At 60.4% G+C, this 48,521-nt stretch carries 46 protein-coding genes and 1 pseudogene; 16 read left to right on the top strand and 31 right to left on the bottom strand.

Annotated elements, in window-relative coordinates; genetic code table 11:
* Positions 1-832 precede the first annotated feature (832 nt).
* On the top strand, positions 833-1,213 hold the full coding sequence (locus tag HNR03_RS31500; protein ID WP_259158345.1) for a DUF6124 family protein: 381 nt from the start codon (positions 833-835) through the stop codon (positions 1,211-1,213).
* A gap of 102 nt (positions 1,214-1,315) precedes the next feature.
* On the opposite strand, the gene HNR03_RS31495 is transcribed toward HNR03_RS31500, so the two are convergent.
* Genes HNR03_RS31495 through cpaB form a run of 8 tightly spaced genes read right to left on the bottom strand, consistent with a single transcriptional unit; the run spans position 1,316 to position 8,806 of the window.
* Positions 1,316-1,585, bottom strand: coding sequence for a DUF3613 domain-containing protein (locus tag HNR03_RS31495; protein WP_222589620.1), 270 nt, complete (start codon positions 1,583-1,585; stop codon positions 1,316-1,318).
* Between the two features lie 13 nt (positions 1,586-1,598).
* On the bottom strand, positions 1,599-2,312 hold the full coding sequence (locus HNR03_RS31490; protein WP_259158343.1) for a tetratricopeptide repeat protein: 714 nt from the start codon (positions 2,310-2,312) through the stop codon (positions 1,599-1,601).
* 10 nt (positions 2,313-2,322) lie between these two features.
* Positions 2,323-3,213: a type II secretion system F family protein gene (locus HNR03_RS31485; RefSeq protein ID WP_259158340.1), complete on the bottom strand. Its 891-nt coding sequence runs from the start codon at positions 3,211-3,213 to the stop codon at positions 2,323-2,325.
* Positions 3,210-4,094: a type II secretion system F family protein gene (locus HNR03_RS31480; protein ID WP_259158338.1), complete on the bottom strand. Its 885-nt coding sequence runs from the start codon at positions 4,092-4,094 to the stop codon at positions 3,210-3,212. Before HNR03_RS31480 ends, HNR03_RS31485 begins: the two co-directional genes overlap by 4 nt.
* A 10-nt stretch (positions 4,095-4,104) precedes the next feature.
* Positions 4,105-5,385 carry a CpaF family protein gene (locus tag HNR03_RS31475; RefSeq protein ID WP_259158336.1) on the bottom strand — a complete coding sequence of 427 codons (1,281 nt, stop codon included), beginning with the start codon at positions 5,383-5,385 and terminating at the stop codon, positions 4,105-4,107.
* The gene (locus HNR03_RS31470) at positions 5,382-6,572 is read right to left on the bottom strand and encodes a pilus assembly protein (RefSeq protein ID WP_259158334.1); all 1,191 of its coding nucleotides are present in this window, start codon (positions 6,570-6,572) and stop codon (positions 5,382-5,384) included. The genes HNR03_RS31475 and HNR03_RS31470 overlap by 4 nt, the downstream gene beginning before the upstream one ends.
* On the bottom strand, positions 6,569-7,837 hold the full coding sequence (locus HNR03_RS31465; protein ID WP_259158333.1) for a type II and III secretion system protein family protein: 1,269 nt from the start codon (positions 7,835-7,837) through the stop codon (positions 6,569-6,571). Before HNR03_RS31465 ends, HNR03_RS31470 begins: the two co-directional genes overlap by 4 nt.
* 21 nt (positions 7,838-7,858) lie before the next feature.
* On the bottom strand, positions 7,859-8,806 hold the full coding sequence (gene cpaB, locus HNR03_RS31460; RefSeq protein ID WP_259158330.1) for a Flp pilus assembly protein CpaB: 948 nt from the start codon (positions 8,804-8,806) through the stop codon (positions 7,859-7,861).
* Between the two features lie 326 nt (positions 8,807-9,132).
* Between cpaB and HNR03_RS31455 the strand changes: the two genes are divergently transcribed.
* Entirely contained in the window at positions 9,133-9,345 is a 213-nt protein-coding gene (locus tag HNR03_RS31455) for a Flp family type IVb pilin (protein ID WP_090175965.1), read from the top strand.
* A gap of 68 nt (positions 9,346-9,413) precedes the next feature.
* Positions 9,414-9,827, top strand: a complete 414-nt coding sequence (locus HNR03_RS31450) for a response regulator (protein WP_222589627.1) — start codon at positions 9,414-9,416, stop codon at positions 9,825-9,827.
* Positions 9,828-9,919: 92 nt separating this feature from the next.
* Here HNR03_RS31450 and HNR03_RS31445 read toward each other — a convergent pair whose 3' ends face one another.
* Positions 9,920-10,774 carry a MaoC family dehydratase gene (locus HNR03_RS31445; RefSeq protein ID WP_222589628.1) on the bottom strand — a complete coding sequence of 285 codons (855 nt, stop codon included), beginning with the start codon at positions 10,772-10,774 and terminating at the stop codon, positions 9,920-9,922.
* A 2-nt stretch (positions 10,775-10,776) separates the two neighbouring features.
* Positions 10,777-12,129, bottom strand: a complete 1,353-nt coding sequence (locus tag HNR03_RS31440) for a 3-oxoacyl-ACP reductase (RefSeq protein WP_259158326.1) — start codon at positions 12,127-12,129, stop codon at positions 10,777-10,779.
* Positions 12,130-12,347: 218 nt separating this feature from the next.
* On the opposite strand from HNR03_RS31440, the gene HNR03_RS31435 reads away from it, so the two are divergent.
* Positions 12,348-13,625 (top strand): acetyl-CoA C-acetyltransferase, encoded by a 1,278-nt coding sequence (locus HNR03_RS31435; protein WP_259158322.1) that lies wholly within the window; start codon positions 12,348-12,350, stop codon positions 13,623-13,625.
* Here HNR03_RS31435 and HNR03_RS31430 read toward each other — a convergent pair.
* Entirely contained in the window at positions 13,612-14,640 is a 1,029-nt protein-coding gene (locus HNR03_RS31430) for a bile acid:sodium symporter family protein (protein ID WP_259158320.1), read from the bottom strand. The genes HNR03_RS31435 and HNR03_RS31430 overlap by 14 nt on opposite strands.
* Before the next feature lie 83 nt (positions 14,641-14,723).
* Between HNR03_RS31430 and HNR03_RS31425 the strand changes: the two genes are divergently transcribed.
* Positions 14,724-15,515, top strand: a complete 792-nt coding sequence (locus tag HNR03_RS31425; RefSeq protein WP_259158317.1) for a helix-turn-helix transcriptional regulator — start codon at positions 14,724-14,726, stop codon at positions 15,513-15,515.
* Between the two features lie 140 nt (positions 15,516-15,655).
* On the opposite strand, the gene HNR03_RS32085 is transcribed toward HNR03_RS31425, so the two are convergent.
* Both HNR03_RS32085 and HNR03_RS32080 read right to left on the bottom strand, forming a co-directional pair.
* Entirely contained in the window at positions 15,656-16,384 is a 729-nt protein-coding gene (locus HNR03_RS32085; protein WP_405046104.1) for a methyl-accepting chemotaxis protein, read from the bottom strand.
* Positions 16,385-16,513: 129 nt separating this feature from the next.
* Positions 16,514-17,602: pseudogene (locus HNR03_RS32080) on the bottom strand (cache domain-containing protein); the annotation flags it as partial.
* Between the two features lie 446 nt (positions 17,603-18,048).
* Between HNR03_RS32080 and HNR03_RS31415 the strand changes: the two are divergent.
* Both HNR03_RS31415 and HNR03_RS31410 read left to right on the top strand, forming a co-directional pair.
* Positions 18,049-18,942: a PA4780 family RIO1-like protein kinase gene (locus tag HNR03_RS31415; protein ID WP_123369234.1), complete on the top strand. Its 894-nt coding sequence runs from the start codon at positions 18,049-18,051 to the stop codon at positions 18,940-18,942.
* A 228-nt stretch (positions 18,943-19,170) separates the two neighbouring features.
* Entirely contained in the window at positions 19,171-20,382 is a 1,212-nt protein-coding gene (locus HNR03_RS31410; RefSeq protein ID WP_259158308.1) for an MFS transporter, read from the top strand.
* Here the strand turns inward: HNR03_RS31410 and cueR are convergent.
* From cueR to HNR03_RS31395, 3 genes are all read right to left on the bottom strand, one after another.
* A complete protein-coding gene (gene cueR / locus HNR03_RS31405) occupies positions 20,336-20,749 on the bottom strand; it encodes a Cu(I)-responsive transcriptional regulator (protein ID WP_090175934.1) in 414 nt (137 codons plus the stop codon). The genes HNR03_RS31410 and cueR overlap by 47 nt on opposite strands.
* Positions 20,746-23,139: a heavy metal translocating P-type ATPase gene (locus tag HNR03_RS31400; protein WP_259158305.1), complete on the bottom strand. Its 2,394-nt coding sequence runs from the start codon at positions 23,137-23,139 to the stop codon at positions 20,746-20,748. The genes cueR and HNR03_RS31400 overlap by 4 nt, the downstream gene beginning before the upstream one ends.
* Positions 23,140-23,367: 228 nt before the next feature.
* Entirely contained in the window at positions 23,368-23,751 is a 384-nt protein-coding gene (locus tag HNR03_RS31395; RefSeq protein WP_222589636.1) for a hypothetical protein, read from the bottom strand.
* Positions 23,752-23,898: 147 nt separating this feature from the next.
* On the opposite strand from HNR03_RS31395, the gene HNR03_RS31390 reads away from it, so the two are divergent.
* Both HNR03_RS31390 and HNR03_RS31385 read left to right on the top strand, forming a co-directional pair.
* Positions 23,899-24,096 carry a heavy-metal-associated domain-containing protein gene (locus HNR03_RS31390; RefSeq protein WP_222589637.1) on the top strand — a complete coding sequence of 66 codons (198 nt, stop codon included), beginning with the start codon at positions 23,899-23,901 and terminating at the stop codon, positions 24,094-24,096.
* 215 nt (positions 24,097-24,311) lie between these two features.
* Entirely contained in the window at positions 24,312-25,508 is a 1,197-nt protein-coding gene (locus tag HNR03_RS31385; protein ID WP_259158302.1) for a multidrug effflux MFS transporter, read from the top strand.
* Between the two features lie 8 nt (positions 25,509-25,516).
* On the opposite strand, the gene HNR03_RS31380 is transcribed toward HNR03_RS31385, so the two are convergent.
* From HNR03_RS31380 to HNR03_RS31370, 3 genes are all read right to left on the bottom strand, one after another.
* Positions 25,517-25,687 carry a hypothetical protein gene (locus HNR03_RS31380; protein WP_167360467.1) on the bottom strand — a complete coding sequence of 57 codons (171 nt, stop codon included), beginning with the start codon at positions 25,685-25,687 and terminating at the stop codon, positions 25,517-25,519.
* Between the two features lie 151 nt (positions 25,688-25,838).
* Complete coding sequence (locus tag HNR03_RS31375; protein ID WP_222589639.1) at positions 25,839-26,852, bottom strand: zinc-binding alcohol dehydrogenase family protein; 1,014 nt, start codon at positions 26,850-26,852, stop codon at positions 25,839-25,841.
* 31 nt (positions 26,853-26,883) lie between these two features.
* The gene (locus tag HNR03_RS31370) at positions 26,884-27,177 is read right to left on the bottom strand and encodes a putative quinol monooxygenase (RefSeq protein WP_259158295.1); all 294 of its coding nucleotides are present in this window, start codon (positions 27,175-27,177) and stop codon (positions 26,884-26,886) included.
* Between the two features lie 119 nt (positions 27,178-27,296).
* On the opposite strand from HNR03_RS31370, the gene HNR03_RS31365 reads away from it, so the two are divergent.
* The 3 genes from HNR03_RS31365 (at position 27,297) to HNR03_RS31355 (ending at position 30,771) form a co-directional block, all read left to right on the top strand.
* The gene (locus HNR03_RS31365; RefSeq protein ID WP_222589641.1) at positions 27,297-28,226 is read left to right on the top strand and encodes a LysR family transcriptional regulator; all 930 of its coding nucleotides are present in this window, start codon (positions 27,297-27,299) and stop codon (positions 28,224-28,226) included.
* 296 nt (positions 28,227-28,522) lie between these two features.
* Complete coding sequence (locus tag HNR03_RS31360) at positions 28,523-29,257, top strand: helix-turn-helix transcriptional regulator (protein ID WP_259158293.1); 735 nt, start codon at positions 28,523-28,525, stop codon at positions 29,255-29,257.
* A 137-nt stretch (positions 29,258-29,394) separates the two neighbouring features.
* Positions 29,395-30,771: an MFS transporter gene (locus tag HNR03_RS31355; RefSeq protein WP_259158292.1), complete on the top strand. Its 1,377-nt coding sequence runs from the start codon at positions 29,395-29,397 to the stop codon at positions 30,769-30,771.
* Positions 30,772-30,898: 127 nt separating this feature from the next.
* Here HNR03_RS31355 and HNR03_RS31350 read toward each other — a convergent pair whose 3' ends face one another.
* From HNR03_RS31350 to HNR03_RS31340, 3 genes are all read right to left on the bottom strand, one after another.
* Positions 30,899-31,852, bottom strand: a complete 954-nt coding sequence (locus HNR03_RS31350) for an adenosine deaminase (protein WP_259158289.1) — start codon at positions 31,850-31,852, stop codon at positions 30,899-30,901.
* Positions 31,853-31,931: 79 nt separating this feature from the next.
* Positions 31,932-32,897: a 2-oxoglutarate and iron-dependent oxygenase domain-containing protein gene (locus tag HNR03_RS31345; protein ID WP_259158287.1), complete on the bottom strand. Its 966-nt coding sequence runs from the start codon at positions 32,895-32,897 to the stop codon at positions 31,932-31,934.
* 162 nt (positions 32,898-33,059) lie between these two features.
* Positions 33,060-34,142 carry a BMP family ABC transporter substrate-binding protein gene (locus HNR03_RS31340; RefSeq protein ID WP_259158285.1) on the bottom strand — a complete coding sequence of 361 codons (1,083 nt, stop codon included), beginning with the start codon at positions 34,140-34,142 and terminating at the stop codon, positions 33,060-33,062.
* 299 nt (positions 34,143-34,441) lie between these two features.
* Here HNR03_RS31340 and HNR03_RS31335 point away from each other — a divergent pair, with 299 nt between their 5' ends.
* On the top strand, positions 34,442-35,530 hold the full coding sequence (locus HNR03_RS31335; protein WP_222589647.1) for a calcium:proton antiporter: 1,089 nt from the start codon (positions 34,442-34,444) through the stop codon (positions 35,528-35,530).
* Positions 35,531-35,660: 130 nt separating this feature from the next.
* Here HNR03_RS31335 and HNR03_RS31330 read toward each other — a convergent pair whose 3' ends face one another.
* From HNR03_RS31330 to HNR03_RS31320, 3 genes are all read right to left on the bottom strand, one after another.
* Positions 35,661-37,019: an 8-oxoguanine deaminase gene (locus HNR03_RS31330; protein ID WP_140683265.1), complete on the bottom strand. Its 1,359-nt coding sequence runs from the start codon at positions 37,017-37,019 to the stop codon at positions 35,661-35,663.
* Positions 37,020-37,272: 253 nt separating this feature from the next.
* Complete coding sequence (locus HNR03_RS31325; protein ID WP_259158280.1) at positions 37,273-37,959, bottom strand: SDR family oxidoreductase; 687 nt, start codon at positions 37,957-37,959, stop codon at positions 37,273-37,275.
* 25 nt (positions 37,960-37,984) lie between these two features.
* Entirely contained in the window at positions 37,985-38,335 is a 351-nt protein-coding gene (locus HNR03_RS31320; protein WP_259158348.1) for a MerR family transcriptional regulator, read from the bottom strand.
* A gap of 84 nt (positions 38,336-38,419) precedes the next feature.
* Between HNR03_RS31320 and HNR03_RS31315 the strand changes: the two genes are divergently transcribed.
* Entirely contained in the window at positions 38,420-38,854 is a 435-nt protein-coding gene (locus HNR03_RS31315; RefSeq protein WP_259158278.1) for a hypothetical protein, read from the top strand.
* Between the two features lie 45 nt (positions 38,855-38,899).
* Here HNR03_RS31315 and HNR03_RS31310 read toward each other — a convergent pair whose 3' ends face one another.
* From HNR03_RS31310 to HNR03_RS31285, 6 genes are all read right to left on the bottom strand, one after another.
* A complete protein-coding gene (locus HNR03_RS31310) occupies positions 38,900-39,826 on the bottom strand; it encodes an ABC transporter permease (RefSeq protein WP_259158276.1) in 927 nt (308 codons plus the stop codon).
* On the bottom strand, positions 39,826-40,932 hold the full coding sequence (locus tag HNR03_RS31305) for an ABC transporter permease (RefSeq protein WP_259158273.1): 1,107 nt from the start codon (positions 40,930-40,932) through the stop codon (positions 39,826-39,828). The genes HNR03_RS31310 and HNR03_RS31305 overlap by 1 nt, the downstream gene beginning before the upstream one ends.
* An 11-nt stretch (positions 40,933-40,943) precedes the next feature.
* Positions 40,944-42,509 (bottom strand): ABC transporter ATP-binding protein, encoded by a 1,566-nt coding sequence (locus HNR03_RS31300; protein WP_259158268.1) that lies wholly within the window; start codon positions 42,507-42,509, stop codon positions 40,944-40,946.
* A 530-nt stretch (positions 42,510-43,039) separates the two neighbouring features.
* Positions 43,040-43,621: a YigZ family protein gene (locus HNR03_RS31295; RefSeq protein WP_259158266.1), complete on the bottom strand. Its 582-nt coding sequence runs from the start codon at positions 43,619-43,621 to the stop codon at positions 43,040-43,042.
* A 7-nt stretch (positions 43,622-43,628) separates the two neighbouring features.
* Positions 43,629-44,279: a TetR/AcrR family transcriptional regulator gene (locus tag HNR03_RS31290; protein WP_090175856.1), complete on the bottom strand. Its 651-nt coding sequence runs from the start codon at positions 44,277-44,279 to the stop codon at positions 43,629-43,631.
* An 87-nt stretch (positions 44,280-44,366) separates the two neighbouring features.
* Positions 44,367-45,287, bottom strand: a complete 921-nt coding sequence (locus tag HNR03_RS31285) for a LysR family transcriptional regulator (RefSeq protein WP_259158263.1) — start codon at positions 45,285-45,287, stop codon at positions 44,367-44,369.
* 139 nt (positions 45,288-45,426) lie between these two features.
* Here HNR03_RS31285 and HNR03_RS31280 point away from each other — a divergent pair, with 139 nt between their 5' ends.
* Complete coding sequence (locus HNR03_RS31280; RefSeq protein WP_222589654.1) at positions 45,427-46,776, top strand: aspartate aminotransferase family protein; 1,350 nt, start codon at positions 45,427-45,429, stop codon at positions 46,774-46,776.
* A gap of 75 nt (positions 46,777-46,851) precedes the next feature.
* Positions 46,852-48,345: a CoA-acylating methylmalonate-semialdehyde dehydrogenase gene (locus tag HNR03_RS31275; RefSeq protein ID WP_222589655.1), complete on the top strand. Its 1,494-nt coding sequence runs from the start codon at positions 46,852-46,854 to the stop codon at positions 48,343-48,345.
* The last annotated feature ends 176 nt before the right edge of the window (positions 48,346-48,521 follow it).

The following is a 48,521-nucleotide window of genomic DNA, read 5'->3' as shown; positions in this document are numbered from 1 at the left end:
TCGTTCCGGCATTCATCTGGGGGCATCGCCTCCGGTCTGCTTCGCGACGACCTCCTCTCGATGTGTTCGACTTCGTCGAACGGCGCTACGCGCCTACCCCCCAGATGAACGCCTCCACTCAGCCTTCCGAAGGGGCAGGTGGATCAAAAACCAGATCAAGAGCTGCAGGCGAGCTAACGCTCGGCCTGTTGAGTGGTGAGGAGCGGGCGGTATGCCCCCGATTTTCTGTGGGAGCTGGCTTGTCGGGTCGCCGCATCGCAGCGATGGCGGCCTGATAGCCGACCAGTCTCTCCCAGATAAACCCCATTCCCCTGTGGGAGCTGGCCTGCCAGCGATGGCGCCCGGCCAACCGCCCAATCTCCTGCAGATGTACACCGAACCCTGTGGGAGCTGGCCTGCCAGCGATGACGGCCCGCCAACCGACCAATCTCCTCCTGCTGCCCACTGATCGTTCCCTACGCTCCGCGTGGGAATGCAGCCAGGGACGCTCCGCGTTCCATTTTTGTGTTTAACGATGTGTAAGAAACGCAGTACTTTCCCACGCATTTTTCAGGTTGCCGGGTAGGAAGCCGTGTCTCTAACCTCTGGCTGTCGCTGAAACCTCAGCGACCGGGTGTGAGAACCCGGAACAGATATGTTGAATCTAGCGCCAGCATCACCATAATTGCCGCCAGCTATTTGCTGCCTGCAATGCTCTATGGCGGCTGTGTGCGGGCGGATTTCGGTCCGGCCGGTTCTCTGTTCCCGGTTTTCTCACCCTGCACATAGCTGCCACCACTTTCCGTGTGAGAAACGAAAAGTGATGGCTCCAAAAAATGAACAGGGAAATCAAATGAGCAAAATTGTCCCAGATCCACCCGTTAACACCGCTACCCCCAACGCCGAAGCCACCGAAGCCGAAGCGCTCATCAAAGACCGCGAAGCCATAAACCGCGCCCTCGATTACTACCTCGATCCCCCCGAACCCTACAGCGTCAAAACTCGACGTCCGAGCACGATGTTTATGGTCGTCCCTGACGTTGATTCGGAAAGTCTGTTGGCTCATGCCTGTGAGTCCCTGGCGTCGGCAAGTGTAATGGCAGGTGATTTTGCCGGGTATCTGGAGGGGCCGCAGCGGCATACGGCGCTGGCGATCCAGCAGATCATCATGCTGGCCGAGTTGGCGGTGAATCGCGCGCTGGATAATGTGGATGTCCCGCTAGCCACGGTGTAACTGTCACGCGACGTTTTCGTTCTTCGCGAGCAGGGCCCCGCAATACCTGTGGGAGCGGCCTTGCCCGCGAAGGCGATGGATCAGGCGAATCACCTCCGAAGCTTATCCCCCAGACCCGCTGGACACTGTCCCTCCTTCATTCTGGTCAAAAAATTTCGGGATCTCATGCTCATAGCTTTTTAGCCACCGCTGCATGCTCAGTTCGCGCTCGGTCGCGGTTGAGGTTTGTGGTTTTTGCGAGGCGGCCTTGTTGCTGCTTTGCAGTTGCAGCCAGCCTTCGGTTTCCTGTTGTTGCGCCGAGGAGGGGCCTTCGAGGGCGTGGGTGGTGAGGGGCAAGGCCAACAGGGCGAGGTAAACGAAGGTGGGTTTCATCGCGATGTTCTCTCTATTGAAGGGGCGCAACCGTCACGGCGGCGACTTGGTTCGTGGCGATCGGGCCTGTCTTGTCCGGGGCCTTGAGTTTTTGCGCGCGCTCTTGGGCTTCGGTGACTTGGGCGGGGCTCAGGCCGAGGCGACTGACCAGCTCAGCGGCGCGGCTCCAGTCGTCCTGATAGATCAACAGCGTCACCAGATTCAACGCCGCCAGTTGATCGCTCTGTTTGAGTTCCATGGCGGTCAGGAACTCGAAGCGTGCATCCTCGATGCGCCGTTGATTGAGGTAGACCACGCCGAGGTCGTTGCGGATTTTTTCATCGGTGGGCGCCAACTGGGCGGCGCGTTGCAAGTGGGTTTGGGCCTGACCGTTATCGCCCCTGGCAGCGGCGAGTTGGCCCAGGCCCTGTTCGGCTTCGGCGGCCAGGCAGGTGCCGACCAGGCTGCGGTACAACGGCTCGGCTTCACTGCGGCCCAGCAGGCGGTAAACCTTGGCTTTGCGCAGGCGTACGTCGGCCAGGTTGTCGGGCAGACGTTGCAAGTTGGCAAGGCTGGCGTGCAGTTTTCCGTCCTTGGCCATGTCGTCGGCGAGGTTCATCGACAGTTGTTCATCAGCGCCCAATTTTCCGCAACTGGCGGTGTTGGTCAGTGCGCTCCAGGGCGCCTGACTGTTCGTTGCGCAGCCGCCCAGTAGCAGCAGACTCAAACCGGCAATCATTGCTTTCATCATCATCCCTCTATGAACCAATGGCCCGCGCCAGGGCGGTGAACCCGGGGCCGGCCAGCACGATCAACAACGCCGGGAAGAGAAACAGCATCATCACGACGGACATTTTGGCGGACATCTTGGAGATGTATTCCTGCAAGCGGGTCAGGCGCCGGTCATCGAACAATTGCTTGAGCGCCAGCAGCGATTTCATCGCCCCAACGCCCTGATGAAGCAACTGCTGCAGGATCACGCAGGTGTCGGTGAATTCATCGACCGCCAGCAGGTGGCTGGCCCTGTTCAGCGCTTCGCCCAGTTCCAGGCCGGAGTCGACACGGGCCAGCACCAGGCGCAGTTCCTGAGTCAGTGTGGGCAGAAGGTATTTTCCTTCATGGCTCATGACGCGCAGCGACTGTTCCACCGCCATGCCCGACTCGAACAGGATGCGCAGCAGTGGAATGAAGGTGGAGATCTCGGTGGCCAGTTGTCTTTGTCGACGTTGTGCCGCTGCGGCGAGCAAGCGTTTGGGCAGTAAGTAGCCGATGGCGGTGGCAAACAGCGGGGCGATCCAGTGGTTCTCAACGTTGAGGTAGAAAACGCTCTGGATCAGCAAGCTGACGGACAGCGCCAGCACCGGGACGCCGACCTGGCACGCGGCAAACAGCGAGCGCCGTCGGGCGCTGCGCCAGCCCAGACGGTTGAGCAAGGTCTGGGTCTCGTTGTCCAGATTGACCACACGCTGACCGAGAGAGCTGTTGCCAAGCGCCTGCAACCAGAGGCCCACGCGGTTTTTTTCGGCTCGTTTGCCGTCCAGTCGCTGGGCGACTTGGCGCGTGCGCCGGCGTTGATCCAGCAGGGCGCTGAGGAGCAAAAGAGTTGCCCCCAGAAACAGCAGCGCACTGATCAGCAGGGCGATTTTCATACGCTACGCAACATGCGCCAGAGCAGCAGGCTGCCTACCGCCTGCAAACCGAACGCGGTGGCGAGCATGATTTGCCCCGAGCTGTCGTGCCACATGGCGAGCAAGTAGGTGGGGTTGGCAGCCAGAAAATAGCCGGCCAGGCCCACTGGCAAGCAGCCCAACACCCAGGCGGTCACCCGGGTTTCGCCGGTCATGGCGCTCAGTTGTCGCGCAATCTGCTCACGCTCGCGGATCATTTTGATCAGGTTCTCCAGCAGTTCGCTGGCGCTGCCGCCATAGCGGTGATTGACCTTCAGCCCCAAGGCAAACAGGCGCAGTTCGTCTTTCTCATACAGTTCGGCAAAGTCGGTGGCCGCATCCGGCAGGCTGACGCCCAACTGCACGTTGCGCTGCACGCGGCCCATGGCATTTTTCAAAGGGTCCTGGGCGGCATCGATGGCGCCCAGCACGGCATCGGCGAGGGTGCGTCCGGACTTCAGGCTGCGCACGGTGTGATCGAGCATTGGTGGCAGTTGCTCGATCATGCGTTTGAGGCGACGTTGATAGCGCCAGCTGATGTACAGCCGCAGAACCAGAGGCGGCACCAGCAGTGACACCCCGGCACCGATCCAGCCGGCGCTGGCGAAACCAATCAGGATGACCAAGGCCCACAGCAGCATCCACACGCCAAGGCGTTCGGTGGGGCGTCCGAGACCGGCGCGCAGAAAGGCCCTTTCCAGGCCTGCCCAAGAGGACTTTTCGACAGTCAGTTCCGGCTGCCCCTGAGTCAGGCGTTGCAGAACGCGTTCAGTCCCGGTCTGTCGCAGTCCACTGAGCAACAAACGGATCGACAGGCCAAACATCACCAGGCAAACGAGGATAAGCAGCACCGGTTTGAGCATGCCGTGGCCCTTAATAAGGTGAGAGGGGGAGTGCTGACTCGCGGCGCAATTTGTCGCCGGCGGGGTTGACTGCCTCACGCAGAAAACCGAAGCCGGTGCGCCGGTCCAGCCTGAACAGCGTGTTGGTCACGTAGACGTCATCGCGCACGCCAATCACTTCAACCACTTCGGCGACGCAACGCCGGCCATCAGGCATGCGCGTCAACTGGATCACCACGTCCAGCGCCGCGCAGATCATTTGCCGCAAGGTCTTTTCGGCAATTGTGCGACCGGTCAGGCCGACCAGGGTTTCCAGCCTCAACAGCGCATCCTGGGCATTGTTGGCGTGTACGGTGCTCATCGAACCGTCGTGACCGGTGTTCATCGCCGTGAGCACGTCGACCACTTCGACACCGCGGATTTCACCCAGGATGATTCTGTCCGGGCGCATCCGCAGGGCATTGCGGATCAAGTCGCTGGACTTCACTTCGCCGTGGCCTTCGGCATTCGGCGGGCGGGTTTCCAGGCGCACGACGTGCGGGTGGCCCAGTTGCAATTCGGCGACGTCCTCAATGGTCACCAGTCGTTCGTGCGGGTTGATCAACTGGCTGAGAATATTCAGCAACGTGGTTTTGCCGGTGCCGGTGCCGCCACTGATCAGAATGTTGCAGCGCTTGCCCACGGCTTCCTGGATGAAGTCGAAGATCGCCTGATCGATGGTTTGCATCGCCATCAGGTCGGTGCTTTTAAGCATGTCCTTGCGAAATTTTCGGATCGACAGACACGGGCCGTCGAGGGCGATGGGCGGAATGATCGCGTTAACCCGGCTGCCATCAGGTAGGCGTGCATCGACCATTGGCGACGACTCATCAAGCCGCCGGCCCAAAGGCGCGAGGATCCTTTGCATGACCCGTTCGACGTGGTGTGCGTCGATGAAACGCAAGTCGCTCTGATACAACACACCCTCGCGTTCGACGAACACCCGGTGCGGGCCGTTGACCAGAATCTCGGTCACTGCCGGGTCGCGCAGCAGCACTTCCAGCGGGCCGAAACCGGTGAGTTCATCGACCAGCTCTTCGGCCAGTCGCTCCATTTCATAGCGGGTAATCGCCAGGTGCAGGCGCGCAATGTACTCGGCCACTTTGTCGATGACGAACTGCGACAGCACCTGCCGTGAACCCTCCAGCAGGTTTTTTCCGGACTCTTCAATGGCGTCGATGATGTAGCGGTGCAGGACCTGTTTGAGGCCTTCGTGGTCGCTGTTACCGGTCGGCGTGCGTTGAGTGGCGCCGAACAATTGTTCACCGTTCATTGCGCGCCCCTAAGCCGGTTGAACCAGCCGGTCTTGGGTTTGGACAGGCTTTCGGAGCGTTTGGCCAAGCATTCGCCGAGGGTGCGCAAGCTTTGGGTCAGGCCTTCGCGCGGGGCCAGTTCGAACAGGCTCACGCCCTGGTTTTTTGCGTTGAGCCGCACTTCCGGGCTACAGGCGAGGATGGCGATAACTTCCATGCCAAAGCTTTTTCCGAGGGTGTCGGCGTCCGGTGCGACGTTGCGCAAGTAGCGGTCAATCAGCAGCCGGGCGTGGTCGAGCTTCATGCCCTTTTCGCGCCACAGGTTGAGCATCGCCAGGTTGCGGCGGCAGTCGAGCACGTTCTGATCGGTGTACCAGAGCAGCTTGTCGCAATGGCTGACAAAGGTGCGCAGCGCTTCGCAGTCGGGTTGCCCGGTGAGATTGACCACGATGTGCTGGAAGTGTTGGCGCAACGCGCTGAGTAGCATGTACAGCTCGGCGGCACTGGTGAGCTCCAGCGGTTCATCGTGACTGGCGTAGGCAAGGATGCGCAGCCCGTCTCCGTCGCTGGTGAAGGCGCTGTCGATCAGGGTCGAGTCCAGGCGTCGTACGTGCCGCAGCGCATCGCCGAAATGATACGAACTCTCCAGACCAAGCAGCGCCAGGCTGTCGCCACGGGGCAAGCCTAAATCCAGCAGCAAGGTTTGCTGGCCACTCTTTTGCACCACGTGCGCCATGTGGTTGGCGAGCAGCGCACCGTCGGCATTGCTTTGCACGCCATACAGCACGGTCAGGCCACCCAGATGATTATTCGGTGCTACCGGTGGCAGGCGTTTGCCAAGGCGCCGTACCAACCCGGCGACTTCACTGGAACGCGAGCCATAGGCAACGAAGTCCCGCGCCCCGGCGCGCATGGCGTTGAGCACGAGCTGGTTGTCCATGCCGTCGCCCAGCGCAACGATGGCCAGCATCGGCTTGGCTTCCAGCGCGCCTTCGATCAAGGTGCTCTGCGCCACCACGTGCTCGCGATCCAGGCCGACGAACACCAGGCTGGCGAACGTCACATCGACCAGCGCCAACAACTCGTCGAGGCTCCCACCGCCAGCGCTGACGACCTGACCCAAGGGCGCGAGGGCGCCTTGCAGCCATTCAAGGTCGGTGTTGTTCCGCGTGATCGCGAGGAAGGTTTGACTCAGGTTCTGGCTCATTGCGATAACCCGCTGCGTTTATCGAAGTTGCCGTTTTCCAGGAAGTACATGCGGTAAAACCCGGGGTCATAGTTGCGCAGTTGTTCACCGGGCAGCGACGGCAATTGCGCGTTGGCGGCCAACGGTTGAACCAGGTGCGGGGTGACGATCATCAGCAGCTCGCGCTCTTCACGCTTGATCGAGGAGCTGCGAAAAAATGCGCCAATCACCGGGATGTCGCCCAGCCCCGGGAACTTGTCGACCTGCGAGGCGTTTTGCGTACTGATCAGGCCGCTGATGACGAAGCTCTCGCCATCGGCCAGGGAGATGCTGGTGTCGGTGCGGCGAATGGTGAACGCGGGGACCGTGGTGCCACCGATCGTCACGCCGTTGTTGTAGTCGAGTTCGCTGACTTCCGGCGCCACTTTCAAGGCGATGCGATCGGTGCTGACAACGGTCGGAGTGAGTGTCAGCCGGATCCCGAATTCCTTGTACTCGATGGAGTAGCTGTTGCTGTTGGCGCTGGGGACCGGGATCGGAATTTCGCCACCGGCCAGGAAGCTCGCACTCTGCCCGCTGATCGCTACCAGGCTTGGCCGCGCCAGGGTGTAGGCGAAGCCGCTGCCTTCCATGGCGTTGATGATCGCGAGGAAATTGCCGCCCCCGGCGACGATGTTGAACATGTCATTTGCCAGCGGGATGCTGGGCACGGCGATGCGCGGATCGATGTTGCGCAATGGCAATACGCGCGGGGTCACGGCGGTGTTGGGCACGGTGCCGGGAGAGCCGAACAGGAAGTTCGAACTTTTCCCGAAGATCGACGTGCTGGCTTCTTTGAGTTTGGTCCGGCTGACCTCCACGAAACGGATGTCGGTCTGCACTTGCGAGGGCAGTAAGGGATCTTCGGAGGGCATGGACGACGTGCGGGTCAACGCCGCCGTCGCCCGTCCCTGGACAAACACCATGCTCTGGCGCGGAGCGCTGGCGCAGGCCGTCCAGACCATCAGGCTGGTGGCCCCGGGCGCCATGCCGGTGACCAGGAAGGCCTGGTTGCCGTTGACACGCACGTCGGCGATTTTCGGATCACCGACCGCCAGCCGTGTGATCGCTACCGGCGATTGCAGTTCTTGTTGCAGCCCTTCACCGACCTCCAGCACGGCCGGTAATGAACCCAGCGCGGCGCAATTGCCGGTGGCTGCGAAGGTCATGCTCAACGGCAGGCCGCTCATCAAGGAAACCCAAAGCAGGCCTTGGAAAACGGACATGGGCATGGAACGACTATGCATTGAGATGCATCCTTGCTCGACTCAGGGGGTTTGTTGGGTCACTTCATTACCGCGTATGACTTCCACCCGCGCTTGGCGTGGTGCAGCGCCGCCACCGAAGGTGAGTGGTTTGGGAGGGCTGACGAGGGCCAGCTGATTGAATTGCACGAGTTCGCGATTGGCATTGGTGAGGTTGGCCGGTGAACTGTTTGCACTCGCCCAATACTGCGCCAGGCGTTTTTCTTCGGCGCTGCGCACGGCGAGGCGCAACACACCGGCTTGGGCCGCAAGCATCAGGCGACTGAGCAACGGTTCGGGGACGGCGAGCAACACCGAGCGGGCACTGGCACGCAATTGGTCCTGCTTGATTTGTTCTTCGCTGCTGCGCGAGGGATTGGCGGGGCGACCATCATTGGTCAGCCCCAGTTGTTCACCGACACCGAGCACGCGCAAGGCCGGGACCACCACCTGAGCCGACTGCTGGGGGTTGTTGGCGTCTGCGCGCAAAAACAGCATCACGTCGACGTAGTCGCCCGGGCTTAGTTGGCCACCCGCATTGATCACCTCATCTACCGCGACGGCAAGCGCGCGTTCATCGGGGTGGATCATTCGCGCCAGCGCGCTGCCGGCTTCGAAGCTTTCAGCATTGAGCCAGGTGCCCGCCGCCAGTGCGCGCCATGGCGTGCGGCCAATCGCTTGATCCAGTCGGGTCAAACTGCCGACCGGGGCCGTGCGCAGTTTTTCCAGGGTCACATCGGCGGCAGTGATCTGAACGAAGGGCGCCACGTCGTGTAGCAGGACCACAACCGGTTGGCGGGTGTGATCGTCTGCGGGCTCCGGCGCGGGCGTGGTTGGCGCGGCCGTGACAACGACAGGTTGCACGATGGGTTCGGGAGAGGGTTGTCGGCTCAGTGTAAGTCCCCAGTAACCGGCGATCAGGGCACCGACCAAAAACAATCCGGCCAGGCCCATGGTGATTCGGCTGTTCATGACGGCTTCCCCTTCCCTGGTGCTTGATGACCCGTGCCGTGCGACGAGAAATTTTTTGCATTCAGGCAGTAAAAAAATTGAACTATTTCGCTATTGGACGGTAGCGCAGGTAGAGCAAAACGCCATTAGTGCCACCAAAAAAACGAACAAAAGGAAAGGGTTGACGCGCTCGGTGCGGTTTTCCGATGTCCACGGCCTGCGCTTAATACTTAAGTATTAATGCGTTCTTACAGTTGTAGGTCCGGAGAATGGCGACAATGCTGATGCTGGCACAGGGGAATCATGTTGCGACGGTGCAACACCCGCTGCTCTCAGGAGAAATCGTTATGTCCTTCACGAACATTGTTCAGAAGATCAAGTCCGAAGCTGCCTTCTACTTCAATCTGGCGAAAGACACCGAAGGGGCTTCGGGTATCGAATACGCCATTATCGCGGGCATGGCCGCCGTGGCACTGGCGGCTTTCATGACGCCGATTTCGGGTGCGATTACGCTGATTTTTACCGGGATCAAAAATGTGCTGGTGCCGGCGACACCATGAACGTTACAGCTTGCCAGCGTGCCTGAGTGGTACTGACGTCAGCGCTTGGTCCATTGCAGGAGTTACCCATGAACGCGCACGCGCTGCCACGTCAACAGCTGCTGCTGGTCGATGACGAAGAGGATGCATTGCTGGAATTGGCGGAATTACTGGAGGGGGAGGGCTTCAATTGTTTCACCGCAACGTCGGTCAAGTTCGCTCTGCAGCATCTGACCCGCCATCCTGATATCGCCTTGGTGATCACTGATCTGCGCATGCCGGAGGAAAGCGGCATGTCGCTGATCAGGCGCTTGCGCGAACACACTTCACGTCAACATTTGCCGGTGATCGTCACGTCCGGACATGCGGACATGGAGGATGTCAGCGACATGCTGCGCCTGCAGGTGCTTGACCTGTTTCGTAAGCCGATTTACCACGTGCGGTTGCTGGAAACGCTGAATAATTTGTTTCCGCAGCCGGAGATGCAACGCCTAGTCCCTTGAGAGGGCGCCGAAAAACCAAAGGTGTTTAGACACAATTGACCATGGCATGAGGGCTGAAAAACCGTTCCCACGCGAGCCTGGGAACGGCCGACTCAAGCGATGGGCCGCCAATGCCCCGTCATGTGTTCAAGATCCCCTGCACCCACCAGCTGAAAATCGCCACTGGAGCCTGCCGCGCTGGACAGCAATGTCACTTCGCTGGGCAGCCTTACCGGTTTCTTGAACTGAACCTCGATCTCGACATTGGCGGTGGGCAGATGCTCGCTCAACGCGGCCAATGTCCGTGCCTTGTTCCATAGCCCATGGGCGATGGCTGTGGGGAAGCCGAACAGTTTGGCGCTGGCGGCACTCAGGTGAATCGGGTTGTAGTCTCCGGACACCTTGGCGTACTGGCGACCGATATCCGCCGGCGCTTTCCAGCGCGTCACTTCCATCATGTCCAGTGTCGAGGCCAGGACCTCTTCGACGGGTTCGCCCTCAAGTTTGACGCCCCGGCACAACATTCGGCTTTCAGCCTCCCACAGCGTTCCCAGCTGATCGTCAAGTGAGGTCACCAGATCGAACGTGGCGCCCTTGGCGTGCGGTTGCAGGTTCTGCACCTGCACACTGGCCCGCACACGATGCACGCCGCCCATGGGCCGTAAAACCCGGATGCGATTGCTCAGGTGGATCAGCCCGAGCAACGGGAACGGAAACTCCTTGGCCGTGAGCAATTGCATCTGCAGCGCAAACGCCAGGATGTGCGGGTAGGTCGGCGGTAGCAAACCGTTGTCGGCAAACCCGCAGACCTTGCGATACGCCGCCAAACGGTTGGGATCGACCTCGACCCAGCAACGCAAACCGGAGTCGGGCAACGTGGTGCCGGTGATTTTTCGCCGCATCGCCGCCCGCACATACAGCGCAGGCAGGCTCGGTTCGCGATTGAGCGTGTGCCAGTCAATGATCATGTCTACGCCCCCAGAACACTTTGTCCGCAGACTCGCAACGCCTGCCCGGTGAACGCGCCGGTGCCAGGCTGCGCCAGCCAGGCCACCGCTTCGGCAACGTCCTGCGGCAGGCCGCCCTGGCCAAGCGAACTCATGCGTCGCCCGGCTTCGCGGATACCGAACGGCAGGTGTGCGGTCATTTGCGTTTCGATGAATCCGGGTGCCACGGCGTTGATGCTGATGCCGCGTTCACTCATCAGCGGTGCCCAGGCTTGAGCCAGACCGATAAGGCCAGCCTTGCTTGCCGCGTAATTGGTTTGCCCACGATTGCCGGCGATGCCGCTGATCGAGGCAAGCAAAATCACTCGACCGTTGTCATGCAAGGTGCCGCTGTCGAGCAACGCCTTGGTCAGCACTTGCGGTGCGTTGAGGTTGACCGCGAGCACCGCATCCCAGAATTCCGGGGTCATGTTGGCCAGGGTTTTATCGCGGGTGATGCCGGCGTTGTGGACCACCACGTCGATACCGTCAGGCAGCTGTTCGATTAATTGCGCAGCAGCGTCTTCGGCACAAATGTCCAGGGTGATGCTGCGCCCGCCAAGGCGTGCGGCGAGCGCGTCCAGGTCGGCCTTGGCCGGTGGCACGTCGAGCAGGATCACTTCGGCACCGTCTCGGGCCAGGGTCTCGGCGATGGAGGCACCAATGCCACGCGCGGCACCGGTGACTAGCGCCTTGCGCCCGGCCAGTGGACGAGTCCAGTCCGTCACCTGCGTATCGCAGGCTTTCAATCGGATGACCTGCCCGGAGACAAACGCGCTTTTGGGCGAGAGGAAAAACCGCAGCGGCCCTTCCAGTTGATCCTCGGCCCCTTCGCCGACATAGATCAGCTGCAAGGTGCCGCCACTGCGCAATTCCTTGGCCAGCGAACGGCTGAAACCTTCCAGGGCGCGCTGTGCACTGGCGGCGAACGGGTCGCTCAGCGTTTCTGGCGCGCGCCCCAGAATCACCAGGTGCGCACTGTTATCGAGGTTTTTCATTAGCGGTTGAAAGAATTCGCGCAGCCGTTTCAGCTGATCGGTGTGCAGCACATCACTGGCATCGAACACCACGGCCTTGATCTTCGGACCGTGGCCGGGAATCCACGCGGTGGCCAGGGAAGGCTCGGCACCGTAGGCATAGATCGCATCGGTCAGGCGATTGGCGAAGGCGCTGACGTTGTCCGCCAACGGGCCGCCGCCGATCAACAGCGCTCCTTCGACGGGCCGCAGCCGGCCTGCTTGCCAGCGTTCCAGGCGTACCGGAGACGGCAGTCCCAAGGCCCCGACCAGACGATGGCCGATGGACGAATTGGCGAAGTCGATATAACGGTCAGACATGGAACGCACTCCGGCAGCTGGGGTTCAAAGTGTGGACCACGAATGGCAATCAGTCGTTCGATCCACGAGATTAGGCCTACGCTTGAACTCAGCAGATTAGTTCGTCGCAGGACTTTCAGGCGACCGCAGACCTGAATTGGAATGCAATCCTGTGGGAGCGAGCAGGCTCACTCCCACAAGGGATCGGTTCCCAAATTGAATTTTTCAAGGAGCTTTTCATGACTCAGCTGCGCCGCGTCGCGATTATCGGTGGTAACCGTATCCCCTTCGCCCGTTCCAACGGGCCGTACGCCACCGCCAGCAATCAGGCGATGCTTACCGCCGCGCTCGAAGGCCTGATCGAGCGCTACAACCTGCATGGCCTGCGCATCGGCGAAGTGGTGGCGGGTGCGGTGCTCAAACTGTCGCGAGACATGAATCTGACCCGCGAGTGCGTGCTCGGCTCGCGGTTGTCCCCCAGCACGCCGGCCTATGACATCCAACAGGCTTGCGGCACGGGGCTTGAAGCGGCGTTGCTGGTGGCGAACAAGATCGCCCTGGGCCAGATCGATTGCGGGATTGCCGGTGGCGTCGACACCACGTCGGATGCACCGATCAGCGTCAGTGAAGGTTTGCGCCGGGTGTTGCTTGAAGCCAACCGGGCCAAGACCACGGGCGATAAACTGAAAACCTTTCTGCAATTGCGTCCCCGGGATTTGATTCCGGAATTCCCGCGCAACGGCGAACCGCGCACCGGTTTGTCCATGGGCCAGCACTGCGAATTGATGGCGCAGACCTGGAACATCCCCCGCGAAGAACAGGATCAACTGGCGCTGGAAAGCCATCGCAATCTGGCCGCGTCCTACACCGAAGGCTGGCACAACGATTTGATGACGCCGTTCCTCGGCCTGACCCGTGACAACAACCTGCGCCCGGACCTGACCCTTGAAAAACTCGCCGCGCTGAAACCGGCTTTCGAGAAAAGCGCCAAGGGCACGCTGACGGCGGGCAACTCCACGCCACTCACCGACGGTGCATCGCTGGTGCTGCTGGGCAGTGAGGAATGGGCAAAGGAGCGTGGATTGCCGATCCTCGCTTACCTGCGCGATGGCGAGGCCGCGGCGGTGGATTTCGTCAATGGCGCCGAAGGGCTGTTGATGGCGCCGGTTTACGCGGTGCCACGTTTACTGGCGCGCAACGGCCTGACCTTGCAGGACTTCGACTACTACGAAATCCACGAAGCCTTCGCCGCGCAGGTGCTCTGCACGTTGAAGGCCTGGGAAGATCCAGAGTTTTGCAAAACCCGCCTCGGCCTCGATGCGCCGTTGGGTTCCATTGACCGCAGCCGCCTCAACGTCAAAGGCAGTTCGCTGGCGGCGGGGCATCCGTTTGCCGCGACTGGCGGGCGCATTGTCGCCAACCTGGCGAAGTTGCTGGATGCGGCGGGCAAGGGTCGAGGCTTGATCTCGATCTGCGCCGCCGGTGGTCAGGGTGTGACGGCGATTATCGAGCGCTGACCAGTTGCGCGTTCTGCTGCGCGATGCGTTCACGGTTGAGGTTGGCGTAACGCTCGGCCATTACCGAGCAGACGATCAGCTGCAACGGGTGATAGATCATGATCGGCAGCAGAATCAAGCCAAGGCCCGGGTTGGCCCCGAAGATCAGCGCCGCCATCGGTGCACCGGCAGCCAGGGATTTCTTGCTGGCGCAAAACACCGCGGCGATCTCATCCGCCGGGCTGAATTTCAATGCGCGAGCGGTGCGGGTGGTCATCCACAGGATGATCGCCAGCAGGATCGCACTGCCGATCAGCGCGGTCAGAATTACTGTGTTGCCCTGGTTCTGCCACATCCCCGAAACCATCGAGTTGCAGAACGCCGCATACACCAGCAGCAGGATCACCAGTTTGTCGGCGACATTGGTGTAGCGCTTGTGTCGCGCGAAAAACTTGCCGAACAACGGCCGCACCAATTGGCCGAGTACCAGCGGCAACAGCAACATGGCGCAGAGGTCGAGCAGGGTCGAGCCCAGTTCAATGCCGCCGGCCCCGCTGCCGACCTCGAAGCTCACCAGCAACGGCGTCAGGAAAATCCCCAGCACACTGGACAGGCTCGCGTTGAGAATCGCCGCCGGCACGTTGCCGCCCGCGCTGCCGGTCAGGGCCACGGACGAGGAAATGGTCGAGGGCAGGGCGCAGAGGTAGAGGAAGCCCAGCATCAGCAGGGATGGAAGGTGCGAGCCCAGCAGTTTGTCGCTCAGCAGCCAGATCAGTGGAAACACCGCGAAGGTGAAGCACTGCACCATCACATGCAGCTTCCAATTCTTCAGGCCATGACGGATCTGCTCGCTGGACAGATTGACGCCGTGAAGGAAGAACACCAGGAACACACCGATGTTGATCACGTATTCGGCGTGCATGCCGCCGCCCGTGGCGCCAAAGGTCGGGAAGAAATATGCCAGCAGCGTGGCGATCAGCATGCCGCACAAGAACCAGTCGGTGACCACGCGTTTGAGGTGTTTGAAGGCATGCATAACGGCACCGAATACATTTGTAAGAAATGGTGACTTAGCCTAACGTTGGCCCTGACTGCCGTCTTGCGACATAAGGCCAATCAATGCCGACTAACGGACAACTTTCCCTCGTACGGACCATTCCGACGCTCACCGCGCTGCCGCGTCCGCTGTTCGCGCGGGCGGAAAGTTTGAATGCCGGTTCCTGGACGCCGCCTCATCGCCATGACTGGGTGCAGTTTTCCTACGCCATCAGTGGCGTTCTTGGCGTGCACACCGCTGAGGGCAGTTTCTTTGCGCCGCCGCAGTGGGGCATCTGGATTCCGGCGGACCTGGAACACCAGGTGGTGACCTCGATGCGTGCCGAGATGCGCAGCCTCTACGTGCGCCGCGAAGATTGTGAGTGGGCGGACGGGCGTTGCCGGGTGCTGGAAGTCACGCCGCTGGCGCGCGAGTTGATCAAGAGTTTTTGTGCGTTGCCGGTGGAATATCCCCAAGGCGATAGCCAGGAAGCACGGCTGGTGAATGTGCTGCTGGATCAGTTGGCAAGTTTGCCGGAAGTGGGTTTTTCTTTGCCGTTGCCTCGGCACCCGCGACTGCTGGGCTTGTGCAATGAACTGATCGAAAGCCCGGAGCGCAATGTGACGTTGCAGGAATGGGCGGAACGCCTCGGCACTTCGGAAAAGACGCTGATGCGCTTGTTCCAGCGCGAGACCGGGTTGAGTTTTCGCGGATGGCGTCAGCGGATGCGGCTGCTGTCGTCATTGAGTCTGCTGGAGGAGGGTGACAGCGTGACGAATGCCGCGCTGTCTTGCGGGTATGACTCGACGTCGGCGTTTATTGCGGCGTTCAAAAGCCTGTTCGGGTTTACCCCTGGCGAACTCTTCAAGCAGTAACACTGCAGATTGATCGTTCCCACGCTCTGCGTGGGAATGCCTCAACGGACGCTCCGCGTTCGGCTCTGAAAGGGACGCGGAGCGTCCCGAGCTGCATTCCCACGCGGAGCGTGGGAACGATCATTAAAAGCGGCCTCTGATCAAGTCCGGAAGCGGCGAACCAGGACGTCCAGTTCATTCGACAACCCGGCCAGGCTCTGGGAGTCCAGCCGCGCCGAGTTGGCCAGTTCCGCCACCAACTGCGCATCGCCATGAATCTGGCTGATGTGCCGGTTGATGTCTTCCGCCACTTGATGCTGTTCTTCCGCCGCCGTGGCGATCTGGGTGTTCATGTCGCGAATCACATCCACCGACTCACGAATCAACCCAAAGCTGCTACGGGCCTCGCCGATGCGGCTCACCGATTGCTGAGAGACCTCAAGGCTTGCATGCATCTGCTGAGTCACCTGGCTGGTGCGTTTGGCCAGGTTGCCCAGCAGCCCGTCGATTTCCGCCGTGGAATCGGCCGTGCGCTTGGCAAGGGCGCGAACTTCATCCGCCACCACCGCAAAACCGCGACCTTGTTCACCGGCCCGTGCCGCTTCGATGGCCGCGTTCAGGGCCAGCAGGTTGGTCTGTTCGGCAATCGAGCGAATGGTCCCCAGGATCGACTGAATGTCGTTGCTGTCGCGTTCCAGTTGCTGCATCGACTGCGCCGACTGTTCGATTTCCTGGCTCAGGCGATCAACGCTGGTTACGGCCGCGTCGATTTGCTGCTGACCTTCACGAGCCTGACGCTGACCGCTGTCTGCCGACTCGGCTGCCTGGCTGCAAGAACGCGCGACTTCGTTGGCCGTGGCGACCATTTCGTGGAACGCCGTGGACACCATGTCTACCGCTTCACGCTGGCGCCCAGCCGCTTCGGCCATGTCACTGGAGACCTGGGTCGAGCTTTTTGAGGTAGCAAGAATCTTGTTCGCTGCGCCACCGATGCTCTGGATCAGGTTACGAATCGCGGTCAGGAACTGGTTGAACCAGTTGGCCAGTTGCGCGGTTTCGTCGCTGCCACGGATTTCCAGGTTCTTGGTCAGGTCGCCTTCACCTTGGGCGATGCCCTCCAGGCCACTGGCCACGCTGCGGATCGGCCGCACGATGAGGCTGGCGAAACTGGCGCCGACGATGGCGAAGAACACCGCCAGCACGGCAGCAATGATTGCGATCAGCCAGGTCAGTTGCGTGGCCGAGCTCATCACGTCGTTCTGTTTGATCAGGCCGATAAAGGTCCAGCCCAGTTGCTCCGACGGCCAGACGTTGGCCATGTAGCGTTCGCCGTTCAGCTCGACTTCCACCAGGCCTTTACCGGCCTTGGCCAGTTGCGCATAGCCTTCGCCGAGGCTGCTGAGGGCTTTGAAGTTGTGTTCCGGCTGTTTTGGATCGACCAGTACGGTGCCGGTGTTTTCCAGCAGCATCAGATAGCCGGTTTCACCGAGTTTGATCTGTTTGACGATCTCGGTGAGCTGCTTGAGCGTCACGTCGATACTGACTACGCCGCCGTTGGTGCCCAATTTGTTGTCGATGGTGCGCACGGTGCTGACGTAGGTTGCGTCGTCCTGGGCCCAATAATAGGCCTCGGTGCGAAACGGTTTGCCCGGCTTGGCCTGGGCCGCCTTGTACCAGGGGCGTTGGCGCGGATCGTAATTGCTCAGCTTGGCATCGTCCGGCCAGGACACATAACCGCCGGCCGCCGTGCCGAGGATGGCGTAGGCATAGGATGGATGGCTGTTGCCCAGGTCCTGCAGGAGGCCGAAGACTTTTTTGTCCATCTCGCCCTGGGGAATGCTCTCGGCGTTGGCGCCCATGTAGGTCTTGAGGCTATCGTCGGAGTTCTTGATCAGAGGTTGCTTGGCCAGGTAGTCGACGTTCTGGCTGATGCCGTCGAAGAACAATTGCATGGCGTTGCTGACCTGACGAATTTCGCGACCGCTGCCGTCGACGAAATTCTCCTTGGCGTCACTGCGCAAGTTCAGCACGACGAGGGTGGCGACCAGCACCACCGGCAAGCAGGCGATGATTGCAAACGCCCAGGTCAACTTCTGTTTGATGTTCATCCGCGCTCCAGATTTTTCTTGTAGGCCCACGCAGTGCAGAAGACTCGCGGATTTTTGGCAGCCGTAAACGTTTTTGATCCCCCCGATCCTGGAGCGCGCCATCGTTTTTGTTGTCGGAACGATTGTCGGACAAATCACTTTGTCTCTGAGGACTTCGGCTGATTGCGGGGGAAATTGAGGCTTAAAAAGAAAAATCCTACGAAGGGTATGAATTAAGGTGTCAGCTTCTGTCGCAATTGCCCTCGCAAGCCTCTGCCAACAAGTGTTGTCGGCTCAGCTATGATCTTTTGCGGCCGATAATGACCGAAGGAGAGGGACCGATTAATCCGGCACATTGTGTGCATCACGACGTTCATAGGTCGGCAACCCCTCCCCCGAACGAGTGGATTGCCGTATAACGAATGACTTTCGCGTGTTTGGTAATAAAGGACCCACAATAAAAGCTGATGAAGACTCCAAAACGCATTGAACCCCTGATCGAGGACGGTCTGGTCGACGAGGTGCTGCGCCCACTCATGAGTGGTAAAGAAGCAGCTGTTTATGTGGTGCGCTGCGGTAACGAGCTACGTTGCGCGAAGGTCTACAAGGAGGCGAATAAACGCAGTTTCCGCCAGGCGGCCGAATATCAGGAAGGCCGCAAGGTACGCAACAGCCGGCAGGCTCGGGCGATGGCCAAGGGCTCCAAGTTCGGCAAGAAAGAAACCGAAGACGCCTGGCAGAACGCCGAAGTGGCGGCATTGTTCCGTCTGGCCGGCGCCGGAGTCCGGGTGCCTCAACCGTACGACTTCCTTGAAGGCGTGCTGCTGATGGAACTGGTGGCCGACGAGTACGGCGATGCGGCGCCGCGTCTGAACGACGTGGTGCTGGAGCCGGATCAGGCGCGCGAATATCACGCGTTCCTGATTTCGCAGATCGTGCTGATGCTGTGTACCGGTCTGGTGCACGGTGACCTGTCGGAGTTCAACGTGCTGTTGACCCCGACCGGCCCCGTGATCATCGACTTGCCGCAAGCGGTCGACGCGGCGGGCAATAACCACGCGTTCAGCATGCTGGAGCGGGACGTGGGCAACATGGCGTCCTACTTCGGCCGGTTTGCGCCGGAGTTGAAAAAGACCAAGTACGCCAAGGAAATGTGGGCGTTGTTCGAAGCCGGCACCTTGCACCCGGCCAGCGTATTGACCGGCGAGTTCGACGAGCCGGAAGAGCTGGCCGACGTGGGCGGGATCATGCGCGAGATCGAGGCGGCACGCCTGGATGAAGAGCGTAAACAAGCGGTGCGCGCGGCAGATGATGCGCCACCGGGCAAGACCGAAGAACCGCCTCCCCCATGGATGCAGTGATCGGTTAACGAAAAACCCGGCTTCGGCCGGGTTTTTTGTAGATGCCTGCCCCGAATCCTCCAAACACTGAAGATTAATGTGGGAGCGAGCCTGCTCGCGATAGCGGACAGTCCGGCGACAATGATGTTGAATATGACGGCCCCATCGCGAGCAGGCTCACTTCTACACTGAATTTGCGGTGTAGCTGTGTTTTGAGTTTTCCGGACTTCCCACACTCAAGGATTGAATGTGAACACCTCCACCCGCAACGCCCGACTGATCGTCAGCGCTCGTCTGGTCTCGGATTTCGGCGCCTTCCTCAACATGGTCGCCTTGGCCACTTACGTCTACCTGCTCAGCAACAGCGCCATGAGCGTGGGGATCTTTCTCGCCAGCCGCGTGGGCGGAGGGATTTTCGCCAGCCTCATCGGCACGACGTTCTATCGTCGTTGGGCAGGGAGATGGCCGCTGATCGCGTTCGACCTGCTGCGTGCTGCGCTTTTGGGGTTGCTGTTGGTGCTGCCCGTTACCCAACAGGCCTTGTTATTACCGTTTATCGCTTTTGGCCTGGGATTCGGCAATTCCATGTTTGCGATCGGCCTCAACAGCCAATTGCCACACTTGATCGAAGGCGAACACCTGCTCAAGACCAATGCCTGGATCACCTCGGCGTCGTCGGCAGCCATGGTCGGCGGAAGTCTGGTGGCGGGGTTGCTGGTGGCCGCGTTTGGCTTCGAAACAGTGTTTGCGTTGAACGTGGTCACTTATTTGCTGGCCGCGGTGTTCATCGTGCCGCTGCGCTTTTCCAGACCGGCTGTCGACCCCGTTCAGGAACACAATGAATGGTCGGCCCTGCGCCAGGGTTTGCGCAGCACACCCGTGGTAGCCGCGATGCTGGCCGTCACCATGGCCGACACCCTGGGCAGCGCTGCGCACAATGTCGGCTTTCCGATCATTTCAAAACTGCTCACCCCCGAATCCGCCAGTACCACCCTGGGTCTGATGCTGGCGGTCTGGGCCAGCGGCAAACTGATCGGCGCGCGAATCGCCAGTCATCTGCAAGGCTCGGACAACGCACATCTGGAGCGACGATTTTTCTTCGGCGTGTTGCTGATGTCCTGCGGTTTCATCCTGATGTTTCAGCAGCAGACGCTCTACGGTTTGCTGTTGTTCTCGTTGCCGGCGGGGTTGGGGGACGGGTTCTCGGAGGTTGGATTGATGTCGCGCCTGCAACGCGAGCCGGACAACCTGCGCCTGCCGATCTTCAGCGTGTTGACGCTGCTGCAAATGACCGGATTCGGCGTCGGCATGCTGATCGCCGCGCCGTTCTATGCGTGGTGGGCGCCGGGGGCCGTGGTGTTGCTGTTCCACGGTATTCCAATCACCACTGTGTTGGTGGTGAAGGGACTGACGCTCAGGCGCGGGCAGGTTCGGCGCAACAGCCCGACGCCAGCTCCTTGAGGATCGGGCAGTCAGGGCGATGGTCGCCCTGACAGTGCTCGACCAGGTCCTGCAAGGTGTCGCGCAACTGTCCGAGCTCGCGGATCTTCTGGTTCAGTTCGTCGATGTGCTGACGGGCCAGGGCTTTCACGTCGGCACTGGCGCGTTGGCGGTCCTGCCAGAGGGTCAGCAATTTGCCGACCTCCTCGAGTGAAAACCCCAGGTCCCGGGAGCGCTTGATGAACGCCAGCGTGTGCAGGTCGTCATCGCCGTAAACACGGTAGCCGCTGTCGGTGCGATGGGCGGCCTTGAGCAAGCCGATGGACTCGTAATAACGGATCATCTTTGCGCTCAGGCCACTGTGGCGGGCTGCTTGGCCGATGTTCATCGATTGTCCTCCAGGTCCTTGGGTTTCCAGGTTTTCAACAGTAACGCATTGCTCACCACGCTGACGCTCGACAACGCCATTGCTGCGCCGGCCAGTACCGGATTGAGGAAGCCGAACGCGGCCAACGGAATGCCGATCAGGTTATAGACAAAGGCCCAGAACAGATTCTGCCGAATCTTCGCGTAGGTCTTGCGGCTGATTTCCAGTGCCGCGGGCACCAGCCGTGGATCGCCGCGCATCAAGGTGATACCGGCCGCGTGCATGGCCACGTCGGTGCCACCGCCCATGGCGATGCCGATATCGGCCGCAGCCAGTGCCGGGGCGTCGTTGATGCCGTCACCGACCATCGCCACCACACCGGTTTTCTTCAGTGTGGCCACCGTGGCGGCTTTGTCTGCCGGCAGCACTTCGGCGTGCACATCGGTGATGCCCAAGGCTTGGGCAACCACTTTGGCGCTGCCGCGATTGTCGCCGGTCAGCAAGTGGCTGCTGATGTGGCGTGCGTTGAGTTGTTGCACCGCTTGCAGGGCGCCGGGCTTGAGGGTATCGCCGAACGCGAACAGGCCGAGCACTCGCGGTTTGGGACTTTGTTCGATCAGCCAGGACAGTGTCCGGCCTTCGGTTTCCCAGGCCGTTGCCGAGTCAGCCAACGGACCGGCATTCAAACCGCTTTCTTCCAGCATCCGGCGATTGCCCAGCGCCAGGCGACGACCGTCGAGCGTGCCGGCGATGCCGCGTCCGGTCAGCGATTGGCTGTCACTGACATCGGCCACGCTCAAGCCGCGTTCGGCGCAGGTGTCCAGAACCGCCTTCGCCAGTGGATGTTCACTGCCGCGTTGCAGGGCGCCGGCCATTTGCAGCAGGCCGGCTTCGTCACCTTCGATAGCGCTTAGATGAGCGATGCGTGGGGTGCCCGAGGTCAGCGTGCCGGTCTTGTCGAACACTACGGCGCTGACTTCATGGGCGCGTTCGAGGGCTTCAGCGTCCTTGATCAGAATGCCGTAGCGAGCCGCCACACCCGTACCGGCCATGATCGCGGTCGGCGTGGCCAGGCCCAATGCGCAGGGGCAAGCGATGACCAGCACGGCGACGGCGTTGATCAGCGCGGTTTCTATCGGCGCACCGTACAACCACCAACCGATCAGTGTCGCCAATGCGATCAGCAACACAGTCGGCACAAACACCTGGCTGACTTTATCCACCAGTTTCTGAATCGGCGCTTTGGCCGCCTGGGCGTCTTCGACCAGGCGGATGATCCGCGCCAGCACGGTTTCCGCGCCCAAGGCCTGGGTGCGCACCAACAACCGACCTTCACCATTGATCGCGCCCCCCGTGACCTTGTCGCCAGGTTGCTTGGGCACCGGCAGGCTTTCGCCGCTGATCAGCGCTTCGTCGGCGTGGCTCTGGCCTTCGACCACTTCTCCGTCCACCGGGAAGCGTTCGCCGGGTTTGACCAGCACCAGGTCATTGAGGCGCAAAGCACTGATGGCGACATCCTGCTCGCGGCCATCGATGACTTGAATCGCCCGTTCCGGGCGCAACGCTTCGAGGGCGCGGATGGCGCTGGCGGTCTGGCGTTTGGCGCGGCTTTCCAGGTATTTGCCCAACAGCACCAGCGCGATCACCACCGCCGACGCTTCGAAATACAGGTGCGGCATACGCCCGGCCGCGGTGGCCCACTCATAAAGACTCAAGCCATAACCGGCGCTGGTGCCGAGGGCGACCAGCAAGTCCATGTTGCCGGCACCGGCGCGCACAGCTTTCCAGGCAGCGATATAAAAACGCGCGCCGAAAATGAACTGCACCGGCGTGGCCAGTGCGAATTGCACCCAGGCCGGCAGCATCCAGTGCACGCCAAACGGTTGCAGCAGCATCGGCAACACCAGCGGCAAGGCCAGGGCGATGGCCATGATCAATGCCCAACGCTCGCGATGCAGGCGCTGTTGCTGGTTGTCGGTTTGCGGGTGTTCGACTTCCCAAACGCTGGCGTTGTAGCCCGCCTTGGTCACGGCGCCGATCAACGTCTGTGGATCGACGTGTCCAAGCAATTCGAGGTGGGCGCGCTCGTTGGCGAGGTTGACGCTGACGCTTTTCACCCCCGGCACCTTGGCCAGTGCCCGCTCGACACGGCCGACGCACGACGCACAGGTCATGCCGTCGATGCTCAATTCCAGCGTCTGCTGCGGCACGCTGTAACCGGCCTGCTGCACCGCTTCCATCAACGCTGGCAGGCTGTCGCTGGGCGCTTGGACGCGAGCCTGTTCGGTGGCGAGGTTGACGCTGACGGCGGAGGCGCCGACGACTTTGCTCAAGGCACGCTCGACACGCCCGGCGCAACTGGCACAGGTCATGCCGGCAATCGGCAAATCGAACGTAGTGGATTCGGACATCGGTCGCGCTCCCTGTAGAAGATGCCTACAGGATCAACCTTGCCATGCTGGCAAGGTCAAGCGCCATGTCTCAGATCAAAAGATGATTGATCGTTCCCACGCTCTGCGTGGGAATGCAGCCCGGGACGCTCCGCGTCCCATTTAAAAGCCGAACGCAGAGCGTCCGTTGAGGCATTCCCACGCGGACGGTTCGACGCCTCGACGTGGGAACGATCAGTTGGATTTGCGTCAGTATTCGAGGGCGGCGGGTTTGAGGTACATCCCTTCCTGCGTCATCGCAATCCGGAACTTCAACACATCACCGGCCTTGAGCGTGATGTTCTGCGAGCCCGGTGCGAGCATCCCCGGGTTGCAGCCCGGAGCCTGGCCCGGCAACAGTTTGAGGCGCAAGGACACATTGCCCGGCGGCAGGTTGAACGAGGTGCTTTGTTCCTGGAACAGCCGCGCCGACAGTTGATCCTGAATGTACACGCCGATCTCGCAGGCGGTTGCGACTTCCAGGCGCTCGCGGGAAATGATCAGAACCCCGTAGTCCTCCCCGGCGGCTTGAGCCGAAGGCGTCGCGGCAAAGAGGCTGAGGAAGCCAAACAGGCTGAGAGCTGACCAGCGCATGGCTGAATCTCCTGAGGTCGAGTCATTGATGCACGCAGCTTGGCCGAGCGCGACGCCGATTGCCAGCCCGGCAGCGTTTTACAGAACTTGACCTTGCCATGGTGGCAAGCTCGAGACTGCTCGCAACCTCACTCAAGGAGTCATCCCATGCAAGTGTTCAATGTTCAAGGCATGTCCTGCGGTCACTGTGTCAAAGCCATTACCCAAGCGCTGCAAGCCAAGGATCCTGCGGCCAGTGTGCGGGTCGAACTGGCGGCAAAAGAAGTCGGCGTCGAGAGCACCCTGACCGCCGAAGAAGTGATCGCGGCGATCACTGAAGAAGGCTATGAGGCAAAACTCGCCTGAGACCAGCAAAATTCCTGTGGGAGCGAGCTTGCTCGCGATAGCGGTGTGTCATTCAGCATTGATGCCGACGGATACACCGCTATCGCGAGCAGGCTCACTCCCACACAAGTTTTGTGTTCATCCAGCGGTTTTTTAATAGTTAGCGACCTAACGGAATGTTCAAGGCGTCCACGCGCGGCTAGACTGTCGGGCTGCCGACCCCAACTGGATGCCTGATGAACTTCCGTACCATTTTGATTCTTGGCGCCCTGAGCGCTTTCGGTCCGCTGGCGATCGATTTCTACCTGCCAGCGTTCCCGGCGATGGCGCTCGCGTTTGGCACCGATGAGAAACATGTGCAGCTGACGCTGGCCGCGTATTTCCTTGGTTTGTCCATCGGGCAACTGGCTTACGGCCCGGTCGCGGATCGCTTCGGGCGACGCATTCCTCTGCTGACAGGCGTCGGCTTGTTCACCGCCGCTTCCCTGGCCTGTGCATTCGCGCCGAATCTGGAATGGCTGATGGGGGCGCGATTCATTCAGGCCCTCGGCGGTTGCGCCGGGATGGTGATCTCCCGCGCGGTGGTCAGCGACAAATGCGATGCGGTGGGTTCGGCGAAAGTCTTCTCACAACTGATGCTGGTGATGGGGCTGGCGCCAATTCTCGCGCCGATGCTGGGCGGGCTGTTGGTCAACACCACGGGTTGGCAGTCGATCTTCCTGGTGCTGACCGGTTTCAGCGCCCTGGCAGGCCTGGCCGTGGCAATCGGTTTGCCGGAAAGCCTGCCGGCCCATGTCCCGCGCCAACCGTTGTCGGGGGCGCTGCGTCAGTACGGTCGGCTATTGTCGGATCCGGTGTATCTGGGGCACGCCCTGACCGGCGGCATCGCCATCGCCGGGATGTTTGCCTACATCGCCGGTTCACCGTTCGTCTTCATCAAGCTCTATGGCGTACCGGCCGAACATTTCGGCTGGCTGTTTGGCACCAACGCAGCGGGTTTCATTCTGGTGGCGCAGGTCAATGCACGGCTGCTGGCCAAACGTGGTCCGGCATTCCTGTTGGCGCGTACGGTATGGATCTACCTGGGCGCGGGCCTGACATTGCTCGCCGTCAGTGCACTGCACACCGAGCAGTTATGGCCGTTGCTGATCCCACTGTTTATTTGTATCGCCAGCCTCGGTTGCATCCTGCCGAACGCCTCGGCCTGCGCCATGAGCGGGCAGGGCGCTCGTGCCGGCAGTGCATCGGCGATGCTCGGTTGCCTGCAATTCAGCGTCGCCGCCGGTGCGGCAGCGTTGGTCGGTGTCTTGCACGATGGCAGCGCCGTGCCGATGGCGATGGTCATCAGCCTGTGCGGGATTCTGGTGGTGAGCGCGGCGATGCTCACCCGGCGTCTGCAAAATGCCCGGGCGCTGGCGCAAGCCCAGGTCTGAGGAAGGACTCAGCCAGCAGCGCGTTGCTGGCGGTCGGGAATCTGATGCGGCGCGAGCAAGCGCGCTTCGAGGGTGCGGGTGAAGGCGAGGGCTTCGGCTTCGCTGCGAAAGGTCACGGAATGTTGGTCCAGACGGACCTGCCACTGGGATTTTGCCACTTCTTTTATCAGGATCTTCATTGCTGATCTCTCCTCTCGTAAAAGATGTTGCGTAAAAAATTGCATCGTAGAGGAGACGATTGTAGACCTGAATACGATCACTAATATGACGAAGGTCAACTCTCGGACTGACGGTGTCGTCTTTTCGGGACGACACTTGTGTCAGTGTGTTTCAGAACCCTTCGAGCACAATCTTGCCCTTGGCTTTGCCGCTCTCCAGCAGCTCATGGGCGCGACGCAGGTTCGCTGCGTTGATCGTGCCGAAATGCTCGCCGACCGTGGTTTTCAGTGTGCCAGCGTCGATCAGCTCGGCCACGCGGTTGAGCAGTTTGTGTTGTTCGATCATGTCGGCGGTTTCGAACAGCGAGCGGGTGTACATGAACTCCCAATGCAAAGACAAGCTCTTGCGCTTGAGTTTGGTCACGTCCAGCGCCTTCGGATCATCGATCAGCGCCAGTTTGCCCTGAGGCGCCAGCGCCTCGACCAATTGATCCAGATGTTGATCGGTCTGGGTCAGGCTGGCGACGTGGGTCACCTGGTCCACGCCTGCGCGTTTCAGTTCTTCGCTCAGCGGCTTGCTGTGGTCGATCACCAGATCGGCACCCAGCTCGCGCACCCAGCTCTGGGTTTGCGCGCGGGAAGCGGTGCCGATGACCTTCAGCCCGGTGAGCTGGCTGGACAGTTGCGTCAGGATCGACCCGACACCGCCCGCCGCACCGACGATCAGCAGGCTCTGGCCTTCATCGGTTTTGCCTTCGCGCACTTGCAGGCGTTCGAAGAGCAGTTCCCATGCGGTGATGGCGGTCAGCGGCAGCGCGGCGGCTTCGGCGAAACCGAGGGACTTGGGCATATGGCCGACGATTCGCTCGTCCACCACGTGCAGTTCGCTGTTGCCGCCGGCGCGGGCGATGGAGCCGGCGTAAAACACCTTGTCGCCAGCCTTGAATAGTGTGACGTCGCTGCCGACGGCCTTGACCACACCAGCCACGTCCCAGCCCAGCACTTTCGCTGCGCCGTCTTCAGGCTGGACGTTCTGGCGGACCTTGGTGTCGACCGGGTTGACCGAGATGGCTTTGACTTCGACCAGCAGATCACGTGGTCCGGCAACCGGTTCTGCAAGCTCGATGTCTTGCAGGGATTTCGCGTCGCTGATCGGCAACGAGGCGTAATAGGCGATGGCTTTCATGTAGGGCTCCTGAACAGTAATAAAAGAAGGATCAAGCCACGGTGCGCAGGCGCTTGAGTTCGAAGTGCTCGAGAAACTCGCCGGCCTTGGTGCGGAAGTTCTGGATGTGCGCGCTGTCGTCGTGGGCTTGCAGGGCTTCGTCGCTGCTCCAGTGTTCAATCATGTAGAAGGCCAGTGGATTAGCCAGGTCCTGATGCAGATCGTATTGGCCACAACCTGCCTCGGCGCGAGTCGGTTCCAGCAGTGCACGCAGGTGCTGTTCAAGGGCGTCCTGCTGGCCGGCTTTGGCGATGAGGGTGGCAATGGCGGTAAAAGGCTGGGACATGGTCGGGCTCCGGGAGCGGGATGATTTCGATGGGACAGATGATTGGCTATTTCTCTGCAAGATAAAACCCGCTAAAAGAGCAGTCTCTTTCAATATTTTTTTGATAATCAAGGCTGAAAATGCTGCGTTTCGATGATTTGCAGTTGTTCGTGCGTGCCGCTGACCTGGGCAGTCTTTCAGCGGCTGCGCGGGTGATGGACATGTCCGCGGCGGTGGCCAGCGCGGCGCTGAAGCGTATCGAACAACAATTGGGCGCACGCTTGCTTGCCCGCTCAACACGTAGCTTGCGGCTGACCGCCGAAGGCGAGGGTTTTCTGGAGTACGCCCGTGCGGCCCTGAGCAATCTGGATGAAGGGCGCCGTTTGCTGGCCAGCGGTCAGGATCAGGTCAGCGGGATTTTGCAGCTGTCGGCACCTTCGGATTTTGGCCGCAACCTGTTGCTGCCGTGGCTAGACGAGTTCCAGCGCGAGCATCCCAGGTTGACCGTACGCCTGCTGCTGGGTGATCGCATCGCCGACCTGTTCCGCCAACCGGTCGATATCGCCCTGCGCTACGGCGAACCGGAAGACTCAAGTCTGGTGGCGTTGCCCATCGCGGCGCAAAACCGCCGCGTGCTGTGTGCCGCTCCTGCTTATCTGGCCAGGCATGGCGAACCGCGCCACCTGGAGCAACTGGCCCAACACAATTGTTTGTTGTTCATGCTCGGCAGCCGGGTCCATGACCGCTGGAGTTTCCACGACGGCAAACGCGAGGTCGGCTTGACGGTCAGCGGTGATCGCTTCAGCGACGATGCCGATGTCGTTCGGCTGTGGGCGATTGCGGGCGCCGGCATTGCCTACAAGTCCTGGCTCGATGTCGCCGCCGATGTGCTCGCCGGTCGCTTGAAAGTGCTGATGCCGGAGCTCCTCTGCGAACGCGCACCGCTGAATCTGTTGTGCGCCCATCGCGCACAATTGAGTAAGCCTGTGAACCTTTTGCGCGAAATGCTTGCCAGCCGATGCGCTCTTCTGGGCAGCCAATTTCCGGGTATTTCGAGCATCGATCATTAGTCGCAGGCAAATAGCGAAATTTCTGTCAGGAACTATCACCACCCACGCTTTGCAGAAGGCAGGAACCGTCGGTCAACCCGCTTATACTAGCGCCCGCCTCGTGTACGCACGGTCGATCTCGCGATGGCGGTGGCCCCACAGTCAATCACCGACCTTCGTCCTGCCTGTGAAGCAGTGGCATGGGTGAGTGGGGGCTTTGCCCGGCTGACGGCGATTTTTGCTTCTTGGCCGACGACACATTACTGGTCAAGATGTCTCTGAGCAGCAGACGAAACGATTCAACAGGGAGTGAATACATGGAACATGCACCTTGCATCAGCCAGATTGCCACGTTGCTGGCTGACCCAAAGCGCAGCGCAATGATGTGGGCTTTGATGGACGGCTCGGCGCGGCAATCCGAAGAGCTGGCATTGCTGGCCGGCCTGTCACCGTCTTCGGCCAGTGCACACCTTGGGCGTTTGTCCGCCGGAGGTCTGTTGAAAGTCGAAATCCGTGGACGCAAACGCTTTTTCCGCCTGGCCGCACCTGAAGTGGGCGCGGCCATCGAGGCCTTGGCCAGCGCAACGCTGGCCAGTACGCCACGTGAAGTGCCGGACATCTTCAAGCGCGCCAACCCCGTCGCCAAATCTCAGGCGGCGCCTTCATCGCTGCTGCGCGCCAGATTGTGCGACGACCATCTGGGCGGCACGCTGGCCGCCGATCTTTATCAACGCCTGCTCGATGCCGGCTGGATCGAGCAGTTCGAACAGCGTGTGATGATCACGCACAAGGGGTCCACGCAACTGGCCGCTCGCGGTGTGTTTATCCAGGCGTTGGCCCATCGCAACAGCAGAGTCGCCTGCGCGTGTCCCGACTGGAGCGAAAGACGCCCGCACATGGGCGGTGCGCTCGGCGCGGCGCTGCTGCAGTTGTTCATGCAGTCGGGCTGGTTGAATCTGCCCGGCGATTCGCGCGCGTTGCAGATCACCGCAACGGGGCAGCGCGAGATCCATCGTTTCGCCAAGCAGACCGAGCTGGAAGCTGCGCTTTAGAGCCTTTTTTGCCCGACGTCTGGTGCCAATGAGCCCGGGCGTCGTTAGCAGTTGCGGACAGGTCGCATCCAGCCATCACCCCCAGGGTCTATCGCGCACACTCGAATTCGGGGATTTTCGGATTGGGGGAATGTGGCATGGACACACAAGGCTTCAGCGCGGCAGAACGACTGGAACGGCTGCCCATCAGCGGTTACCACCGCATCATTTTCATCATCATTGCGTTGGCGTTTTTCTTCGACTCCATGGACCTGGCGATGATGACCTTCCTGCTCGGCTCGATTAAAACCGAGTTCGGCCTGAGCTCGGCGCAAGCCGGGTTGCTGGCCAGTTCGAGCTTCTTCGGCATGGTGCTCGGCGCTTCGCTGTCCGGCATGCTGGCGGACCGCTTTGGCCGTAAACCGGTGTTCCAGTGGAGCATCGTGTTGTGGGGCATCGCCAGTTACCTGTGCTCGACGGCGCAGAACATCGAAACGCTGACCTTGTTCCGCATCCTGTTGGGGATCGGCATGGGCATGGAGTTTCCCATCGCGCAGTCGATGCTCTCGGAGTTGATTCCGGCCAAGCGGCGTGGGCGTTACATTGCGCTGATGGACGGGTTCTGGCCGCTGGGGTTCGTCGCGGCCGGGGTGTTGTCGTATTTCCTGTTACCGGTGGTTGGCTGGCGGGACATCTTCCTCGTGTTGGCGGTGCCGGCGGTGTTCGTTCTGGCGATCCGTTTTTTCATTCCCGAGTCACCGCGCTGGCTGGAACAGGCCGGGCGGCATGAGGCGGCCGATAAAGTGTTGCTGGGAATTGAGCGGCGTGTCCGGGCCTCGCTGGGGCGTTCGGACTTGCCGGAGCCGATTCGCCTGCCCCGCGTGGCCAGTACGCCGGGCAACTTCTTGTCCGCCTTGCGCCAGATCTGGTCGCCGCTGTATCGCCAGCGCACGATGATGATCTGGAGCGTGTGGTTCTTTGCCTTGCTGGGGTTTTATGGCCTGACGTCCTGGCTCAGCGCATTGCTGCAGCAGTCGGGTTTTGCCGTGACGCAATCGGTGTATTACACGGTGCTGATTTCCCTGGGCGGAATTCCAGGCTTCCTGATGGCGGCCTGGCTGGTGGAACGTTGGGGGCGTAAACCGGTGTGCGTGGTGACCCTGCTCGGCGGCGGGGTGATGGCGTTTCTTTACGGCCAGAGCGCAGTGTTTGGCGGCAATGTTGGCTTGTTGATTACCTCGGGCCTGTTGATGCAGTTCTTTCTGTTCGGCATGTGGGCGGTGCTTTACACCTACACGCCTGAGTTGTACCCGACATCGGCCAGGGCAACGGGATCGGGATTTGCATCGGCGATTGGTCGCGTGGGTTCGTTACTCGGGCCACTGGTAACCGGGCTGGTGTTTCCGATCACCGGGCAGGGCGGCGTGTTCGCGCTGGGGGCGATGTGCTTTGCGATTGCGGCGGGGGTGGTTTGGGTGTTCGGGATGGAGACGCGGGGCAAGACGCTTGAAGAGCTGACCGAGGCAGCTGCTTGATGATCGTTCCCACGCTCCGCGTGGGAATGCCTCACCGGACGCTCTGCGTCCGCTCTTGGGACGCGGAGCGTCCCGGGCTGCATTCCCACGCGGAGCGTGGGAACGATCAGTTATCAGCGATCAGTCACTAGGGTTTGACCAACCTGGCATCCAGGCTGTTTTGCGCCAATCGCTTGGCCTGATCCTGGGTCATGCCCAAATCGGTGTAGAGCGCATGGAAGTTCTCGGTCACGTACCCGCCGAAGTACGCCGGGTCATCGGAGTTCACCGTGACTTTCACGCCACGCTCAAGCATGTCCAGAATGTTGTGCTGGGACATGTGATCGAATACGCGCAGCTTGGTGTTCGACAACGGGCACACGGTCAGCGGGATCTGCTCGTCGATGATCCGTTGCATCAGACGCTCATCTTCGATGGCGCGCACGCCATGATCGATACGCTGGATTTTCAGCAGGTCGAGCGCTTCCCAGATGTACTCCGGCGGGCCTTCTTCACCGGCGTGGGCGACGGTCAGGAAACCTTCGTGGCGGGCACGATCGAACACACGCTGGAACTTGCTCGGCGGGTGATCCATTTCCGAACTGTCCAGACCAACGGCCACAAACGTATCGCGGAACGGCAGCGCCTGGTCGAGGGTTTTCTGCGCTTCGTCTTCGCTCAAGTGACGCAGGAAACTCAGGATCAAACCGCTGGTGATGCCCAGTTGTTGCTCGCCATCCTTGAGTGCGGCGGCGATGCCGTTGAGCACCACTTCGAAGGGCACGCCACGGTCGGTGTGGGTCTGCGGGTCGAAGAACGGTTCGGTGTGAATCACGTTCTGCGCCTTGCAGCGCAACAGGTATGCCCAGGTCAGGTCATAGAAATCCTGCGACGTGCGCAAGACATCGGCACCCTGGTAATACAGGTCGAGAAATTCTTGCAGGTTGTTGAAGGCGTAGGCCTTGCGCAGGGTGTCGACATCGCTCCACGGCAGGGCGATCTTGTTGCGTTCAGCCAGGGCGAACAGCAACTCGGGCTCCAGCGAACCCTCCAGGTGCAAGTGCAGTTCTGCCTTGGGCAGGGCGTTCAGCCAGTCGTACATAGTCTTTTCTCATCAGGTGCAGATGACGAGCATTCTACAGATGCTCGTGGAAACAATTAGCAAAACCTGACCAGCAGGTTCACACCGCTTCCTGTTCACGTCGATAAGCGTAGGTGTCGGCAAAACGCGAAAGCAGGAATTCGGCGCAGGTGGTGGCCGGGTACTTCGCTGGCTGCCCTTCATCCTGACAACCGGGCAGGCATTCAATTGGCGTATCGGGGTGAGGTTCGGCGAAGAACGGCATTGAGTAACGATCGACACCCAGCGGGCTGATCACCCGGTGCGGCGTCGACAGGTAACGGTCGTTGCTCCAGCGCGCCATCATGTCGCCGAGATTGACCACGAACGTGCCGTCGATGGGCGGCGCGTCGATCCATTCGCCTTTGACGTTGCGCACTTGCAGTCCACCGGCGGCGTCCTGGTAGAGCAGGGTGATGCAACCGTAATCGGTATGGGCACCGGCACCTTGTTGTTCTGCGCAACTGGCGGTGTGGCGCGGCGGGTAATGAATCATCCGCAACACGCTGACGGGTTCATTGAAGCGTGTGTCGAAGAAGTCGCGCTCGATGTTCAGCGCCATCGTCATCGCCCGCAACAAGGTTTGGGCAAGCGCCTGCATGTCGACGTAGTGTTGCTCCATCAACGCTGCCCAGCCCGGCAACGACGGATGACGGTTGGGACCGCGCAAGGGTTTTTCGGCGAGAACGTCCGGATGATCGGCCGCAAGGTGCAGGCCCATGTCGAAGGTTTCTTTCAGGTCGCTGGGCTTGCTCGGGTCCAGCTGTTCGGTGGCGATGGCGCCGTAGCCGCGATGGTGACGGGTCTGGGTGATGTCGATCTTGAGCTTTTCTTCGGTGGGCAAGGCGAAGAAGCGTTGGGCGTGGTCGAGTACCGCGTCGATACGCGACGGGCTGATCGGGTGGCCCTTGATGTAGAAGAAGCCCCACTCGCGGCAGGCGTGGTCGATTTGGGTCGCGACGGCTTGCCAGGCGGTTTGGTCATCGCTGTAGAGCGGGGCGATGTCGATGATGGGAAGACGGTTCATGCAATTGTCCTGAGGAATACGCAGTCTGAAAAACACCGGAGTACCCCTGTGGGAGCGAGCTTGCTCGCGATAGCGGACTTTCAGTCAACGAAGATATTGAATGTGACGGCCCCATCGCGAGCAAGCTCGCTCCCACAGGTACAGTGTTGTGGCTGGAGTGGATTACTTGGGAATGTCCGCCTTCATGCCTTCAACGTAGTAGTTCATCGACGCCAGTTCTGCGTTGCTGGCCGTTGCACCCGCCGCGATTTTCACAGCGCCGGCCTGATCCTTGATCGGTCCGGTGAACGGACGCAATGCTCCGCTCTTGATATCGGCGATGAGTTGTTCTGCCTCGGCTTTCACCGGCGCCGGCACCAGGTCGCTGATTGGCAGTTCAACCGTGCCTTCCTGCAACCCGCCCCAGTAATCCTGTGACTTCCACGCGTGATCGATCACGCTCTGCGTCGCCTGAATGTAATGCGGAGCCCAGTCGTTGACGATCGAAGTCAGCACCGCTTTGGGGCCGAAGTGCGCCATGTCCGAAGCGTAGCCGACGGCATACACGCCGCGACGTTCAGCGGCCTGGATCGGTGCCGGGCTGTCGGTGTGCTGGAACACCACGTCCACACCCTGGTCGATCAAGGCGTTGGCGGCGTCGGCTTCCTTGCCCGGGTCGAACCATGAGTTGACCCACACCACTTTGATCTCGGTACCCGGGTTGTATTTGTTCAAAGCCAGTTGAATGGCGTTGATGTCACGGATGACTTCAGGGATCGGAAACGAGGCGACGTAGCCGATCTTTTTGGTCCTGGTCATTTTTGCCGCAAGGAAGCCGCTGACGTAGCGACCTTCGTATGTGCGCGCCAGATAGGTGCCGAGGTTCTTGTCCTGCTTGTAGCCGGTGGCGTGTTCGAAGGTCACCTTGGGAAATTGCTTCGCCACTTTCAGGGTCGGGTTCATGTAGCCAAAAGAGGTGGTGAAGATCAGGTCGTAGTTGTCCTTGGCCATGTTGCGGATCACCCGCTCAGCGTCCGCGCCCTCGGCGACGTTCTCGACGTAGTTGGTGGTGATCTGATTGCCGAACTTTTCGGCCAGCAACTTGCGTCCCTGTTCATGCTGATACGTCCAACCGTGATCACCGATCGGGCCGATGTAGACGAAGCCGACTTTCAGCGGCTCGGCGGCACCGGCGGTCAGGCTGGCGCTCAGACCGATAGCCGCGACAACAGCGCCAAGCAGCTTCTTCAACGGACGTTTATGCATGAATTGGAACTCCATGTTGTTGTGAGGTTGGCAGGAGCAATGCAAGTTGCTGACCAACAAGACAACAAATGGCTTGCGACCGCGTAACGGCTATCGCGAGCACGCTCACTCCCACAGGAAGCGGCGAGATCCCTGTGGGAGCGAGCCTGCTCGCGATGTGGCCGGTGCGGACAATAAAAGTGCATCGCCTGAAACGGCTGCCATCCACTGGTGCGCTAAGGTGTAACGAAACGTTAGCTCTCCACCGCAGTCAGTAGCTCATCACTCTGCTTTCGCTGCATCGGCAAAAAAGGCCCGTAATGCTCACACTCCTCAAGCAAGAAAAGTTTCTCCTGCTGGCGTTGCTCGCCGCCGTGGTCGCTTATCCACTGGAACACTGGATGTTGCACAGCGGCCAACCGGTCGCGCTTGCCGCCGGCCTGGTCCTGATCGGTTTCATCGTCGCCGCCTCCATGCGCGTGGCCCATCACGCCGAACTGCTCGCCGAGAAAGTCGGTGACCCCTACGGCACGATGATCCTGACACTGGCCGCGGTGCTGGTAGAGGTGGTGATCCTGGCGATCATGATGAGCAATGAAGCCTCATCGACCCTGGTACGCGACACGATTTATTCGGCGGTGATGCTCGACATCAACGGCATCCTCGGCCTGGCCGCGTTGATGGGCGGGATCAAGCACGGCGAGCAGTCTTACAACGACGACTCTGCCCGCAGTTACAGCGTGATGATCCTCACCGCCATGGGCGTCTCGATGGTGGTGCCGGAGTTCATTCCCGAAGCCAACTGGAAGGTGTATTCGGCGTTCACCATCGGCGCGATGATCGTGCTCTACGCCCTGTTCCTGCGCATGCAGGTGGGGCCGCACAGTTATTTCTTCAGCTACAGCTACCCGGAAAAACGCCGCAAGAAAGTCCCGGAAGAAGAACCTGAACCGGTCAATCTGACGCTGAGTATCGCCACCTTGGTGTTCGGTGTGGTGGTCATTGGCGCGTTGGCCGAGGTGATGTCCAAGACCCTCGACCTGGGCCTGGAAGGAACGGGAGCTCCGCCGGTGATCACGGCGATTCTGGTGGCAGCGATATCGGCGGCCCCGGAAATCCTTACTGCGTTGCGAGCGGCATTGGCCAACCGCATGCAGTCGGTGGTCAACATCGCCATGGGGGCGTCGTTGTCGACGGTGATCCTGACGGTGCCGGTGATGGAAGCCATGGCACTCTACACCGGTCAGCCGTTCCAGATGGCAATGACCCCGGTGCAGACGGTGATGATCTTCCTCACCCTGATCGTCAGCGCGATCAACCTCAACGATGGCGAAACCAATGCCATCGAAGGGATGACTCACTTTGTGCTGTTTGCAACATTCATCATGTTGTCGCTGCTGGGCCTTTGAAATCACCACAAATGATCGTTCCCACGCTCCGCGTGGGAATGCCTCAATGGAGGCTCTGCGTCCGCTCTTGGGACGCGGAGCGTCCCGGGCTGCATTCCCACGCGGAGCGTGGGAACGATCAGATGTTGTGTCAGGTGCCGGCGATCAGCTGCCGGGCTGCCTGGCTGTGATCGGCGATCAGACCTTTAAGGTCCAGCCCCTCAACCTGCCCGTCAATCACCCGCCACTTGCCACCCACCATCACCCGATCCGCGCGGTCCGCACCACACAGCAGCAACGCCGACACCGGATCATGACTGCCGGAGAAGCGCAGCTCGTCAAGCTTGAACAGCGCCAGATCCGCCTGCTTGCCCACCGCCAGCTCGCCGATGTCCGTGCGCCCGAGCAAACTTGCCGAACCCTTGGTCGCCCAGCCCAGAACCAGTTCCGGAGTGATCTTTTCCGCGCCGTAACGCAGCCGCTGAATGTAAAGCGCCTGACGGGTTTCGAGCATCATGTTCGACGCATCGTTGGACGCTGAACCGTCCACCCCAAGACCTAGCAACGCGCCCGCAGCGGTCAGGTCCAGTGTTGGGCAAATGCCAGAGGCCAGGCGCATGTTCGAACTCGGGCAATGGCAGATGCCGGTGCCGGCCGCGCCGAGGCGGGCGATTTCGTCCGGGTTGAAGTGGATGCCGTGCGCCAGCCAGGTGCGCGGGCCGAGCCAGCCGACACTGTCCAGGTAATCCACGGTGCGCAGGCCGAAGCGTTGCAGGCAGAAGTCTTCTTCATCGAGGGTTTCGGCCAGGTGAGTGTGCAGGCGAACATCGAGTTTGTTGGCCAGTTCGGCGCTGGCGGACATGATTTCCGGCGTCACCGAAAACGGCGAGCACGGTGCGAGGGCGATCTGGATTTGCGCGCCATCGCCACGCTCATGGTATTCGGCGATCAGGCGCTGACTGTCGGCGAGAATCACTTCACCTTCCTGCACGGTTTGCTGCGGCGGCAGGCCGCCATCCTTTTCGCCCAGGCTCATGGAGCCGCGTGTCAGCATGGCGCGCATGCCCAGTTCACGGACGCTCTCGACTTGCACGTCGATGGCATTTTCCAGGCCTTGCGGAAACAGGTAGTGGTGGTCGGCGGCGGTGGTGCAGCCGGACAGCAGTAGCTCGGCCAACGCGACTTTGCTGGCGAGGGCGAGTTTTTCAGGGGTCAGACGCGCCCAGACCGGGTACAGGGTTTTCAGCCACGGAAACAACGGCTGATTGACCACCGGCGCCCAGGCCCGTGTCAGGGTTTGATAGAAGTGGTGATGGGTGTTGATCAGCCCCGGCAGGATCACATGCTCGCGGGCATCGAACACCTGTCCACAGGGCGCGGAAGGTTGCTGGCCGGCGGCGAGCACTTCGACGATCAAACCGTCTTGCAGCACCAGGCCGCCACGGGCATCGAGGCCATTGGCAGTGAAGATAGCGAGGGGATTTTTTAACCAGGTACGGGTCGCAGGCATGGTGGCCGGCTCCTCTGAAAGTGGGTTCAGGTTAGCCAGCTCAGTGATTACCCTGTCTGCTGATCCAGGGTCGCCGCGGGGACGAGGTGCGAAGTTTCAAACAAAACGGCTTTCCCGGCAAGCCTCGTCCGACAGAGCAACCCGAGACCCTGTGGGAGCGGGCTTGCCCGCGATGACGGAGTGTCAGTCGATGTCGTTGGCGCCTGATACACCGCTATCGCGGGCAAGCCCGGCTCCCACAGGGTTTTGTGTGTTACCAGGGAATGGTTTCACCCCGGTAATTCACGAAGTGATGCCCGCCCTTGCCGGTGTACGCGTTCACCTGATCAATCAGGCCACGGGTGCTGGTTTCCACATCGATGTCGGCGCCTTCACCGCCCATATCGGTTTTCACCCAACCCGGATGCATCGACAGCACGGTAAGTTTCTGCTCGCCCAATTGCGTCACGAAACTGTTGGTCATCGAATTCAACGCCGCCTTGCTGGCCTTGTACAACGCCAGCTCCGGCGCGTCCGGCATGGTCACGCTGCCCAGCACCGAACTCATGAAGGCCAGCACGCCGGTATCCGGGCGAATCTGCCCGACAAAACGCTGTGCCAGATTGATCGGCGCCACGGCGTTGGTGAAGAACAACTGGCCGACCTCAGCCAACGTCGCGCCACCCGGTGTTTGCACGTCCGGTCCTTTGACTCCGGCATTCACAAACAGCAAATCAAACACTTCGCCCTTGAGCTGTTGGCTCAGCGCGATGACCGCCTGCTGGTCATCCATGTCGAGTTTCTCGATCCGCACCTTGCCCAGCGCTTGCAGTGCCTCGGCATTCTGCGGGTTGCGCACGGTGGCGGTGACTTGCCAGCCGTCGGCCAGCAAGGTTTTTACCAGACCGAGGCCAAGGCCCCGGGAGGCTCCAATGATGAGTGCGGTTTTTGCCGTAGACATGAGGGGCTTCCTTGATCAATGAGGGTCACGGATTTAATGGACAACGCTGGCCGAGTCGTTGCTGCAACTCACTGCGCAGCGCGCCAAGTTCGTCCATTCGGGTTTCAATCAGTTTGAGTTTGTCTTGCAGCAATTGCGTGACGGCACTGTCCGGGTTGGGCGACTGCCACAACGCGGCGACACTGTTAGCGATCTCGCCGAGGGTAAACCCCAGCCGTTGAGCCGTCTTGATATACAGCACCAGTTGCACCATGTCCGGCGGGTAGTCGCGATATCCGTTGGCCGTGCGTTGCGCCGCGATCAACCCGCGTTGCTCGTAAAAGCGCAGCGTGTCGCGACTGACGGCGCAGGCCTGGGCTAATTCACCGATGCGCATCATGACGTCTCGAGAGGGGGCTTGACCTTGGAGCATACTCCAGGCTTTAGCCTTTTTGCTCCCTGATTTTTTGGAGCAAGACGGATGTGGACTTCAACCCAATATCGCCGGTTGGTGCTGGGTAGCGCCTGGTATGACTTGATCGTGACGGCGGCGTTTGCCACGCCGTGGAGCTTCACCGCATTGCATGGAGTGTTGTCGAGTTTGAGTCAGGCTATCAACCTGCCAGGTGAATTGCCGGCGTTCGAGCCGATGCACATGCTGATAGCCAATCTGTTTGGCTCGATTGTGTGTATCTGGGCGGTGCTGCGCATCCGCGATCCGCAGCAGATTTTTGGTCGGTATGACGCGGTGGGGCGGTTCCTGTTTGCGGCTTGGATGCTATATGCCTTGGTCCACGGCGCCAGTTATTTGCTGGTGATTTTCTTGTTTTTTGAGTTGGCGTGGGGCGTGGCTCAGGTGTTGCCAGTGCGGCAGTTATCGCAAGCGGGCTCGCTCCCGCAGGGGAATGCATTCTAATTGTGGGAGTGAGCCTGCTCGCGATGGGGCCAGCGCAGGCAACCGCTAATGCCCGGACTGCCACGGCTGCCCCAACGACACCGGCGCATACAACCGTGTGCGCACTGCATCTCGCGACAGCAGCACCAACACCACAATAGTCGCGACATAAGGCAGCATCGCCAGCAGGCTCGACGGAATCGCCAGCCCCAACCCCTGCGCCACCAAATGCAGGATGCTGGCGAGCCCGAACAGATACGCCCCCAGCAGCAACCGCCACACCCGCCAACTGGCAAATACCACCAGGGCCAGGGCAATCCAGCCGCGCCCGGCACTCATGTTTTCCGCCCACATCGGCGTATACGCCAGGGACAAATACGCCCCGGCCAAACCGGCCATCGCGCCGCCGAACAGCACCGCCAGCGTGCGCACGCCCAACACCGGCAAACCCATCGCGCTGGCCGCATCCGGGTTTTCCCCAACGGCTTGAATGATCAATCCGACGCGGCTTTTCACAATCACCCAGGTCACCAGAGCAAACAGCGCGAACGACAGGTACACCAGCAGATCCTGGGCAAACAGCATTCGCCCGATCAGCGGAATGGCACTCAAGTATGGAATCGCCACCGGCTCAAAACCGGTCAGCGGTTTACCGACCCACGCCGCGCCGACAAAGGTCGACAGACCGACGCCGAAGATCGTCAACGCCAATCCGGTGGCCACCTGATTCGCGTTGAACACCAGCGCCACCAAGGCAAACAACGAAGACAACAGCATCCCCGCGAGCATCGCCAGCAATACGCCGAGCCACAGGTTGCCGCTGTTCAGCGCGACGATAAAACCGATCACTGCGCCAAACAGCATCATGCCTTCCTGGCCTAGATTGAGGACGCCGCTCTTCTCGCAGATCAACTCTCCAAGGGCCACCAACAGCAACGGCGTACCACAACGAACCATGGCGTAGAAAATATTGCTCAGCAGATCGATATCCATCACAGCGCTCCTGCCTGTACGGCGTTGGTGTGCGCACGGCGGGACCAGCGCAGGTTCAAACGGGGGCGGTAGAGAATCAGCACGTCACTGGCCAGCAGGAAAAACAGCATCATCCCCTGGAACAACTGTGTGATCGCTTGTGGCAGGTTCATGCTCATCTGTGCGCTCTCGCCGCCGATATACAGTAGCGCCATCAACAGGCTGGAAAACACAATGCCGATGGGATTGAGCCGTCCTAGAAACGCTACTGTAATCGCCGCATAGCCGTAACCGGGCGAAACTTGCGGCACCAATTGACCGATCGGCCCGGTGACTTCGCACACCCCGGCCAAGCCCGCCAACCCGCCACTGATCAGCAACGCCAGCCAGATCAGACGCTTCTCGCGAAAGCCGACGAAGCCTGCCGCACGCTTGTCCAGCCCCAACACTTTGATCTGGAACCCGACAAAGCTTTTCTGCAGCAACACCCAAACCGCCACCAACGCAAGGAGAGCGAAATACACCCCGGCGTGAACCCGGCCGTCCTCCATCAACAGCGGCAGGCGACTGGCATCGCCAAACATCGCCGACTCGGGAAAGTTGAAGCCGGCGGGATCTTTCAGCGGCCCATGCACGCAGAACAGCAACAGGTTCAAGGCAATGTAATTGAGCATGATGCTGGTGAGGATTTCATTGGCGTTGAAACGCGTACGCAACCACGCGGTGAGCCCGGCCCACGCGGCGCCGGCCAAAGTGCCGACCAGCAGGATAAACACCAGCGCCCAGCGACTTTGCATGTCGATGATGTTCACCGCCAACGCACTGCCGGCCAGCGCACCCAGCAGCAGCTGGCCTTCGGCGCCGATGTTCCAGATCCGTGCCTGATACGCCACCGCCAAGCCCAGTGCGCAGAGGAGAATCGGCAACGCTTTGACGAGCAACTCAGAGACGCCATACAAGTCGCTGACCGGCGCAATCAAGAGGGTGTGCAGCGTCAACAATGGATCGTGTCCCAGCGCAATAAACAGCAGCGAGCCGCAGCCCAGGGTCAGGACCGCCGCCAGCAATGGCGAGCACCACAGCATCAGGCGCGATTGCTGGCCACGGGGTTCGAGAGAAAGCAGCATGTAAAACTCCGTTAAACCGTAGCGGGTGCGAGGGATTGAGGGGCGTCGAACTGGCCGGCCATCCAGCCGCCGACATCGATCAGGCGCGTGTCGAGCGTGGCTTTGAGCGGTGACAGATGTCCGCTGCACAGGGCGCCGAGGCGGTCGCTGATCTGGAACAGTTCGTCGAGGTCTTCGGAAATCACCAGGATCGCCGCGCCGGCATCGCGCAAGGCAATCAGGGCCCGGTGAATGGTGGCGGCGGCACCGACGTCCACGCCCCAGGTCGGGTGCGCGGCCACCAGCAATTTCGGTTGCTGGAGGATTTCCCGGCCGAGGATGAATTTCTGCAGATTGCCGCCAGACAGGCTGCGCGCAGGTGTCTGGGTGTCGGGTGTTTTCACCGCGAAGCGCCGGATGATTTCTTGCGCCAGCGCTTCGACCTTGCTGCGCTGGATCAGCCCGCGGCTGACCAGTCCTTGCTCAAATGCACTCAGCAGGGCGTTGTCGGCCAGGCTCAAGTCGGGCACGGCGCCGTGGCCCAGACGCTCGGCAGGAACGAATGCGAGGCCGAGCCGGCGTCGCGCATCGGGCCGCAAATCGGCAACCGGTTGTCCGCCGAAACGGATCGTCGCGCTGTCGTTGCGGCTCAGCCGCTCTTCACCGCTGAGCAAGGCCAGCAATTCATCCTGACCATTGCCTGCCACACCGGCGATGCCGACGATTTCACCGCTGCGCACTTGCAGGTCAATGCCTTTCAGGGAGCAGCCAAATGGGTCCGGGTTGTGCCAGGACAATCCGTTCACGTTCAAAAATGCCTCGCCGCCCGTCACCTTCGGATACTCGGTGATCAGTGCGGCAGCCTCGCCAACCATCAGTTTCGCCAACTGCTGGTCCGAGCACTGCGAAGGCACGCAATGGCCGGCCACTTGTCCGCCGCGCAGCACCGTGGCGCTGTGGCACAAGGCGCGAACTTCGCCGAGCTTGTGGCTGATAAACAAAATGCTGCAGCCCTCGGTCGCCAGTCGGCGCAGGGTAATGAACAGTTCATCGGCCTCTTGTGGGGTCAGCACCGAGGTGGGCTCGTCGAGAATCAACAGGCGGATGTCCTGCATCAGGCAACGAATGATTTCGACTCGCTGCCGTTCGCCGATCGACAGGCTGTGGACAAGTCGCTCCGGCTCCAGCGCCATGCCATAGCGCCGGGAGACCTCACGAATCCTTGGCTCCAGCTGTTTCGGTGTGCCGGCCGCCGCGCCCATCGCCAAGGCAATGTTCTGCGCCACGCTAAGGGTTTCGAACAGCGAAAAATGCTGGAACACCATGCCGATCCCCAGCCCGCGAGCCTGTGCCGGATTACGCATGCTCACACGCTGGCCTTGCCAGATCATCTCCCCGGAATCGGCATGGGTGACACCGTAGATGATCTTCATCAACGTGCTTTTCCCCGCGCCGTTTTCGCCCAGCAGCGCATGGATTTCACCGGGGGCAATGCTCAGATCGATGGCGTCGTTGGCCAGGCAACCGGGGTAACGTTTGCTGATTTTGCGCAATTGCAGACGGGGCATTTGATCGGGGATCGGCACGGGGTTGGGCATGACAGGCTCGGTTCGATGAACGTTATACCTGTGGATAAAGCAATTTCCTGGCCATTGAGTCAGGAAAACCGAAAATCCATGTCGGCAATGGCTTTGCCGACGGTGCCTCGCCATATTTCGATCCCGATGCGGCACCACTTGAGGGCAAAGTCCTTGATCAGGCTCTGATTTTGCCCAGGTGCTTTGATCAAAAAACGAGCAACACGCCGCAAGCTATGCCAGATAGGGGGCTGCGCCAGCCATGAACGGGTTATCCACAGGTTGCTCCACAGTATTTGTGCGCAAGCCGAAAGCACGGGCATAAGCACTGCGTGGCTATCTTCTAAAGGTGATAAACCGCTTTAACTATTTGTTTTTTCGTTAAATTTTACTTTTTGATGGCAAATTGGACGAAAAGTGAGCAAACCCCGCAAAGCCGCATGACAGAAGGGTTACAGCAGAATGTGCTCAGGTTATCCACAGCCGGGTGCACAGCAGATGTGGGCAAATACATCGACTCGATGAAAGGATGGTGAACGGAGTTGGTGCGATCAGTGCTGCAACAGAATGCGTCCGCGACTCAAATCTGCGAGCTGGGTTTGCAAGCGGTCGATGTGCTCCCTGCCGATCGCCAATTGCAGTTCCACGCCGTGGGCTGTAAAGGTTTCTTCCACCACCAGACCGCCCGATTCAGCGACCCGCAGTTTCACCAGGGCCAACTCGCCAAAGGCGCAGGCACAGCTGACGGGCACGCGACTGATCAACTCAACCTTCGCCGCTGTTTGCAGGCACTTGTTTGCGCCACCGCCATACGCCCGGGCGAGGCCACCGGTGCCCAGTTGAATGCCGCCGTACCAGCGGATCACCAGCACCGCGACCTGATCGCAATCCTGCGCTTCGATCGCCGCCAGAATCGGCCGGCCAGCGGTGCCACCGGGTTCGCCATCGTCGGTGCTGCGGTATTGGTCGCCCAGTTTCCAGGCCCAGCAGTTGTGCGAGGCATTCAGATCGCTGTGCTGTTCGATGAACGCCAGAGCTTCAGCGGGGCTGGAGATCGGCGCGGCGAAGGTGATGAAGCGGCTTTTGCGAATCTCTTCGCGGAACTCGCAAAAGCCGCTGAGGGTAAAAGGCATAAGAGTCTTAGATGGTAGGCGTCAGGCCGCAGCCCTTGAGGATGATACGGATCAGGTTGTTGCCGGCATCTTCCATGTCTTGCTTGGTCAGCTTGGTGCGGCCGCTGACACGGCAGATCTGGGTGGCGAAGTCCGCGTAATGTTGGGTGCTGCCCCACAACAGGAAGATCAGGTTGACCGGATCGACCGGGTCCATTTTGCCGGCGTCGATCCACGCCTGAAACACCGCCGCCCGGCCCTGGAACCAGTCGCGATAATCCTGGTTGAAATACTCGGTCAGGCACTCGCCACCGCTGATCACTTCCATCGCAAAGATACGCGAGGCTTGTGGCTGGCGGCGCGAGAACTCCATTTTGGCGCGGATGTAACGGGTCAGCGCTTCCGCCGGATCGTCCTGGGCGGTGAGGGTGTTGAAGGTGCTGTCCCACAACTGAAGAATGTTGCTCAACACCGCTACGTACAAACCAAGCTTGTTGGTGAAGTAGTAATGCAGGTTTGCCTTGGGCAACCCGGCATTCAAGGCGATGGTGTTCATGCTGGTGCCTTTGAACCCGTGACGGGCGAACTCGTCCTCGGCGGCTTTGATGATGGTCTCTTCGTTCTTCTGACGAATGCGGCTGGCAGGTTTGCCGCCGTGAGCGGGGACTTCAAAGGTCATAGGCACTTCCAGACTGTTGAGTGGGTGCAACCAGTGCGTTGATAGCGCACCCACAGGCTCCAGACAAGTCCCGGGGCAATAAAAGCCCTAGCGCGTCGCCGCCAGGCTCTCCAAAAAGCTTTCCAGCACCAGATGGGGGCGCCGGCCCTTGCGGGTGACCGATGCGAGGCTCAGGTCATAAAAGCGTGCCTTGGATTTAAGGGCGCGCAATCGACCTTGTTGCACCCAAAGGCTCGCGTAATGATCCGGCAGATAACCGATGTAGCGTCCTGTCAGAATCAGGAAGGCCATGCCCTCGCGATCCGAAGCGCTGGCGGTGCAATTGAGTGCCTGGTAATGCGCCTGAATCTCGGCCGGCAAGCGGAACGTCGGGGCGATGGCGTCCTGGCTGTTGAGGCGCTCGTCGTCCAGTTGTTTGTCATCGACGTAAAACAATGGATGACCCACCGCGCAATACAGCAGCGAGCGTTCGCTGTAGAGCGGTTGATATTCCAGGCCCGACAGCGCGCTGGCCTGCGGCACGACACCGACATGCAAGCGGCCGTCGAGCACGCCTTGTTCGACTTCGTTGGGCGCGATCATGCGGATCTGAATCTGCACGTCCGGCCCGCGTTCCTTCAATTGCGCCAGCGCGTGAGTGATGCGCATGTGGGGGAGGGTGACCAGGTTGTCGGTCAGGCCAATGGTCAACTCTCCGCGCAGATGCTGGTGCAGGCCGTTTACCTCGGTGCGGAAACTTTCCAGCGCACTTAATAGCTGCAACGCCGATTGGTAGACCTCGCGACCTTCTTCGGTCAGGGAAAACCCGGCGCGCCCGCGTTGGCACAGGCGCAGGCCGAGGCGTTGTTCCAGATCGCTCATCTGCTGGCTGATGGCTGAACGGCCAATGCCCAACACCGATTCCGCCGCGGAAAAGCCACCGCACTCCACCACGCTACGGAAGATACGCAGCAGGCGGATATCAAAGTCACTGACTTGGGCCAGCGGATCGGGACGACGAGTGCTCATGCGCTAATGACTCAAAGTTTAGTGGTTGACTGACTGAACGTTACAAAAGTTGGATTTCACAGACTTTATCCCCGTGGCAATTTAGCTGCAAGAACGCTTTTGATCTCCACGCCGCTTATTGCCCTGCGAGGTTTTGCCCATGAACTTGCCTGAAAACGCCCCGACTTCCCTGGCTAGCCAGCTCAAGCTCGATGCTCACTGGATGCCGTACACCGCCAACCGTAATTTCCAGCGTGATCCGCGCCTGATCGTAGCGGCTGAAGGCAGCTGGCTGACGGACGACAAGGGCCGCAAAGTCTACGATTCGCTGTCCGGTCTGTGGACCTGCGGCGCCGGGCACACCCGCAAGGAAATCCAGGAAGCGGTCGCCAAGCAGTTGGGCACCCTCGATTACTCGCCGGGCTTCCAGTACGGTCATCCGCTGTCGTTCCAACTGGCTGAAAAAATCACCGACCTGACGCCGGGCAACCTCAACCACGTGTTCTTCACCGATTCGGGTTCCGAGTGCGCCGACACTGCAGTGAAGATGGTTCGCGCTTACTGGCGTCTGAAAGGCCAGGCGACCAAGACCAAAATGATCGGCCGTGCCCGTGGTTATCACGGCGTCAACATCGCCGGCACCAGCCTCGGCGGCGTCAACGGCAACCGCAAAATGTTTGGACAGGCGATGATGGACGTCGACCACCTGCCGCACACCTTGCTGGCGAGCAATGCCTACTCCCGTGGCATGCCGAAAGAGGGCGGCATCGCCCTGGCGGATGAACTGCTCAAGCTGATCGAGTTGCATGACGCTTCGAACATCGCTGCCGTATTCGTCGAGCCAATGGCCGGGTCCGCTGGCGTGCTGGTTCCGCCACAGGGTTACCTCAAGCGTCTGCGCGAGATCTGCGATCAGCACAACATTCTGCTGGTGTTCGACGAAGTGATCACCGGTTTCGGCCGCACCGGTTCGATGTTCGGCGCTGACAGCTTCGGCGTGACGCCGGACCTGATGTGCATCGCCAAACAAGTCACCAACGGCGCGATCCCGATGGGCGCGGTGATTGCCAGTTCCGAGATCTACCAGACCTTCATGAACCAGGCGACGCCTGAGTACGCAGTCGAATTCCCGCACGGCTACACCTATTCCGCGCACCCGGTGGCTTGCGCCGCGGGCCTGGCAGCCCTCGATCTGCTGCAAAAGGAAAACCTGGTGCAAAGCGTGGCCGAAGTCGCACCGCATTTCGAAAATGCGCTGCACGGTCTCAAAGGCTCGAAGAACATTATCGACATTCGTAACTACGGCCTGGCTGGCGCGATCCAGATCGCACCGCGTGATGGCGATGCCATCGTGCGTCCGTTCGAAGCCGGCATGGCGCTGTGGAAAGCCGGGTTCTACGTGCGCTTCGGCGGCGACACCCTGCAGTTCGGCCCAACCTTCAACAGCAAGCCGCAAGACCTGGATCGTCTGTTCGACGCGGTCGGCGAAGTGCTGAACAAGATCGACTGATTTTCCCCTCTATATAAGTACAAAACAGCAGACGCCCTCGACGGGCGTCTGTGGACAACTTTTCAGGAGCCCTGCATGAGCCTTATCCCGCATTTGATCAATGGCGAACTGGTGACCGAAGACGGTCGCACGGCCGACGTGTTCAACCCGTCTACTGGCCAGGCCATCCACAAGCTGCCGTTGGCCAGCCGTGAAACCATTCAGAAAGCCATCGACTCGGCCAAAGCTGCGTTCCCGGCGTGGCGTAATACGCCACCGGCCAAGCGCGCGCAGGTGATGTTTCGCTTCAAGCAGTTGCTGGAGCAGAACGAAGCACGTATCGCCCAATTGATCAGCGAAGAGCACGGCAAGACCCTGGAAGATGCTGCCGGTGAACTGAAGCGCGGCATCGAGAACGTCGAGTTCGCTTGCGCAGCGCCGGAAATCCTCAAGGGCGAGTACAGCCGCAACGTCGGCCCGAATATTGATGCCTGGTCGGATTTCCAGCCGCTGGGCGTGGTTGCCGGTATTACTCCGTTCAACTTCCCGGCGATGGTGCCACTGTGGATGTATCCGCTGGCGATCGTCTGCGGTAACTGCTTCATCCTCAAACCGTCCGAGCGTGATCCAAGCTCGACATTGCTGATCGCTCAATTGTTGCTGGAAGCCGGTCTGCCTAAAGGTGTGCTGAGTGTGGTGCACGGCGATAAGGCGGCGGTGGACGCGCTGATCGAAGCGCCGGAAGTCAAAGCGTTGAGCTTTGTGGGGTCGACACCGATTGCCGAATACATCTATGCCGAAGGCACCAAGCGCGGCAAACGCGTCCAGGCACTGGGTGGCGCGAAGAACCACGCGGTGCTGATGCCGGATGCAGATCTGGATAATGCGGTCAGTGCACTGATGGGCGCGGCGTACGGTTCCTGCGGCGAGCGTTGCATGGCGATTTCGGTGGCCGTGTGTGTGGGTGATCAAGTGGCGGATGCGTTGGTGGCCAAACTGACACCGCAGATCAAGGCGCTGAAGATCGGTGCCGGTACCTCCTGTGGTCTGGACATGGGCCCGCTGGTTTCCGCTCAGGCTCGCGACAAGGTGAGTGGCTATATAGAAGACGGCGTCTCGGCCGGAGCTTCGTTGGTGGTTGATGGCCGTGGTTTGAGCGTAACCGGCCACGAAGATGGTTTCTTCCTGGGTGGCTGCCTGTTCGATAACGTCACGCCAGAGATGCGCATCTATAAAGAAGAGATCTTCGGGCCTGTGCTGTGCGTCGTTCGGGTCAATAGTCTGGAGGAGGCCATGCAACTGATCAACGATCACGAGTATGGCAACGGCACCTGCATTTTCACCCGTGACGGTGAAGCGGCGCGGTTGTTCTGTGACGAGATCGAAGTCGGCATGGTTGGCGTCAACGTGCCGTTGCCGGTGCCGGTGGCTTATCACAGCTTTGGTGGCTGGAAACGTTCGCTGTTCGGCGATCTGCATGCGTACGGCCCCGATGGCGTGCGTTTCTATACCCGTCGCAAGGCCATCACCCAGCGCTGGCCGCAGCGGGCGAGCCATGAAGCATCGCAATTCGCATTCCCTAGCTTGTAAGTAGAAAGGGAAGAAGGCCGGCCCCTTGGGGCCGGCCTTTGCGTTTCAGGGGCTGTTTCCACTGATATGACAGAATTATGAAAATAGGTGTTGACGGCAGATTCCAGAAGTCTATAATTCGCCCCACTTCCGGCGCAGTCGAAACGGAAAACTCCTTGGTAAACAAAGAGTTACGC

Origin of the sequence: Pseudomonas sp. JAI111 (assembly GCF_024809425.1) — a bacterium.
Classification (GTDB): Bacteria; Pseudomonadota; Gammaproteobacteria; order Pseudomonadales; family Pseudomonadaceae; genus Aquipseudomonas.
This window is presented reverse-complemented; position numbering and strand designations above follow the sequence as displayed.

What these genes read in the sequence shown, in the direction of transcription:
- HNR03_RS31470 (WP_259158334.1), bottom strand. Translation starts at nt 6,572, where the DNA reads ATGAGCCAGAACCTGAGTCAAACCTTCCTCGCGATCACGCGGAACAAC.
- HNR03_RS31495 (WP_222589620.1), bottom strand. Translation starts at nt 1,585, where the DNA reads ATGAAACCCACCTTCGTTTACCTCGCCCTGTTGGCCTTGCCCCTCACC.
- HNR03_RS31325 (WP_259158280.1), bottom strand. Translation starts at nt 37,959, where the DNA reads ATGTCTACGGCAAAAACCGCACTCATCATTGGAGCCTCCCGGGGCCTT.
- HNR03_RS31380 (WP_167360467.1), bottom strand. Translation starts at nt 25,687, where the DNA reads ATGAAGATCCTGATAAAAGAAGTGGCAAAATCCCAGTGGCAGGTCCGT.
- HNR03_RS31345 (WP_259158287.1), bottom strand. Translation starts at nt 32,897, where the DNA reads ATGAACCGTCTTCCCATCATCGACATCGCCCCGCTCTACAGCGATGAC.
- HNR03_RS32085 (WP_405046104.1), bottom strand. Translation starts at nt 16,384, where the DNA reads ATGGTGTCCACGGCGTTCCACGAAATGGTCGCCACGGCCAACGAAGTC.
- HNR03_RS31425 (WP_259158317.1), top strand. Translation starts at nt 14,724, where the DNA reads ATGCCGACTAACGGACAACTTTCCCTCGTACGGACCATTCCGACGCTC.
- HNR03_RS31435 (WP_259158322.1), top strand. Translation starts at nt 12,348, where the DNA reads ATGACTCAGCTGCGCCGCGTCGCGATTATCGGTGGTAACCGTATCCCC.
- HNR03_RS31295 (WP_259158266.1), bottom strand. Translation starts at nt 43,621, where the DNA reads ATGCCTTTTACCCTCAGCGGCTTTTGCGAGTTCCGCGAAGAGATTCGC.
- HNR03_RS31455 (WP_090175965.1), top strand. Translation starts at nt 9,133, where the DNA reads ATGTCCTTCACGAACATTGTTCAGAAGATCAAGTCCGAAGCTGCCTTC.
- HNR03_RS31335 (WP_222589647.1), top strand. Translation starts at nt 34,442, where the DNA reads ATGCTCACACTCCTCAAGCAAGAAAAGTTTCTCCTGCTGGCGTTGCTC.
- HNR03_RS31320 (WP_259158348.1), bottom strand. Translation starts at nt 38,335, where the DNA reads ATGCGCATCGGTGAATTAGCCCAGGCCTGCGCCGTCAGTCGCGACACG.
- HNR03_RS31290 (WP_090175856.1), bottom strand. Translation starts at nt 44,279, where the DNA reads ATGACCTTTGAAGTCCCCGCTCACGGCGGCAAACCTGCCAGCCGCATT.
- HNR03_RS31355 (WP_259158292.1), top strand. Translation starts at nt 29,395, where the DNA reads ATGGACACACAAGGCTTCAGCGCGGCAGAACGACTGGAACGGCTGCCC.
- cueR (WP_090175934.1), bottom strand. Translation starts at nt 20,749, where the DNA reads ATGAACATCGGCCAAGCAGCCCGCCACAGTGGCCTGAGCGCAAAGATG.
- HNR03_RS31390 (WP_222589637.1), top strand. Translation starts at nt 23,899, where the DNA reads ATGCAAGTGTTCAATGTTCAAGGCATGTCCTGCGGTCACTGTGTCAAA.
- HNR03_RS31500 (WP_259158345.1), top strand. Translation starts at nt 833, where the DNA reads ATGAGCAAAATTGTCCCAGATCCACCCGTTAACACCGCTACCCCCAAC.
- HNR03_RS31365 (WP_222589641.1), top strand. Translation starts at nt 27,297, where the DNA reads ATGCTGCGTTTCGATGATTTGCAGTTGTTCGTGCGTGCCGCTGACCTG.
- HNR03_RS31280 (WP_222589654.1), top strand. Translation starts at nt 45,427, where the DNA reads ATGAACTTGCCTGAAAACGCCCCGACTTCCCTGGCTAGCCAGCTCAAG.
- HNR03_RS31485 (WP_259158340.1), bottom strand. Translation starts at nt 3,213, where the DNA reads ATGAAAATCGCCCTGCTGATCAGTGCGCTGCTGTTTCTGGGGGCAACT.
- HNR03_RS31490 (WP_259158343.1), bottom strand. Translation starts at nt 2,312, where the DNA reads ATGAAAGCAATGATTGCCGGTTTGAGTCTGCTGCTACTGGGCGGCTGC.
- HNR03_RS31310 (WP_259158276.1), bottom strand. Translation starts at nt 39,826, where the DNA reads ATGGATATCGATCTGCTGAGCAATATTTTCTACGCCATGGTTCGTTGT.
- HNR03_RS31450 (WP_222589627.1), top strand. Translation starts at nt 9,414, where the DNA reads ATGAACGCGCACGCGCTGCCACGTCAACAGCTGCTGCTGGTCGATGAC.
- HNR03_RS31465 (WP_259158333.1), bottom strand. Translation starts at nt 7,837, where the DNA reads ATGCATAGTCGTTCCATGCCCATGTCCGTTTTCCAAGGCCTGCTTTGG.
- HNR03_RS31395 (WP_222589636.1), bottom strand. Translation starts at nt 23,751, where the DNA reads ATGCGCTGGTCAGCTCTCAGCCTGTTTGGCTTCCTCAGCCTCTTTGCC.
- HNR03_RS31400 (WP_259158305.1), bottom strand. Translation starts at nt 23,139, where the DNA reads ATGTCCGAATCCACTACGTTCGATTTGCCGATTGCCGGCATGACCTGT.
- HNR03_RS31350 (WP_259158289.1), bottom strand. Translation starts at nt 31,852, where the DNA reads ATGTACGACTGGCTGAACGCCCTGCCCAAGGCAGAACTGCACTTGCAC.
- HNR03_RS31275 (WP_222589655.1), top strand. Translation starts at nt 46,852, where the DNA reads ATGAGCCTTATCCCGCATTTGATCAATGGCGAACTGGTGACCGAAGAC.
- HNR03_RS31305 (WP_259158273.1), bottom strand. Translation starts at nt 40,932, where the DNA reads ATGCTGCTTTCTCTCGAACCCCGTGGCCAGCAATCGCGCCTGATGCTG.
- HNR03_RS31385 (WP_259158302.1), top strand. Translation starts at nt 24,312, where the DNA reads ATGAACTTCCGTACCATTTTGATTCTTGGCGCCCTGAGCGCTTTCGGT.
- HNR03_RS31330 (WP_140683265.1), bottom strand. Translation starts at nt 37,019, where the DNA reads ATGCCTGCGACCCGTACCTGGTTAAAAAATCCCCTCGCTATCTTCACT.
- HNR03_RS31315 (WP_259158278.1), top strand. Translation starts at nt 38,420, where the DNA reads ATGTGGACTTCAACCCAATATCGCCGGTTGGTGCTGGGTAGCGCCTGG.
- HNR03_RS31370 (WP_259158295.1), bottom strand. Translation starts at nt 27,177, where the DNA reads ATGTCCCAGCCTTTTACCGCCATTGCCACCCTCATCGCCAAAGCCGGC.
- HNR03_RS31360 (WP_259158293.1), top strand. Translation starts at nt 28,523, where the DNA reads ATGGAACATGCACCTTGCATCAGCCAGATTGCCACGTTGCTGGCTGAC.
- HNR03_RS31300 (WP_259158268.1), bottom strand. Translation starts at nt 42,509, where the DNA reads ATGCCCAACCCCGTGCCGATCCCCGATCAAATGCCCCGTCTGCAATTG.
- HNR03_RS31415 (WP_123369234.1), top strand. Translation starts at nt 18,049, where the DNA reads ATGAAGACTCCAAAACGCATTGAACCCCTGATCGAGGACGGTCTGGTC.
- cpaB (WP_259158330.1), bottom strand. Translation starts at nt 8,806, where the DNA reads ATGAACAGCCGAATCACCATGGGCCTGGCCGGATTGTTTTTGGTCGGT.
- HNR03_RS31430 (WP_259158320.1), bottom strand. Translation starts at nt 14,640, where the DNA reads ATGCATGCCTTCAAACACCTCAAACGCGTGGTCACCGACTGGTTCTTG.
- HNR03_RS31440 (WP_259158326.1), bottom strand. Translation starts at nt 12,129, where the DNA reads ATGTCTGACCGTTATATCGACTTCGCCAATTCGTCCATCGGCCATCGT.
- HNR03_RS31285 (WP_259158263.1), bottom strand. Translation starts at nt 45,287, where the DNA reads ATGAGCACTCGTCGTCCCGATCCGCTGGCCCAAGTCAGTGACTTTGAT.
- HNR03_RS31375 (WP_222589639.1), bottom strand. Translation starts at nt 26,852, where the DNA reads ATGAAAGCCATCGCCTATTACGCCTCGTTGCCGATCAGCGACGCGAAA.
- HNR03_RS31475 (WP_259158336.1), bottom strand. Translation starts at nt 5,385, where the DNA reads ATGAACGGTGAACAATTGTTCGGCGCCACTCAACGCACGCCGACCGGT.
- HNR03_RS31340 (WP_259158285.1), bottom strand. Translation starts at nt 34,142, where the DNA reads ATGCATAAACGTCCGTTGAAGAAGCTGCTTGGCGCTGTTGTCGCGGCT.
- HNR03_RS31445 (WP_222589628.1), bottom strand. Translation starts at nt 10,774, where the DNA reads ATGATCATTGACTGGCACACGCTCAATCGCGAACCGAGCCTGCCTGCG.
- HNR03_RS31480 (WP_259158338.1), bottom strand. Translation starts at nt 4,094, where the DNA reads ATGCTCAAACCGGTGCTGCTTATCCTCGTTTGCCTGGTGATGTTTGGC.